This window comes from Streptomyces olivaceus, assembly GCF_000721235.1.
GTDB classification, from domain to species: domain Bacteria; phylum Actinomycetota; class Actinomycetes; order Streptomycetales; family Streptomycetaceae; genus Streptomyces; species Streptomyces olivaceus.
The window spans coordinates 1-56,905 of the sequence record NZ_JOFH01000033.1; the positions used below are offsets into that span (position 1 = coordinate 1).

Below are 56,905 nucleotides of genomic sequence, written 5' to 3' on the forward strand. Positions count from 1 at the left end.
GGGTGGGGGGTGTGGGGGCGGTAGGAAGCTGGGAGGGGGCGGCCAGTGGACGCGGCGGAGATGACAGGCAGCCGCGTGCTACTTGGCGGGCTTCTTGCCGGTGACGCCGAGATACGTCAACAGGGCCAGGCTGGGCTTGAGTTCGGCCTGCTTGACGCCCCAGGAGGTGAAGCCCTTCTGGTGCGAGGCGGCGGCCGAGAGCATGACGACCAGCGACCCGGCGATCGCCGCGGGGTTGACGTCCTTGTCGACCCGGCCCTTGGCCTGCAGCTCGGCGACGGAGTCCGAGAGGGCGGAGTTCACCGAGTTGAGGATTTTCATACGGATCTTGAAGAACCGTTTATCCCCTTCCGCGGCACCGAGATCGACGACACGGAGAATGGCGTCGTTCTTCCGCCAGAACTCCAGGAAACCGTCGACGAGTTCCTGTGCCGTCTGCCAGCCGGCCTTGCCGACCCACGAGCGGCCCGCCGTCAGTTCGGCCAGCGAGGAACTCTCCGCCGCCGTCCGCTCGGCGATCTCCAGGACGGCACCCTCGACGTCCGGGAAGTACTGGTAGAAGGTCGCGGGCGAGGTTCCGGCCCGGCGGGCGACATCGATGACCTTGACGTCGCGGTAGGGGGACGAATCGAGCATGTCGCTGAGGCAGTCGAGCAGTTTCTCCCGGGTCGCCTGCCCACGCCGACCGGCCACGCGGCCATCGACGGTACGCACTTGTCCTGTCATGCCGGTCAGCTTACCGACGGGGGGTCGGAGCGCGATTCGGCCGACTGCAAATGGGGTGCGCGCGTGGAGCGGGGCTGGTGTGCCTGGTCTGCGCGGTGCGGGTCGGGCGGTTACTTTGACGACATGGCCGAAAACGGGGCAGCAAACGGGGAAACCGGGGAAACCGGGAACGAGGCGCCCGAGCGCGGGGCCGGGGCCCCGTCCGGGCGGACGGGCGGCCTCCGGGAAGGCACCCCCTGCTGGGTGGAGGCGCAGCTCTCCGACGTGGAGGCGGGTCGGCGCTTCTACGGCGAACTGTTCGGCTGGACCTTCGGGCAGACCGGCGAGGACGGCGAGACCGGTGAGTCCGACGGGGGCAGCGGGGACGCCGGGGACCCGGCGAGTGAGCCGGAGAGGCCGAAGGAGCCGGGGAAGGCGGAGCAGCCGGGGAAGGCGGAGCGGCCCGGGAAGGCGGGACGGCCGGGGGAGCCGCAGCAGCCGGGGACGTCCCTGCGGGCGTACCTGGAGGGCGAGCCCGTCGCCGCCCTGGTCCGCAAGACGGACGGCCGCATGCCCACCGTGTGGTCCGTGTACTTCCACACCCCGGACGCCCGCGCCCTGGCCGAGCGGATCCGGGCGGGCGGCGGCCAGGTCGTCACCCCGCCCCACCCGGTCGGCGAACTGGGGACCGCCGCTCTCGCCGCCGACCCCGAGGGCGCCGTCTTCGCCCTCTGGGAGCCCGGCGGCCACCGGGGCTTCGGACGCCGGCACGAGCCGGGCACCTTCGCCTGGGCGGAGCTGTACACCCGGGACACCGAGGCCGCCAACGCCTTCTACGGCGACCTCTTCCACGACGCCCTCTTCGGCCCGGACGCCGACCCCGACTTCGGCAGGGCCCCGGTCGCGGACGTCTTCCCCGCCGAGATGCCGCCGCACTTCCTCGTCCACTTCCTGGTCCGGGACGTGGAGGCCGCCCTGGGCACGGTGGCCCGGCTCGGCGGCAGGGTGCGCGTCCCGCCCTTCGAGACGTCGTACGGGCGGGCGGCCGTGGTCTCGGACGGCCAGGGAGCGTCGTTCGCGCTGCTCCAGCGCTGACCGCGGAGGCCCGAACGGCACCCGGCGTCCGGGATGGGGCGAGACACCCTGATTGTCCCGAGGTTCGCCACCAGCGCCTCGGACAGGAAGAATCGGGGTGCGTGGCGCCACACAGGGGCAGTGGTGAGACGCTGCATTTCGGTCGCGTACATAAGTGGGTGGCGCGGCCCGTACGGGGAGGTGGCAGGCAAGTGGTGGATCAGCTGACGCAGCACGATCCGCGGCGGATCGGGCCGTTCGAGGTGCTGGGGCGGCTCGGCGCCGGCGGCATGGGGCTGGTCTATCTCGCGCGCTCGGCGTCCGGGCGGCGCGTGGCGATCAAGACGGTGCGCACGGAACTCGCGGAGGACCAGCTGTTCCGCGTCCGCTTCACGCGTGAGGTGGAGGCGGCCCGCGCGGTCTCGGGCTTCTACACGGCGGCGGTGGTCGACGCCGACCCGCGCGCCGCGGTGCCGTGGCTGGCCACGGCGTACGTGCCCGCGCCCTCCCTCGAGGAGATAGTGAACGAGTGCGGGCCGCTGCCGGCCCAGGCGGTGCGCTGGCTGGCCGCGGGCGTCGCGGAGGCGCTCCAGTCGATCCACGGGGCGGGCCTGGTCCACCGCGACCTGAAACCGTCCAACGTCCTGGTCGTCGAGGACGGCCCCCGCGTGATCGACTTCGGCATCGCGTCCGGCGTCTCGAGCACCCGTTTGACCATGACGAACGTCGCGGTCGGCACCCCCGCCTACATGTCGCCGGAGCAGGCGAAGGACTCCCGCAGCGTCACCGGCGCGAGCGACGTGTTCTCGCTCGGATCCATGCTGGTCTTCGCCGCCACCGGGCATCCGCCCTTCCACGGCGCCAACCCGGTCGAGACGGTCTTCATGCTGCTGCGCGAGGGTCCCGACCTCGAAGGCCTCCCGGACGAGCTGCGTCCGCTCATCGAGGCCTGTATGCAGATGGAGGCCACCGGCCGCCCGAACCCGGCCGACCTCCAGTCCCAGCTCGCCCCGCACCTCTTCGGCTCCGGCTCCGACGACAGCGGTACGGCGTCGGCGTGGCTGCCCGAGCGCGCGGTGGGCCTGATCGAGGGCCGCCGCAACGGCCGCCCCGCCCCCAGGCCCGCGGGGGCTCCCGGCGGTCGCGGCCCGGGCGGTGCCCGTCCCCCCGTGCCGGCGGCGCCGCCGCTGCCGCCCCCGCCGGCGCACGACCCCGCCGTACCGGCGCCGCCCGCGCACGGGCCGGCGATTCCCGCGCCCGTCGGCGCCCCGGACGCCGGTCCGGTCCGGCTGGCCGGCGCCGCGGTGCCGATCGGTCCCGGCCCGCGCGTCGCCGACACGCGCGCGGCCGCCGTCGCGGCACCCCGGCCGGAGTCCGCGCTCTCCGCGTCCTGGTCCCGGCCGCGCCCCGGCGTCAACGGCGCCGACCCCGCCGTACCGGCCGCGCCGCCCGCGCCCCCGGAGGCGTCCCCGGCGGGCTGGCGGCCCTGGCGGTTCCGCATGTCCAACGACGTCTGGGGCACGCCCCGCGTCGCCGAGGACCTCGTCTACGTCACCTCCTTCGAGGTGCACGCCCTGGACGTGGCCACCGGGCGCCGCCGCTTCAAGACCCGGGACGTCGCCTGGTCGATGGCGGTCGCGGACGGCCGGGTCCACGCCTCCGACGGCCCCACCCTGTTCGCGCTGAACGCCCGTGAGGGCGCCGACCTGTGGCGGGTCCAGACGGACGCCTGGGTGTACTCCCTCCACGCCGACCGCGGCACGGTCCTGACCGCCACCCGCGGCGGCGGCGTCCAGGCCTGGGAGGCCTCCAGCGGCCAGAAGCTCTGGGAACTCACCGGCGCCCAGACCGACTTCGAGTCCGCCGAGGCGGGCGCCGTCCTCCACGAGGGCACGGCGTACGTCTGGCAGGACGCCAGGCTCCGCGCCCTGGACGCCCGTACCGGCGACGAGAGGTGGTCCTACCCGATCGGCGACGCCGCCTCCTGCGGCGGAGTCCCGGTCCGCCTGGCCCAGGCCCCCGACGGCTACGTGTACGTCGCGGCCGGCACCCGCGTCCTCGCCCTCGAGGTCGCCTCGGGCCACGTCCGCTGGCACTTCGAGGCCCCGGCGGTCTTCCTGGCCCCGCCCGCCTTCGTGCCGGGCCCGGCCGTGACCGGCGGCGGGATCTACCTCGCCGACTACCTCGGCACCGTCTACGCCCTCGACGCCACCGACGGCCGCGACCGCTGGCGCATCGCGACCGAGGCCCGCTCCTCGACCGACCCGGTGCTGGTCGCCGCCGGCCACGTCCACGTCGGCAGCGGCAAGGGCCTCTACACGCTGGACGCGGTCACCGGCACTCCCAAGTGGCGCTTCCAGGCGGGCGGCGACATCGTGGGCGCGCCGGCGGTCGCCGAGGGCCGCATCCACTTCGGCTCGACGGACCACCTGCTCTACACCCTCAAGTCCGACGACGGCCGCCTGCGCTGGAAGCTCGCCACCGGCGGCGAGATCACCGGCTCCCCGGTCGTGAGGGACGGCATCGTGTACGCGTGCAGCAAGGACCGCTGCGTGTACGCCCTGGACGCGGAGAAGGGAACGGGAACGGCCCGCACGACGTGAGGCCCCGTGCCCGGCTGGTGACGTGTCCGTGACATCCGCTCACTAACGTGATCACCATGACGACACGGGGGCGTGCACTCAGACTCACGGCGATCTCCACACTGGTGGTCCTCAGCCTGACCGGCTTCTCCACCAGCCGCCACGGCCACGGCCACGGAGGCGACGGGGGCGGCGGCTGCAGCAGTTCCAGCCAGGACCACGACAACTCGTCGTCCTCGGCGGGCGGCGGCGACGCGTACAAGGACGACGGCGACACGTACACGACCGGCGGCACCGGCCACCACGACTACGACGACGACACCTACGACGACGACACGGGCAGCGGCAGCGGCGGCACCACCGCCACCCCGGAACCGGCCACCGCGGAACTCCTCACCTGCGCGACGGAGTCCGCCCCGTACGCCACCGTCGAGATCACCAACCCGAACGACCGCGCGTACACGTTCCCCGTCACGGTCTTCTTCAAGGACGCGGCCGGCACGACGACCGCCGACAGCCGCGAGGAGCCCACGGTCCCACCCCGCACCACGACCAAAATCCGCGTCCCCCTGGACAACACCACCACCCCGGACCACTGCGAACTGGACGACCCGAACCCACAGCCCCTCCCGTAGCCGGGAGACGGAGCATGGACCCGACCGCCGCGCTGCGCCTGCGGCAGGCAATCACCCGCACCGAAGCCGCCACCCGCGGACGCGCCCCCACCGGCCGTCCCCCGGAGGACGCCGACGACCTGCGGGGCACCTTCGCCACCGACGGGGCACTCGGCTTCGACCCCTTCCCCTTCCTCCGGGCGCTCCACGACGCCGGTTCGCACGCCGTGGTCATCGGCCAGGTCGCCGGCATCATGCACGGCTCCACCGAACTGACCGGAGACCTCGACCTGCTCTGGGACGGCACCCCCGCCGAGGCGCACGCCCTGCGCGAGGCCCTCGCCCGCTCCGGCTGCACCGAACCGCCGGACCTGCACCGCGCGCAGGTGCCCTACCGGGTGGCCGGCGCCGCCGGCGACCTGTGCACCCCGGCCCTCCCCTGGGGCGCCATGAACGTCGCCCCCTGCCTGTCCCGGGCCGACACCACGCGCGACCCGGAGGGTTTCACCATCCGCTACGCCGACCTCGACGACCTCATCCGCATGCGCCGAGCCCTGGGCCGCCCGAAGGACCACCGCCGGGCGGCCGAACTCGCCCGACTGGGACACGTCCGGGCGACCTGGACGATTCCCGACTCCTGACCTCCGCGCCAGATGGTGTGACGGCAGGAGAGTGCCGACCGATGGGTCCGATCAGGGGCGGGACGCGTCCTGGTGGGCTTCGTCCGAGCTGGTTGCGGCCCAGGACGCGAGCAGTATGAGGGCGTCGCGTTCGGGGGTGCCGGGTTCGGCGCTGTAGGCGGTGAGGGTCAGTCCGGCTTCGCCCGGCAGGCGCATGGCGTCGAAGTCGAGGGTGATCTCGCCGATGGCCGGATGACGGAATACCTTGCGGCCGGTGTGGTGCAGGCGCACGTTGTGCTTGGCCCAGGCGGTGCGGAACTCGTCGCTGCGGGTGACGAGTTCACCGATGAGGCCGGTGAGTTCGGTATCGCCCGGGGCTCGGCCGGCTTCGGTACGCAGCAGGGCGACGGTGGTGTCGACCGAGGCGTTCCAGTCGGGGAAGAAGCCGCGGCTGGTGGGGTCGAGGAACTGGAAGCGGGCGATGTTCACCGGGGTGGGAGCCGCCGCGGTGAACAGGGGTGCGTACAGGGCGCGGCCGAGGTCGTTGACGGCGAGGATGTCGAGGCGGCCGTTGCGGATGAAGGCCGGTGAGCCGGTCATGGACTCCAGGACCCGCTTGAGGCTGGCAGGAACGGCGTCCTTGGCCCGGCGCGGGGCGCGGAGGGTCGGGCGCCGGCGCTGGGCGGCGGCCAGGTCGTGCAGGTGGGAGCGTTCGGCGTCGTCGAGCTGGAGGGCGCGGCAGAGCGCGTCGAGGACTTCCTCGGAGGCGCCGGCGAGCCGGCCGCGTTCCAGGCGGACGTAGTAGTCGATGCTGACACCGGCGAGCAGGGCGACTTCCTCGCGGCGCAGTCCGGGGACCCTGCGCTTCCCGTTCCCGAAGGCCGGCAGGCCGGCCTGCTCCGGGGTGATCCTCGCGCGGCGAGTGGCGAGGAACTCTCGGATCTCGCGGGTGGTGTCCATGTTGTCCAGGTTAGGAGGAGCGGAAGGCGGCTGGGAGGTTCTGCCAGTACCTCGAACGGCAGAGCCTTCCGCACGCCTGTGAGCTGCGGTTTCCTCGATGGTGTCAGCAGATGCGGCCCCGGCCCGAAAGGCCGGCGCCCCCGTCGGAACCCCCGTCGGCACCCCCTTGCGGGATGCCCTCCGTCCCCGGGTGGCCGACAGCGGCAGTGCCGCACCCTCGTGTCCGCACCATCACCAGGAGTGCCCTCATGGCAACGCAGTCCGCACCGCAGGAGCTGGCCGGTATCGCGCCGAAGCTGGTCGAGGTCACCAACGAGGTCCTGTTCCAGGATGTGTGGGAGCGCCCCGGGCTCTCCCCGCGGGACCGCAGCCTGGTCACGGTCAGTGTGCTGGCCGCCCTCTACCGCAGCGAGCAGCTGCCCTACCACCTGGGTGTGGCCCTGGACAACGGGCTCACGGTGGAGGAGCTGTCCGAGGCGATCACGCACCTGGCGTTCTACGCCGGATGGCCCAACGCCATGACCGCGATCACCCTGCTGAAGAAGATCGCGGACGAGTGCTCCGCCTGATCCCGGCGCGAGCGACGAAACCGCCCCGCACCGCTGAGCGGCGCGTAGTGAACCAAGGAAGAGGAACAAGATGGCCGGCAACGGATTCGACCAGATCTTCCCGCTCGGCGAGAGGAACGACGCCTACGCGCAGTACTTCATCGGCCAGAGCTACCTGGCCCCGCTCGCCTCGGGCAGCGTTCCCGTCAGCAACGTCTCCTTCGAGCCGGGCTGCCGCAACAACTGGCACATCCACCACGGCACGAACGGCGGCGGCGACCAGATCCTGCTGTGCACGGCGGGCAGCGGCTGGTACCAGGCCGAGGGCGAGGATCCCGTCAGCATGGAGCCTGGCACGGTGATCCGCGTCCCCGCCGGCACGAAGCACTGGCACGGCGCGAAGGCCGACGCGTGGTTCTCCCACCTCGCCTTCATCACCCCGGGCGAAGGTGTCAGCAACGAATGGCTGGAGCCCGTCACCGACGAGGTGTACGGCGAGCTGCCCAGGAACGGAGCGAACGCATGACGACCGCCGCATCGTCAGGCTGAGATTGGACACTTTGTCCCGCTTAAATGGTGGCTTCAGCAGGGAGTTTGTCGGGCGAAGGTGGGACAGACTGTCCAATCTCCGGGTTACCCACCGGAGAGGGCTCGGTGGATGTCCTGGAGTATGGCGGTGGGGTGGTACAGGGGGGCCGTGGCGGGGAAGCGGAGGAGGCGGTGGACCTCCGGGCAGTGGGCGATCTCGTTGAAGCGGGCCAGGTCCCGGCGGTGGGAGTCGCGGCTGCCGTGATAGGCGTAGCCCTCGATCTCGACCGCCAGCCCCTGGGCACGGAAGAAGAAGTCCAGGTAGCGGCGTCGTCCGTCCCGTGTACGCACCTCGGCCTGCGTTTCGGGGTGCAGACCGGCGTCGTGCATGCGGAGCCGGGCGACGGTCTCCGCCGGGGAACCGGCGCCGAGGTCCACGAGGCTCAGCCATTGCCGCGCCCTGGTGCCTCCGAGGAGCGGCCCCGCGAGCGCGGTGGTGAGGGAGGGGCGGGTGGTGAGCGGTGGCCGGGGGACGCCTTCGAACCTGCGCCGGGTGAGGGCCGACTCGACGGCGACCAGGGCGTCGTCCCGGGGCCCGGAGCGCAGCAGATCGCCGAGAGTACGGGCGACGGACGTGATCCGCAGCCGGCGCGGCCCCACCGTCTCCACCTCGGTGTCGGCGAGTGGGAGGCGGTGGACGTTGACACCCGTCAGCCTTCGGCGGGACGTCAGGCCCGGGTCCGTGAACTCGACGCGTTCGGGTGCCGCGCTTCCCAACTGCTCGATGGCCCAGAGCCGGGCGGACGTACGGTGGCTCACGACCAGCTCGGGATGCATGAGCTGGGCCGCCTTCAGGCGGAGGTCGAGATCGACCGCGGTCGACCGCTCGGCCCAGGCGCCGTGCCGCAGCGGGACCCAGCCTTCGTCCTGCAACCGGCGTGACAGCGAGGACCGGGGCCAACCCGCCTTCAGGGCGCGGGTGGTGAGCAGGACGCCGGACTCGACGAGGGTGCGCAGGTCTGTGCGTTCCGGTTCCACGGCGTCAGGATGCCGTGCGAGCGCCGAACAGGTCCGCCCTTGTGGACAACCTCCCGGAGGCCTCAGCCGCTTTCTCGATCATGGCGAGGGACGCCTCCGGCGGCAGAGCGGCGGCCCTGGGCCGATCGTATGCCTTGCGGTACTGCTCGACGAGGCCCGGTTCGTCGATGGTGTCACCGCTCTACGGAGACTCGGTGTCGACCGGCGGCGGGGCATCGGTGAAGGACGAGGCCTTCGCTGTGCCGTGCATCAGCGGATGAGCGCCGCAGTTCAACGGCAGCTCTTGAGGACGCCGGTACGGGTACGGGTGTTCAGGGGGGCGGGGGTGCCTACGCGTGTTGAGGTCGCCGATCCGGCCAAGGGTGCTCTGCCGGTCCTCCACCGGGCTCGTGCCGAGGACGAGTTCGGGCGCGGGATGTCGTTGGTCGACGCGGTGGCGTGCGGGTGGGGTGTGGAGTGCGGGGCGGCCGGTGGGAAGACGGTGTGGTGCGAGGTGGGTGGGACGGGGCCCGCCGACTGACGGGGACGCAAGCGGCCGCGGCGGCTCCCCTCCGCGCCGCCGCGGCCGATCCCCGTGTGGAGGAAGGTCTACTTGCCGTTGCCGTCCGGGTCCAGGGCGGGCGGGGCCGGCATCTGGTTGTCCAGCGTGGTGACGGTGTCGTCGTCCTTGGCCGGCGGCGTCGGCATCTGGTTGTCCAGCGTGGTGACGGTGCCGTCCTCGGCCGGCGGCGTGGGCATCTGGTTGTCCAGCGGCTTGACCTGCGTGGCCTTCTGCTCGCTCATCGGTTCGTACTCCTCTGCTACGACGAGGTGGGCGCGTGCTGAACGCCCGTCCGGAAGCTCCCCCGAGGGCCGCCGGACGGGCGTTCGGAGCCGAACCCTAACCCGGTCGGCTCCCCCGTTGGCCGTCTGCCCCCCGACACGACGGCCTGGCGACAGGAAGCATCGCGGAGGGGGATAAACGAACACTGAACGGCGTTGTTTCGCGCGGCGTCCGGTCTGCTCAGGCGGCGTCGACGGAGGCCAGCAGGGCGCGTACGGCGGCCGCCTCGTGGGCGCCGGTCTCCTCGTAGAGCTTGAGTGCCTCGCGCCAGCAGGCCCTCGCCCGGTCCGCCTGTCCCAGCGCGGCGAGCGAACGCCCGAGGAGCGTGAGGACGTTGCCGCGCATCCGGTCGCCGCCGATGCACCCGACGGCCAGGGCCTGTTCGGCGTGCTGGGCGGCCTGCGGCGGGCGGCGGGCCGCCAGGTGCGCCTCGGCGATACGGAAGTGGGTGGTGCCCTCCCACAGGCGCTGGCGGTGGTTCACGAAGACGGTCAGCGCGTCGTTGTACTGGCCGAGCGCCTCGGTGTGCCGTCCGGCCTCGGTCAGCGCCATGGCCAGCGCGTAGTGGCCGTTGGCCAGCCGCACCGTCCGGCCCAGGGTGGCGAGCAGGGCGAGCCCGTCGCGGGCGATCTCGACGGCCTTGCCGACGTTGCCCATGGCCAGATGCGCACGCGACAGGTTGAAGGACGTCGTCGCCTCGCCCGCGCGGTTGCCCGCCTCGCTGAAACCGCGGATGGCCCGGTCGAAGAAGTCCTTGCCGTCCGCGTACCGGTGCTGGTGCAGGGAGATGAGCCCGCGGTCGTTCGCCGCCCAGCTGCCCGCGGCGACGTCCTCGGACCGGGCGGCGCACTCCAGGGCGAGGCTCGCCTCCTCCTCCGCGCGGCGGATGCGGCCGGTGACGAGGAGGACGTTGGTGAGCGTCGTCCGCGCCCGGCCCTCCGTGCGCCGGTCCCCGGCGAGCCGGGCCGCCTCGCACACCGCGTCGGCCGTGGCCTCGTACTGCCGGGCGTTGGCGCCGGACTCGACCAGGTCCTTGGCCGCCCACAGGAGGTCCACCGCCCGCCGCAGCCGGTCCGTGCCCACGGACTGCCGGACCGAGGCCAGCAGGGACTGCCCCTCCGTGTAGAGCCAGTCCCGAGCGGCCGAGCCGTCGGTGAAGCACAGGGCCTCGCTCTCGGTCTGCTCCAGGTGGTCCACCAGCCGGTCCCCGGGGCGCTCCAACGCGTAGATCCCGGCCGCCGTGGCCAGGTAGAAGTCCAGCAGCCGCGACAGCGCCGCGCCCCGCTCGGCCGGCGGGTGCTCGTCGCGTTCCGCGCACGCACGCGCGTAGAGCCGGACCAGGTCGTGGAAGCGGTAGCGGCCCGGCGCCGCCGATTCGAGCAGCGACGTGTCCACCAGCGCTTCCAGGAGGTCCTCCGTCCGCCGCGCCGGGAGGTCCAGGACCGCCGCCGCGGCCGCGAGGGAGATGTCCGGGCCGTCCGCCAGGCCCAGGAGGCGGAAGGCGCGGGCCTGGGCAGGTTCCAGCTGGCCGTAGCCCAGTTCGAAGGTGGCCTCGACGGCCAGGTCGCCGGCCTGCAGCTCGTCCAGGCGGCGCCGTTCGTCCGCCAGCTTCGCCGCGAGGACGGAGACGGTCCACGTGCGGCGCGCCGCGAGGCGGGACGCGGCGATCCGGATGGCGAGGGGCAGGAAGCCGCAGGCGCCCACCACGTCCAGGGCCGCCTCCCGCTCCGCGGCCACCCGCTCCTCGCCCACGATCCTCGTGAAGAGGGCCAGCGCCTCCTCGGGCGACATCACGTCCAGGTCGACCAGGTGCGCCCCGGCGAGGTCCACCATCCGCACCCGCGCCGTCACCAGCGCGGCGCAGCCGTCCGTGCCGGGCAGCAGCGGCCGTACCTGGGCGGCGTCCCGGGCGTTGTCGAGGAGGACGAGGACGCGGCGGCCGTCCAGGACGGAGCGGTAGAGGGCGGCCCGCTCCTCCAGGGAGTCCGGTATCGCCGAGTCGGCCGTGCCGAGGGCGCGCAGGAACGAGCCCAGCACCGTCTCCGGCTCCGCCGGCCGCGCGCCCGCGCCCTGGAGGTCGACGTACAGCTGCCCGTCCGGGAAGGCCGCCCGCGCCCGGTGGGCGACGTGCACCGCGAGGGTCGTCTTGCCGACGCCGCCGATGCCGGCCAGCGCGGAGACCGCCATCACGCGGCCGCCGGGCCCGGACCCGTCCCCGGACGCCGCCGCCAGTACGTCGCTCAGCTCGCGGACGAACGGCGCGCGGCCCGTGAAGTCGGGGACGGTGGCCGGCAGTTGCGCCGGCCGGACCGGGGGCGCCGCCGTCCCCGCGGCCGGCGTCGACGGTTCGGCCAGCGCCGGGTCGGCCCGCAGGATGCGCTGCTGGAGTTCCTGGAGGCCGGCGCGCGGGTCGACGCCCAGCTCGTCGGCGAGCAGCCGGCGCGTGTCCGCGTAGACCGCGAGGGCCTCCGCCTGGCGTCCGCTGCGGTACAGGGCCAGCATCAGCAGCTCGCGCAGGCGTTCGCGCAGGGGGTGCGCCGCCGTCAGCGCCGTCAGTTCCGAGACCGCCTCCGCGTGGCCGCCCTGCTCCAGGTCCAGCTCCAGGCAGGTTTCGGTGAGTTGGAGCCGCCACTCCTCCAGCCGGACGCGCTGCCCCTCCGCGTACGGTCCCGGTACGCCGGCCAGGACCTCGCCGTCCCACAGGGCCAGCGCGTCGCGCAGGGCGTCACGGGCACCGGCGAAGTCCCCGGCGCCGCGCGCCTTCTCCGCCCCGGCGGCCAGGTCCTGGGCCGCCGAGAGGTCCAACGCCCCGTCGGCGAGGCCCCGTACGGCGTACCCGCCCGACTCGCTCACCAGGACCCCGGGGTCCAGGACCTTCCGCAGCCGGGACGCGTACGTCCGGACCGCCGCCAGCGCCTGCGAGGGCGGCTCCTCGCCCCACAGCGCGTCGATCAGCTCGGCCGCCGTGGCCGTACGGCCCTCGCGCAGCAGCAGGGCGGCCAGCAGCGCGCGCTGCTGGGGCGATCCGGTGGCCAGCGGCTGTCCGCCGCGCCAGGCACGCACCGGCCCGAGCACGCCGAAGCGGAGCGCGGCCGACCCGTCCGGTTGTGCCGGGGATCCGGAATGCCGCTGCTCCGGAACCCGCGGTCCACCGTCCATGCCGTCCCCCCTGGAGCCTGTCCGACCATTCCCGTCTGCCCGGCGACGCCGCGCACCTGGACATCCTGAGCAACCAGGCCAGTTTGCCTTGTCCATACCGACCACGTCAGCTGTGGGGGATGCCGATCACAGGTTCCTCACCTGCTCCCTTACCCATCCAGCTCCACCCGTACCGTCAGTAGCCCCGACCCGACGCCCATCGCCCGCACCGCCATGCTGTTGAAGCGGGGGAGGCGGCGCAGGCGTGCCTGCGGGTCGTCGTCGGGCAGGAGGTGGGCGGTGCCCGGGTGCCAGCGGCCCCGGATGCGGACCCGGACGCGGGGGTCGGCCCGGACGTTGCGGATGTACTGCGAGCGCTCGCCGAACTCCGACACCAGCCAGAAGGAGCCGCCCTCCCGGCGCCCGCCCACCGGTGTGCGGCGGGGGAGGCCGGAGACGCGTCCGGTGGTCTCCAGGAGGGTCTGGCCGGGCAGGCGGCGCATGACCGCGTTCAGGCGGCGCTGGAGGGCCGTGACGTTCCGGTACTTCTTCTCGGGGTCGGGCGACTTCGATCGCGCGTCCGGCTGCGGCTTCGGCTGCGGCTGCGAATTCGACATCGTTCGTTCACGCTCCCGTCTCTCGGGTCTCCATGTTCCCGGAAAACGTCAGGGAGCGGGGCGTGACTTGACCGGACGGACGGGTGGTGCGGGTGTGCGGGTGGTGACCTGGAATCTGTGGTGGCGGTTCGGTCCCTGGGCCGACCGGCGAAAGGCGATCCTCGCCGTGCTGCGCGAGCTGGAGCCCGATGCCGTCGGGCTCCAGGAAGTCTGGTCGGTGGACGGCGGGGAGAACCTCGCGGCATGGCTGGCGGACGAACTCGGCCTGCACTGCGCCTGGGCGCCCTCGCCCGCCCCGGGGCGCTGGCAGCGGCGGGTCGGTGACGACACGGTCGGCATCGGCACCGCGGTGCTCAGCCGCCGGCCGGTCGTGGAGCGGGCGGTACTGCGGCTGCCCGCGCCCGCGGAACTCGACGACGGGCGGCTGGCGTTGTACGCCCGGATCGACGCCCCCGGGCATCCGGTGCCCTTCTTCACCGCGCACTTCACCTCGGGCCGGGCCGCCTCGGCGGTGCGCCGGGAGCAGGCGGCCGCCCTCGCCGGGTTCGTCGCCGCGCACCGGCACGGCACCGCTCACCCGCCCGTCGTCACCGGCGACCTCAACGCCCGCTCCGATTCGCCGGAGGTCCGGCTGCTGCGGGCCGGAGGCGGGCTGCGCGACGTCTGGGAGCACGCCGAGCCGGGCGCGCCGTCCCGTACCTGGGACACCGCCAACCCGTACGTGGCGGACGTGGACGCGGACGGCGGGCCGGGCACGCGGATCGACCACGTCCACGTGGGCCCGCCCGGCCCCGGCGGCCTCGGCCGGGTCCGGGCGGTGCGGCGGGCCGGTGCGGGCCCCGTCGGCGGCGTCTGGCCCTCCGACCACGCCGCGGTCGTCGCCGACCTGACCGACGCCGGGCGGGGTGAGCCGGGGGACGCCGGGCGGTCCGACCGGACCGGCGCCGGTCCGGTCGGACCGCCCGTCCGGCGCCGGTCAGGTCGGCCACCCGTCCGGCGCCGGGTATCGCGGTCGGGCCGACGTCGGGCGGGGTGGGCCCACCGACGGCGGGCGGTCGACCTGACCCACGCGGTGGGCGACCGGACCTATGCCGAGGGCGACCGGATCTACGCCGGGGGCGACTGGTCCCGCGCCAGGAGGCGACCGGACCCGCGCCGGGGGGGGGCAAGGACCACCCCAGGGGTGCCTGACCCACCCCAGGAGGCGACTGGCCCCCCCCGGGAGGTGACCGGACCCCCCCCGGGGAGCGACCGGACCGGCGGCAAGTGGCGCGGCCGGGCTGACGTCGGGCGGGGTGGGGCGTCGGGCGGCGAGTGGGGCGGCCTGGCCGGCGCCGGGGAGGGCGCTCGGTGGCTACCGGCCCAGGAACACCGGGTTGGTGAACGCCGCCAGCGCCCCCGGCACGGGGCCCGCCGCCGTCTCGTGCCGGATCTCCGCCCGTACGTACGCCGCGTACGAGGCGGTCGTCCGCCACTCCACGACGCCCTCGCCGGACACCGGCAGCGGATCGCCGGTGAACAGCACGCCCTGGTCGGTCACGAGGCGCACCGTGCAGCGCGGGGCGCCGGTCACCTCCAGGCGGACGGTGACCGGCGTGTCGTCCGCCACGCGCAGCCGCTCGCCGATGCCCGCGTGCTCGCCCCGGCCGCCGGACGCGGTGAAGGACAGCGACAGCTGCGAGGACTCGGCGACGTACGACCGGCCGGCGCGGATGCCGTCCTGGATCGCCTCGCGGGTCAGGTCGTCGGCGAGGACGACGGTCTGCGGGCGGCCGATCACGTCGGGGGAGCGGTGGGAGTCGCTGCTGCCCATCGCCGGGATCCAGTCCCGCCCGCCGTCGCGCACCGACGCGACCAGCATGCCGTCCCAGTCGGCCAGCGCCACCTCGTCGTCGGGCGTGTAGGCGCCGTTCCACACCTCGACCGCGTCGGCCTCCCCGAACCCGAACTTCCAGTTGCAGCCGATGCAGGTGGCGTGCGGGTGGGCCGGCACCACCAGGCCCCCGGCGCGGCGGATCTGCCGGGCGAAACGGCCGAAGCGGTTGTCGCGGGCCCGGTAGCGCCAGTCGACGAACGTGCCGGGTTCGGTGCCGAGGGCGACGACGTGGCCGTTGCGGGTCGTCACCTCCTTGCCGAGCAGGATCAGCAGGTCGTCTCCGGCCAGGCCGGCCCAGTGCGCGTGCGCCGAGTGCGTGTTGTGCTCGGAGGAGTTGATGAAGTCCAGGCCCGCCGCCCGCGCCAGTTCCGCGATCTCGGCGAGGGTGTAGCGGCCGTCGGAGTACTCGGAGTGCAGGTGGCAGTCGCCCCGGTACCAGGCGCGGCCCCGCCCCGCGGCGCGCTCGGGCGGGTACACCGGGCGCGGGGCCTCGTCCTGCTCGCCGTAGGTCAGCGTGACCGTGATCTCGTACGACAGGCCCTGCGGCGCCACCGTGTACGGGCCGAGCGCGATGTGCCAGGTGCCCGGCCGCACCGGCCCGGGGACGTAGCCGGGCGTGGCGGCGTCCGCGCGGACGGAGAACTCCGTGCGCGCCCCGCCCGACCAGCCGCGGAAGCCCCGGCCGCCCAGCTCCGTGCCGCGCTCGTCGAAGAGGCCGATGTCGAGGGCGTTGCCCTGGGTGCCGGCCGGGACGGCGGGGCGGTCGTAGGTGTAGGCGACGTGGATCTCGCGCACGCCCCGGGGGACCTCGACCGGGACGTACACGAAGTCGGGGGAGCCGGGCGGCAGCGTGCCGCGCACGGTTCTCGTCCGCTGCTCCCGGGGTGCCGCCGAGGCGAAGCTCACGCTTACCGACGTAAGCGCCGCGGCGGCTCCCGTCACGAACACCGCGCGCCTGCCGATCCCGGTGCGCTCTTGCCTGTGATCGTGCCCGTGGTCGCGTCCGTACTCGTGCCCGTGGTCGTCCTCGCACATGCTGCTGCTCCCAGTGTCGTCAGTGACATGACATCGCTTGAGTGGCATCGCTCGCGTGGCGTCGCTCGCGTGACATCGGCGGTGCAGGGGTGGTGCGTGCAACCCTCGTATTGAGCCGTGAACTCCGGTGCAAGAAAAGGGGTGTGGCACATTGCGGCACATTGAGGGCCGGAAACCGCGCGGAGGGTCACACGGACGGGACCCCCGCCCTGATCACGCCGCTCGTATCCTCGAAGGATGACGACTTCCGCGACCTCCGGAACCGGACCCGCCGACCCCGCCGGCCCCACCGAGAACTCCCTGCGTCGCGCCCTCAAACGGGCCAGGGACGGCGTCGCCCTGGACGTGTCCGAGGCCGCCGTGCTGCTCCAGGCGCGCGGCGAGCACCTCGACGCGCTCACCGCGTCCGCCGCCCGGGTCCGGGACGCGGGCCTGGAGGCGGCCGGACGCCCCGGCGTCATCACGTACTCGAAGAGCGTCTTCGTTCCGCTGACCCGGCTGTGCCGGGACAAGTGCCACTACTGCACCTTCGTCACCGTCCCCGGCAAGCTGCGCCGGGCCGGGCACGGGATGTTCATGTCGCCGGACGAGGTGCTCGACATCGCGCGCAAGGGCGCCGCCCTCGGCTGCAAGGAAGCCCTCATCACCCTCGGCGACAAGCCCGAGGACCGCTGGCCCGAGGCCAGGGAGTGGCTCGACGCGCACGGGTACGACGACACGATCGCGTACGTCCGCGCCATCTCGATCCGCATCCTGGAGGAGACGGGCCTGCTCCCGCACCTCAACCCGGGCGTCATGAGCTGGACGGACTTCCAGCGGCTCAAGCCCGTCGCACCCTCCATGGGCATGATGCTGGAGACCACCGCGACCCGCCTGTGGTCCGAGCCCGGCGGCCCCCACCACGGCTCGCCCGACAAGGAGCCCGCCGTCCGGCTGCGGGTCCTGGAGGACGCCGGCCGCTCCTCGGTCCCCTTCACCTCGGGCGTCCTCATCGGCATCGGCGAGACGTACGAGGAGCGGGCGGAGTCGCTGTTCGCCCTGCGGAAGGTCTCCCGCGCCTACCACGGCGTCCAGGAGCTGATCATCCAGAACTTCCGCGCCAAGCCCGACACCGCGATGCGCGGCATGCCGGACGCGGAGCTGGACGAGCTGGTCGCCACGGTCGCCGTCGCCCGGCACATCATGGGCCCCGCCGCCTGCCTCCAGGCCCCGCCGAACCTGGTCGACGCCGAGTACGAGCGGCTGATCGGCGCCGGCATCGACGACTGGGGCGGCGTCTCCCCGCTCACCATCGACCACGTCAACCCCGAGCGCCCCTGGCCGCAGATCGACGAACTCGCCGCGAAGTCCCGGGCGGTCGGCTTCGAGCTGCGCGAACGCCTCTGCGTGTACCCGGAGTTCGTGCGGCGCGGCGAGCCCTGGCTGGACCCGCGGCTGCGCCCGCACGTGGCCGCCCTCGCCGACCCGGCGACGGGCCTCGCCCGCGCGGACGCGGTGGTCGAGGGCCACCCGTGGCAGGAGCCGGACGAGGCGTTCACCGCGAGCGGCCGCACCGACCTGCACACGGCCATCGACACCGAGGGCCGTACGTCGGACCGCCGCGACGACTTCGACGAGGTGTACGGCGACTGGGGCGCCCTGCGCGAGGCCGCCGCTCCCGGCATGGTGCCCGAGCGCATCGACACCGACGTCCGCACCGCCCTCGCCACGGCGGCCGACGACCCGACGCGACTGACCGACGACGAGGCCCTCGCCCTGCTGCACGCCGACGGCCCGGCCCTGGACGCGCTGTGCCGAGTGGCCGACGACGTCCGCAAGAGCGTCGTCGGCGACGACGTCACGTACATCGTCACGCGCAACATCAACTTCACCAACGTCTGCTACACCGGCTGCCGTTTCTGCGCCTTCGCCCAGCGTCGCACGGACGCCGACGCCTACACGCTCTCCCTGGACCAGGTCGCCGACCGCGCCCAGCAGGCCTGGGACGTGGGCGCGGTCGAGGTCTGCATGCAGGGCGGCATCCACCCGGACCTGCCCGGCACGGCGTACTTCGACATCGCGCGGGCCGTGAAGGAGCGCGTCCCCGGCATGCACGTGCACGCCTTCTCGCCGATGGAGGTCGTCAACGGCGCGACCCGCACCGGGATGTCGATCCGCGAGTGGCTGGGCGCGGCGAAGGAGGCGGGCCTGGACTCGGTCCCGGGCACGGCGGCGGAGATCCTCGACGACGAGGTCCGCTGGATCCTGACCAAGGGCAAGCTGCCCGCGGCCACCTGGATCGAGGTGATCGAGACGGCCCACGAGCTGGGCCTGCGCTCCTCGTCCACGATGATGTACGGCCACGTCGACCAGCCCCGCCACTGGCTGGGCCACCTGCGCACGCTCGCCGGGATCCAGCAGCGCACGGGCGGCTTCACGGAGTTCGTGACGCTGCCCTTCATCCACACCAACGCGCCGGTGTACCTGGCGGGCATCGCGCGGCCGGGCCCCTCCGTACGCGACAACCGCGCGGTGACGGCGATGGCCCGTCTCCTCCTGCACCCGCACATCCCCAACATCCAGACGAGCTGGGTGAAACTGGGCACGGAGGGCGCGGCGGAGATGCTCCGCTCGGGCGCGAACGACCTGGGCGGCACCCTCATGGAGGAGACGATCTCGCGGATGGCGGGCTCGTCGTACGGGTCGTACAAGTCGGTCAAGGACCTGATCGCCGTCGCGGACGCGGCGGGCCGACCGGCACGGCCGCGCACGACGCTGTACGGCCCGGTGAGCGAGGAGCGGCAGCGGGCCGCGGGGGAGTCGGACGGGCACCTGCCCGAGCTGCTGCCGGTGCTGGACTGAGCCCTCTCGACGGCGGGAGACATGGGCCGCTCGCAGTAAGATGATCGGACCCCCGGTGTGTCGGGGTTTCCACAGCTGAGGAGATGCGTGCCCGTGCCTGCCCGACTTCCCTCATGGGCGTGGGTCTCCGGTCTGACCGTGGGCGCGATCGCGGCGGTGACCGTCCTGGCCGTGCAGGCGGACCGGGGACCCCAGCCCACCGCCGCGGCGACGAAGCCGAGCCCGTCGGCGTCGGCCGGGGCGAAGCCCTCGCCGAAGGAGACCGCGCCGGCCGCGGTGCCGGCGGACTCGGGCACCGGGCGGCGCGTCGTGTACTCGGTCGGACAGGACCGGGTGTGGCTGGTCGACGCCAGCGACACCACCCGGCGGTCCTTCAAGGTGTGGCCGGGGACGGTCGACCCCGGCCCCGGCGAGTACAGCGTCGGCACCCGCCGTCAGGAGCCGACCACCGGCTCCGACGGGGTGCGGATCGAGCAGATCATGTACTTCACCCAGGAGGACGGCCTCTGGGTCGCCTTCTCCAACGCCGTGGACGGCTCCTCGCCGCCCCCGGCCGCCGCCGGCACCAAGACGGGCGGCATACGGCTGCCCAAGGCGGACGGCGACGCGCTCTGGGAGTTCGGCAGCTCCGGCACGACGGTCACGGTGGTCGGCTGAGACCGGCCCACCGCGGTGACTGCGGTCACCGCGACCGGGCCTCCCGGCCCGCCACGGTCACCGTGGCCGGGGCCGATGCCGGCCCGCCGCGGTCACCGCGGTCACCGCGGTCCGGTGGTCTCCGGCCGGTCGGACGGCAGGTGCGTCACGATCAGCACGACACTGCTGAGCAGGAACACCCGCGTCGCCGCCTCCAGCCCGTTCCAGTCCCCGGACTGCCACATCGAGAACCACTCGCCGCCGATCCCGATGAACCCGGCGCCGAAGAGCAGCATCAGCATCAGGGTGCCGTACGTGGTCATGCGCCGCGCGGTCGCCGTGTCCCGGCGTATCCACAACCAGGTCGCGTAGATCAGCGCCACCGCGGAGACCGTCTCCCAGACGATGATCGCCACGTAGGCGGTGTCCTGGAGACCTCTGCTCGTGATCGCCCGCCACATCAGGTCGTCGTCCTTGAACGTCGTGTCCATCGCCAGGACGTGGCGCACGAAGTCCCGGTTCGTACCGAAGTCGGTGATGTTGCCGAAGGCGACGAGGGCTATGTAGAGGGCGAGGACGGCGGTCAGCACGGTGGCCGCGAGGGAAAGGGTGCTGTTTCGTGAGGTGTTGGCCATGGGAGCGATGGTCCCAGGTCCCGCAGGCCCCACGTGCCCCGGTTCGCGGATCGTGATCACGCCGTCCCCGCCCGTTTCCCGCGCGGTGACCGCTCGCCGGCTACTGGCAGACGGCCGTGTCCACCAGGTCGTAGACGTGCTGGTGGGCCGCCACGATGTCCTCGGGGTCCGCCGCCACCGAGCTGGACAGCGCCGTGGTCGCCACGGTCGCCGCGCGGCCGTCCTTCGTGGCGCCGCCGTAGGTCTCGTAGCCGTGGATGGAGCCGCCGTGGCCGTACAGCTCGGTCCCGCAGGACAGGGGCGTGCTGAACAGGCCCAGGCCGTACCCGGTGCCGGGCGCGGGGGCGCCCTCGGTGACCGGGACCGTGGTCGTCATCTCCTTCAGTTCGGCGGCGCCCAGCACCTCGCCGTCGAGCAGGGCCGAGAAGAAGCGGTTGAGGTCGCGCGGGGTGGTGACGAGCTGTCCGGCGGCCCAGGCCTGGGACGGGTCGAGGCGCGTGATGTCCTTCAGCGGCGCGCCCGGAGTGGCGGCGGCGTAGCCCTTGGGGTGCTCGCCCCGCAGGCCGCGCTCGCCCGTGCTCGGCCAGTACGTGTCCGTGAGGCCGAGCGGCTCGATGATCCGGTTCGTGATCTCCTCGCCGAACGGGCGGCCCGTGACCTTCTCGACGAGCAGGCCCGCCAGGACGTAATTGGTGTTGCTGTACTGCCACTTCGCGCCGGGCTCGAACGCGGCCCCCTGGCTCAGGGCCAGGTCGAGCACGTCGCGCGGGTTGTAGTACGTGTCGCGGATCTCGAACGGGTCCATGCCGAGCGACTGGACGTAGTCGGGCAGGCCGCTGGTGTGCTGGAGCAGGTTGCGCACGGTGATCCGGCTGCCGTCGATGCCGTCGCCGCGCACCAGACCCGGCAGGTAGGTCTCGATCGGCTCGTCCAGCTTCACCTTGCCCTCGCCGACCAGTTGGAGGACGACCGCCGCGGTGAGGGACTTGGTGTTGCTGCCCGCCCGGACCTGGCCGTTCACCGGCACGGCCGCGCCGGTCTCCAGGTCGCCGGTGCCCGCCGTGTAGTCCCGCACGCGCCCGTCCCGGTCCTCGACGGCGGCGAGCGCGGCGGGGAAACCGTCCTCGCGCACCAGGTCCTGCGCACCCCGGCCGACGGCGTCGCGGGGACCGGCGTCGCCCGGGGAGCCGTAGGCCAGGGAGCCGCTCACGGCGAGTCCGCCGCCCAGCACCGCCAGTGCGGCGACCGCGGACAGCACGCGCCCGCGCCGCCGCTTCGGCTTGTCCGGGGTGCCCGGGACGCTGGGAACGGAGGGGGTGTGGAGACGAGCGGACACGGGGGATCTTCCTTCCGGCGGGTGCAACACGGCTGTTCTCGCGACTCGTTGAGCCTCTCGCAGCCCCGTCGTCCGCTCGATGGTGTCAGGCGGCGGATCCGGGGTGTACCTGGCACCACCCCCGGCCGTGAGCGTTTCCACACCGTTACGGTCCGTTCCAGCCCTGAACGGAGCGCTCCTGTTCGCATACAGTGCTGGACGTCGCACGTACGACAGTCGTACGTACGGACAGTGACGTAAGTAGTGACGTGCGCGGTGATGTACGCAGTGACGTGGGCAGCAGCGCTGTGGACAGTGCCGGAGGGAGGTCCTGGTGGGCGCGACAGCCGGTGCCGTCTGGGGACGTACCGAGCAGCAGGACTTCCGCAGCCGGGTGCGCGGGACGCTCCTCGGCGTGGCCGTCGGGGACGCGCTCGGCGCCCCCGTCGACGGTCTCGGCCTCGACGGGATCCGGGAGGCGCACGGCGCGGAGGGGCTGGCCGACCTGGCCTCCGCCTACGGCCGGCGCGGTGCGGTCACCCACCTCACCCAGCTCAGCCTGTTCTCCGTGGACGGGCTGATCCGCGCCCAGGTACGGCGCGACACCGGTGCCTGGCACCCGCCGACCGACCTGCACCGGGCCTACCGGCGCTGGATCGCGACCCAGCGCGACTGGGGGCCCGACCTGCGGCGCAAGGACGACGGCTGGCTGGCCCACGAGGAGTGGCTGTACGTGCGCCGGGACGCGCCGCGCGCGCTGCTGCTCGGCCTCGGCGACGAGACGATGGGCACGCCCGAGGCGCCGAAGAACCCCGACGAGCGCGGCCCCGAGGCGGCCGCCCGCTCGGCGCCGTTCGGGCTCCTGGTCGGCTGGGAGCCGCAGCTGGTCGCCCAGCTCGCTGTGGAGTGCGCGGCGCAGACCCACGGCCACCCCACCGGCTACCTGGCGGCGGGCGCGTACGCCGTGATCGTGCACGGGCTGGCGCGCGGGGAGAGCCTGGACGCCGCCGTGCAGAAGGGGCTGGCGCTGCTCGCCGCCAGGCCGGGCCACCAGGCCGTGACCGACGCCCTCCAGCAGGCGCTGGGCGCGGTCCGCCAGGGCATGCCGGCGCCGGGCCGGGTGTCCGCGCTGATCGGCGGGGGAACGGCGGAGGGCCTGGTCGCCGCCGCCGTGTACTGCGCCCTGGTCGGCGAGGACGTACGGCACGGTCTGCGGCTCGCCGTCAACCACGACGGCCCCTCCGCGGCGACCGGCGCCCTCGCCGGCGGCCTGCTCGGCGCCCTGCACGGGGAGACGGCCCTGCCGCCGGCCTGGCTGGCCGAACTGGAGGGCCGCCCGACCGTCCTGGAACTGGCCGACGACTTCGCGATGGAGATGACGCAGGGCCCCGCCCTGCACGGCCCGGCGGGCTCGTCCCCGGGCTGGCTGACGCGCTACCCGCGCGGGTAGCGCGCCACCTCCCGGTTCCCTGTCCCCTTCCGGCGCTAGTCGCCCACGCGGCTGCTGCCCCGCCCGACCACGTCGTCCGCACCGTCCGCGGGCGTCGGGACCGCGGCCGCTGTGCCGGTGGCGTCGTCGTCCCCGTCCGTGTTGACGCGCTCGATGATCGCGAGCCGCTCCGGGGTGTCCTCCGGCCTCAGGTAGCCGACCGCGATGTACAGCACGAGCGAGACGGCCAGCGGGACCGAGACCTGGTACTCGAGCGGCACCCCGCCGTCCACGCTCCAGTTGATCGGGTAGTTGACCAGCCAGAACGCGACCAGGCCCAGCGCCCAGCTGGTGAGCGCGGCCGTCGGGCCCGAGCGGCGGAAGGGCCGCAGCAGACCGAGCATCATCGGGATCGCGATCGGGCCCATCAGCCCGGCGACCCACTTGATCACGACGGTGATGATGTCCTTGAACGTCGGCGAGTCCACCTGCGTCGCCACCGCCATCGACAGGCCGAGGAAGATCACCGTCGTCAGCCGTGCCGCCAGCAGCCCCGACCGTTGCCCCCAGCCGCGCGCCCGCTTCGACAGCACCGGCGCCACGTCACGGGTGAAGACCGCGGCGATGGCGTTGGCGTCCGAGGAGCACATGGCCATGGTGTGCGAGAAGAAGCCGACGATCACCAGGCCGAGCAGCCCGTGCGGCAGCAGCTGCTCGGTCATCAGGGCGTAGGAGTCCGAGCCGTCCGCCTTCTGGGACTCCACCAGCAGCGGCGACATCCACATCGGGAAGAACAGCACCAGCGGCCACACCAGCCACAGCACCGCCGACAGCCGCGCCGACCGGGTGGCCTCGCGGGCGTTCTTCGTGGCCATGTAGCGCTGGGCCTGGTTGAGCATGCCGCCGTTGTACTCGAAGAGCTTGATGAAGAGGAAGGCCAGCAGGAACACCGTTCCGTACGGGCCGACCAGCGGCTCCGCGTGCCCCTGCAGCTCTGGTTCGTCCCAGACGCCGAAGAAACCGCCGTGGTCGCCGAGTTTCAGCACCACGGCGACGAACATCGCGATGCCGGCCAGCAGCTGGATGACGAACTGGCCCAGCTCGGTCAGCGCGTCCGCCCACAGGCCGCCGATCGTGCAGTAGATGCCCGTGATGACACCGGTGATCAGGATGCCCTGGTTGAGGGTGATGCCGGTGAAGACCGACAGGAGCGTGGCGATGGCCGCCCACTTCGCGGCCACGTCCACGATCTTCAGCAGCATGCCGGACCAGGCCAGGGCCTGCTGGGTGGGCAGGTTGTACCGGTTCTTGAGGTATTCGAGGGGCGAGGCCACGTGCAGTCGTGAGCGCAGCCGGTTGATGCGCGGCGCGAACAGCTTGGAGCCGATGGCGATACCGAGCGCGATGGGGAACGACCAGGTCACGAAGGACGTGACGCCGTACGTGTAGGCGATGCCGGCGTAACCGGTGAACATCACCGCGCTGTAGCCCGACATGTGGTGCGAGATGCCGGACAGCCACCAGGGCATCTTGCCGCCGGCCGTGAAGAAGTCGCTGACGTCGTCCACACGTTTGTGGGACCAGACGCCGATCGCCACCATGACCGCGAAGTAGCCGATGAGCACGGACCAGTCGAGACCGTTCATGTGCCCCCCTTCCGGGGTCCGCCTTGTGAACTCCGCTCAGCTGGTTGGCACTTCGCACGAGCGGGGTAGGGGCGAGGCAGGCAGCGAAGTGCCCGCTCATCGTGGTTGCGTCGACGCGGGCACGACAAGGAAGGGGAAGGTCAAGAGGGGGTAAAAAGGTTCGGCTCACTGACCTCGGTTCATCTATCTGAACCTCTGTCCGGACCTTCCCGGACCTTCCCGGACCTTCCCGGACCTTCCCCGGACCTTTCCCGGGGCTGTTACCGCAGCTCCTCCGGGCAGGGCGTGCCCCGCTTCAGCCCGTACGGCGCGGCCAGCCGGTAGGTGCCCTCCCTGGGCGCCACCAGCAGCGTCCACTGGTCGCCCTCGGCGGTCTCCTCCGTCTCCGTGACACAGCCGTTGACGTTCTCGTACGTCTTCGGCGTGCCCTCCGGCGCGTTCTTGGAGGCCTCCGTCTCCTCGGGCGGTTCGAGCTTGTTGCCCTCGGCGTCGACCAGGCTCAGCCACGGCGAGTACGGCACCCGGACGAGGATGCGCCCCGGCTCCTTCACATCGATGGTCCACTCGCCCTGCTCGGCGCGCCGGACCTCCGCGTCGGGCTCCGCGAGCGGGGTCGGGTTGGTCACTTGGAACAGCTGCCAGTTGTCGTCGCCCCAGATCTGCTTCAGGAACGGCAGCCCCCGCTGCACCAGCTCCCGCTCCCGCTCGCCGCCGTCCCCGTCCGGCTCGTCCTTGGGCAGCACCACGAAGTGCACGGCCCAGCGGCGCAGCCACTCGTGGTAGTTCGCCGAGTTGAGGGTGTCGTCGTAGAAGAGGGGGTTGCGCTCCATGTCGGCCTGGCGGTTCCAGCCGCGCGCCAGGTTGACGTACGGCGAGAGCGCCGACGCCTCCCGGTGCGAGCGGGCCGGCACGACCTCCACCCGGCCGCGCTCGGCGCCGACCTGCTGCAGCTCGTTGACCAGCGGCGCCAGCTCGCGGGCCCAGGACGCGGCCGGCGTGGTGTGGACGATGTCGTTGGCCGACGCGGCACCGATCCAGCCCACGAAACCGACGATCGACACCACGAGCGCGTACCACTTGCGTGACTTGCGCACCGTGAACGGCAGCGCCGCCACCAGTGCCACGCCGGTGAAGAGCATCGCCAGGCGGGTGATGTTGGAGCCGATCTGCGAGCTGATCAGCCAGACCAGCAGCACGGACAGGCCGTAGACCGCCGACGTGATCCGCACGGTCTTCCAGGCGCGCGGCACGAAGGCGTACACCAGCGCCGAGTACACGACCGGGAGGGCCGCCGAGCCGATGGACATCGGCTGCGTGCCCGAGAAGGGGAACAGCCACGCCGAGAGCGCGACGACGGCGGCCGGCGCCAGGCCCAGGGACCAGGCGCCCGGGCGGCGCTTCTGCAGGAACAGCGCGACCGCGACCAGGCCGACGAAGAGCCCCGCGACCGGCGAGGACATCGTGGACAGCGCGGCCAGCGGAGCCGCGCACAGCCCCTTGGCCCAGCGCTCGTACCGCCAGCGGTGCGGCCAGCAGAACACCGCGGCGACCGCGCCGAGCCCGAACATCATGCCGAGCCCGAACGTCACCCGGCCCGACGCCGCGTTGCACAGCAGCCCGAACAGGCCCGTCAGCGACGCCCACAGCGGATTGCGGACCGCCCGGCTGCGGATCAGGAGCATCGTCAGCAGCCCGGCCGACAGCGTCCCGGCGATCATCATCGTCGTCCGCACGCCGAGCACCGACATCAGGTACGGCGAGACCACGCTGTACGACACCGGGTGCATGCCGCCGTACCAGGCGAGGTTGTACGCCGAGTCCGGGTGCCGGCCGACGAACTCCGACCAGGCGTCCTGCGCGGCCAGGTCGCCGCCACTGTTCGCGAACGTGAAGAACCAGACGATGTGGAGGGCCGCGGCCAGAGCCGTCACCGACAGCACCGGGTGGCGCAGCATGCGCTCGCGCAGCGCGAGGAAGGCCGCCTTCACCGCCGGGGGCGCTTCCGCCCCGGCACGCTCCGGCTCACCGTCGCCGGCGCCGTCACCGTCGCCGCCCGTGCGCCCACTGTCCGCGCCGTCCCCGCGGGGCGCGGGCACGCGCGGGCGAGGGTCGGCTGCCGGGTCGGCACCCTGGCCCGGATCGGCGTCGTCGGCGCGTGTCGGCTCCGCAGTGGCCACCTGAAGGCACTCCCCGTGTCCCGTCTTCTGCTGTGGGCCGTGTCCCGTTCCGCGACCGGCGACTGCCCCGTTTCGTGACGCTAGCACGCACCCGCGCGCCGTGGCTTCCTCCCTTTCGGCTACCCCGCACGGGCGTCACACGCCCTCCAGAGGTCCTCCGTTCCCGCGCCCCCCGGCACGCGCACGCCCCCGTGGTCGAAGGACCGCGGGGGCGACCGCGGGGCGCGAGGCGCGGAGGCGACGCGCGCCGGGGGAGGGCGGGGCCGGCGGTCAGCCCAGGCGGGTCAGCTTGTCCGAGAACCCGGGCTCGACCAGCTCGTCCCGCAGCGCCACCGGCACCTTGACCGCGCCGCTGGTGCCGCCGTCGCCGACCGTGAGGCTGCCGACCTTGGTACCGGCCGCGGCCGTGTGCGGCACCTCGTCCGCGTCGAACGTCAGCTTCACGGTCAGTCCGGCCCAGCCGACGGCCTTGACGTCCTGCGTGGTGACGACCGGGGTACGGCCGCCCAGGCCGTCGTCCACGTACCCGACGACGGTCCCCTTCTTCACGATGGTCGACGACTCCAGCGTGTCCTGCGCGGCCCGGATCAGCTTGTCGCTGGAGTCCAGGGCCGCACCGAGGATGGTGTTGTCCGCGCCGCCCGCCGGCTGCCGCACCACGGCTCCGACGATCGTCCGGGTCTCGCCGTCGACGTCCTTCTTCGCCGCGAAGACGAGGTTGCCGAGCGCGGAGGTGGTGGTGCCGGTCTTGATGCCGACGACGTCGTTGTGGCCGACCAGCTGGTTCCAGTTGGAGTGGTTGGAGCCCTTGTAGTCGTCGTACGACATCATCGCGGCGACCTCGCGGAACGCCGGCGCCTTCATCGCCTCCTTGGCCAGCTTCACCTGGTCCACGGCCGTGGACACCGTCGTGTCGTTCAGGCCCGACGGGTCGGTGTACGTCGTGTTGCCCATGCCGAGGTCCTTCGCGGCGGCGTTCATCTTCTCCACGAACGCCTTCTCGGACCCCGCGTCCCAGCGGGCCAGCAGCCGCGCCACGTTGTTCGCGGACGCGATCAGGATGCTCTGCAGGGCCTCGCGCTGCGAGATGGAGTCGCCCGCGGTGACGTCGACCGTGGACTCCTGACCGGCCTGCGACTGCTCCTCCGCGGTCTGGTCGATCTTGATCTTCGGGCCGTCGGCGCCGCTCTTGAGCGGGTGGTCGCGCAGGATGACGTACGCGGTCATGACCTTGGCCACGCTCGCGATCGGCACCGGCTTCTGGTCGCCGGACGAGCCGAACGTGCCGATGCCCTGCACGTCGAGCGCGGCCTGCCCGCTGGACGGCCACGGGATCTGGGGCTTGCCGCCCTCGAAGGTGAAGCTCTCCTGCGCGGTCAGGTCGAGCGTCGGCCGGGGCAGGTCGCGCATGGACTGCACGACGGCGAGGACGATCAGCAGCAGGACCACCAGCGGGGTCCAGATCTTGACCCGGCGCACCGTCGTCCGCAGCGCGGTCTCCGGCGGCGGCGGGGTGTTCGTCAGCTCCGCCAGCAGGTCCAGCGGCGGCTTCGGCGGCACCGGCTGCTGCGTGGTCTGCTCGGACCCGCCGTACGGCAGGGAGCTGGTGGGAGCGGTGCGGGGGGTCCCGGACGGCGGCTTCGGGGGCGTCCCCGGGGGCGTGCGCGCCGCGAGGTCGTCCGGCTGCCGCAGCGCCACGAACTTGCTGGTCCGCTCGACGTCACGGGGGTGGCCGGGCTGACCCGGCTTGCTGCCCTTGTCGCCCTTGCCGTCCTTGTCGGCGGCGCTGCCCTTGCCGGGCTCGTCGGGCTTCTCGGCCCTGTCGCTCTCGTCGCCCTTGTCGCTCTTGTTGCTTTTCGGGCCCTTTTCTTCCTTCCCGGGCACGTCCGGCTTGTCCGCCGCCTTGGGCGGGGCGGCGGCGTCGCCCAGCTTCAGCATCGTCGTCGGCTGGTCGACGGCGGGCTTGTCGGGGCGCGGCGCCTTGAACACGGCGGTGGGCTGGTCGACGGGCCGGTCGGGGGCCGCGTCGGAGTCGTCGTCCGTGTGGGGGGCGTCGTCCGCGGTGTCGGGGGCGGTGGTCTCCTCGCGCTTCCCGCCGTCCCGGTCGCCGCCGTCGGTGTCGTCCCCGCCGTCGCCGTCGCCGTCGTCGCTCTCGGGAGCGGCGGAGTCCTCGGTGTCGCCGCCCGGGGCGCCCTCGGCCGCACCGGGGGTCTCTGCGGGCTTCCCGTCGCCTCCTGGGGCCTTCTCGGCGCCTTCCTCGGCCTCTCCGTCCTGGAGCCGCGCGTTGGCGGCGGCGCGCTCGTCCGCGGTGGCCACCCAGGCGGCCACGGCGTTCCGCAGCCGACCCTCGCCGCCGCCGGACTCGGACGCGTCGGGCGTGTCCGCCGTACCGGGCGCATCGGTCCCGGCATCCGCCGCGGTGGACTCCTCGGTGCCGGAGGGCTCCGGGTCTTCCGCCCCCGCCTCCGCCTTCGCCTCCGCCTTCGCCTCCGCCTTCGCCTCCGGCTCGGGCTTCGCGTCCGGCTCCGGAGGCGCCCCCGCCCCGGCTCCGGAGGCGGCGTCCTCCGTCTCCGTCCCGTGCTCCGTCTCGCGTACCGACAGCACGCGTGTGGCCGTGTCGACGCCGCCGCGGCTCTCGGGCGATCCCGTGGAGCGCTCCGCGTCCTCCCGCGTCACCGGCAGCCGCGGATCGCGCGGCTCACTCGCGCCGGTCCTGGCTTCGGGAACCGGACCCGCGCTCCCCGACGTCGGTTCTTCCGACGACTCGCGCTGCTTCGACCTGTCGGGGGACTCGCCCGCCACCGATGCCTCCTCCATGCGCCGCACGACCTGTGCGCGCTCCGAACCCGTACCGGAACCATTTACCAGTGTCCTGTGTACGGGGGTAACCCACGCGGTAGACGAGAACGACATACCTACTGGTTCCACTACGAACCGGTCACGCACTCTCGACAGACCAATGTGAGAGGGGTCACCCTGTCTGTCATCCACGCGGGGAGGCATGGATGGGCAGGAGCCGCAGAACACTTCCGGAGGAGCTTCTGCTGCTGGCGCTGGACCCGACCACGGGTACCACCGCACAGCCGCAGTCGCTCGACCTCGGTCTGGCCGGAGCACAGCTGGTGGAGCTGGCGCTGGCCGGACGGATAGCCCCAGACGGGGATCGTATCGCCGTGGTGGCCCCACGGCCGACAGGAGATCCAACACTGGACTGCGCGTTGGAGTTGCTGCGAAGGCGTGGCGCTCCCGTACGGGCGGTCAACTGGATTGGCGGACCCCGCCTGGGGCTGCGCCAGACCTACCTCTCGCACCTGGAGCGATGCGGCATGGTGCATGCCGTGGAGGGCCAGATGTGCGGGGTGCTGCCGACGACTCGCTACCAGGCGACGGAGACGGCGATCAGCAGGGAGATCAAGGCCCGTCTCGACTCGGCGATCCGCACCGGCGTCCCGCCGGACCCGCGGACCGCGGCGCTCGCCGCGCTGGCCCATGCGGTCGGTCTCGGCAAGCACCTCTACCCGGGCAACGAAGGACGCTCGTCGCGGTCCCGGCTGCGGGACCTCATCAGGCACGACCCCATGGGCGGCCTGGTGGCGCACGCGGTGATGGACGTCCAGAACGGCGCGGCGGCCCAGCCACGCCGTGCTCCGGCGCCGGCCCCGGCCGGCCGCCAGGCCGCGGGACCCGGAGCGAGGCCCGCCCCGGAACCCGCCCGCGGTGTTCCGGCGCAACCGCGCCACGGATCCATGGCGCGCGCGGCAGCCCACTGAGCCGTCGCACCGGGCCGCAGTACCGCGCGACCGCGCAGTACGGCACGCCCGCACCACCGCAGAACCGCACGTCCGCACCACCGCAGTAACGCACCGCCGCACCGCCAGTCCCCAAGCCCGGTCACGGGAGCCGCAGGTTCGCGCGGGGCGGTGGGACCCGACCGTACGTCCGGCACGCCCGGACTCTGCGGAAAGGTTCCGCCGCCCCACGCGGCCACATGAAGGGTGGCTCCCCGAACTGGCGTGTACGCGGCGCATATCGACCGTTTCCCAGCGGTAGAAAGCACCTTGGTGGCAGTCTGCTCAGCAGCAGATACACAAAGTGGCAAGTATGAGTCACGCAGCCGGAGGTGCACGTCCCGTGGCGTCGAGTGTCAATCCCACCGTAAGGCGGCGTCGGCTGGGCCAGGAGCTGCGCCGGCTCCGTGAGCTCAAGGGCATGACGGCCGAGGAGGTCGCCGAGCGGCTGCTGGTCTCGCAGTCGAAGATCAGCCGCCTGGAGAACGGGCGGCGCAGCATCAGCCAGCGGGACGTCCGCGACCTGTGCGGGGTGTACGAGGTCGAGGACCAGCGGATCGTCGACTCGCTGATGCAGATGGCCAAGGACTCGCGCCAGCAGGGCTGGTGGCACGCCTTCGGCGACATCCCGTACAGCGTCTACATCGGTCTGGAGACCGACGCCGAGTCGCTGCGGACGTACGAACCCCAGATCATCACCGGCCTGTTGCAGACCCGCGCGTACGCCGAGGCCCTCATCCAGGGGGCGTTGCCGGAGACGTCGGTCGCCGACGTCGAGAAGCGCGTGCAGGTCCGCATACGGCGGCAGGAGCGCATCTCCGCCGAGAACAACCCGCTGCGCCTGTGGGTGGTCCTCGACGAGGCCAGCCTGCGCCGCGTGGTGGGCGGCAAGCAGGTGATGCGGGAGCAGTTGGAGCACGTCGCCGAGATGTCGCAGCTGCCGCACATCACCGTGCAGGTGCTGCCGTTCGACGTCGGGGCGCACCCCGGCATCAACGGCCAGTACTCCATCCTGGAGTTCGCCGACGCGGCCGACTCCAGCGTGGTCTACATCGAGGGCGTCACCAGCGACCTGTATTTGGAGAAGGCACCCGACGTGCAGAAGTACACGGTGATGTACGAGCACTTGCGGGCGCAGGCCCTGAACGTGGAGCAGTCGCGGCAGCGTATCGAGGACGTCGCGAAGGAATACGCGCGCTGAGGCCCGTAAAGGCGGCCGGGGCGAACGCGGGCGGCAGATTACACCCCTGCTGCGATGTACTGGAAGACCCACCTGGAATATGCCACTCGGTCGAGTGAATGGCTGCTCCGTGCGGGGAGGTCAGCGAGTAGCGTCGATCACGCCAAAGATCAAACAGATCAAAGGTCATTGGCGTAATCCGCACTCAGCATCTCGCCATCGGAGCAGACATGGCAATTCTTCAGGGCGCCCAGGAATCGTGGACCAAGTCCTCCTACTCCGGAGGGAACGGCGCGTGCGTCGAGGTCAGGTCACCGCTCGTGGCGGCACTCGCCGTCCGTGACTCCAAGGTCACCGCGGGCCCGGTCCTGGCGTTCCCCGCGGACGCGTGGAACGCCTTCGTGACCTCGGTCAAGGAGTAAGGCCTCCGCGCGCCGTCCACCCGCATCACCGCATCACCGCACCAACAGGCGCCACCACCGCGTCACCGCACCACCAGTACCGCCAGCTCCACCAGTACCGCCGACGGAGCCCTCTCGACCAGTGCGCCGACCTTGCCGAGGGGGCTCCGTCACCTTCACCTCACTTCACCTCGCGTCAGCCCGCCAGCCGCGCCTCCACCGCCGCCACGACCTCGTCGGCCTCCGGCTCGGTCTGCGGCGCGAACCGGGCGGCGACCTTGCCGTCCCGGCCGATCAGGAACTTCTCGAAGTTCCAGCGGATGTCCCCGCTGTGGCCCTCGGCGTCCGCGAAGCCGGTCAGCCGGTCGTACAGCGGATGCCGGCCCTCCCCGTTCACCTCGGCCTTCTCGGTCATAGGGAAGGTGACGCCGTACGTCGCCGAGCAGAACTCCGCGATCTCGTCGGCGCTGCCCGGCTCCTGGCCCATGAACTGGTTGCAGGGCACGCCCAGCACGGTGAACCCCTGCTCCGCGTACCGCTCGTGCAGGCGCTCCAGGCCCGAGTACTGCGGGGTCAAGCCGCACTTGGAGGCCACGTTGACCACCAGCACGACCCGCCCCGCGTACTGGGCGAGGTCCGCGTTTCCGCCCTGCAGGGCGCCGATCTCCACATCGAGGGGAAGGCTGTCGTCGTTCCGCGTGTTCGGTGAGCTCGTCATGGAACGGATGCTAGTCCCGGAGTCCCGGAGTCCCGGCCGCCTGAGAGCCCGGACCCCTGAGAGCCCGGACCCCTGAGAGCCCGGACACCTCAGAGCCCGGACACCTCGGGTCCCGGGCGCCCCGAAGCCCCTGCCGCCTCGACGAGCACCTCTCCGGCCGGCGTCCGCGAGTACAGCACCGACCGTCCCGCCCGGCGCCGCCGCACCAGCCCCGCGTCCAGCAGCACCCGCAGGTGCCGCCCGACCGAGCCGAGGCCCTGCCCGGTCACGCCGACCAGCTGGCTGGTGCTCATGGGCGTGCCGAGCAGGGCCAGCACGCCCGCTCGGGCCGGCCCGAGCAGCGCGCCCAGGGCGGCGGGCACCCGCCGGGCCCCGTCGTCGGCGAGGGCGCCCGCGCACGGGTAGATCACCGCGTACCGCTCGGGTTCCTCCCACGCCACCCAGCCGTGCCGCTGCGGAGTGATCGGCACGAGGATCAGCTCGGCGCCGGCCAGGTCGCGGGGCGGGTAGGGGTTCAGGTTGATCTGGAGCCGGCCGTCGCCGAGCCAGCGGGTGCCGGGGCGCAGGGCGTCGAGCGCGGCCGCCCAGCCGCCCCGGCTCACCTGGGCGATCCGCGCGACGACATCCGCCTCCAGGACCCGTCGGCGCCGGTCCCAGTCCGGTCGTACCGCCTCGGTCCAGACCTGCTCCAGCACCGCGGCGGCCCGTTCGGGCAGGTCGTCGCGGTCCAGGGCGGCGGGGAGCGTGCCGCCGAGGGAGACGGCCAGGTCGGCGCGTGCCTCGTCGGGGGCGGTCGCCCGGATCCGCGCGATGCCGTCCGCGAAGCTCTGGCCCTCCGTCGGGGTGGGGGTGAGGAAGTCGGCGTTCCACTCCCGGCCCAGGCCTGAGGCGACGAGCAGCGCCGTCACCGGGTCGGCCGCCATGCGGCGCAGGTGGGCGGGGCGGTGGGCGTCGAGCCAGGCCCGCTCGCCGGGGTGCCCGGCCGCACCGAAGTACAGCATCTTCAGACACGCGAGGGTCTCGTCGAGCGGTGAGACCACGAACCGGCTGCGCGCGAGCGTGTCGGCGTCGATCAGCCACCAGCCCATCCGCCGACCACCTCACGCCTCGGGACTCCTCAGGACTCCTCAGGACTCCCCGGGACCCATCGGGACTCCCCGGGACTCCTCCGGGCGCCCTCTGGGAAGACGATGTTTCGCGTCCGCACGAAACAATAACCGCGGCAGCCCGCCCCGCCCCAGACTCCCCGCATGCCGGACGACACCCCCCGCAGGACCTACACCGACCTCTTCAGGACCCCCGAGTTCAGCCCGCTCTTCCTCTCCTCCTCCGCCAACATCGCCGCCCAGACGGTGAGCGGACTGGCCCTCGGCACGCTCGTGTTCCGGGCGACGAACTCGCCGCTGCTGTCCGCGCTGAGCATGTTCGGACCGGCGCTCGCCCAGGTGCTGGGCGCCACATTCTTCCTCTCCGGCGCCGACCGGCTGCCGCCGCGTGCGACGCTGGCCGGTCTCGCGCTGGCCTTCGCCGCCGCCACCTCGGCCCTCGCGCTGCCCGGCCTGCCCGTCTGGGCGATGCTCGCCATCGTCCTCGCCGAGGGACTGATCGCCTCCCTCGGCGGCGGCGTCCGCTGGGGCCTGCTGACCGAGATCCTCTCCAAGGACGGCTACCTGTCGGGGCGTTCGCTCTTCAACATGATGAGCGGCGTCATGCAGATCGCCGGATACGCGGCCGGCGGCGTCCTGGTGGCCGTGCTGTCACCGCGCCTGTGCCTGCTGATCGCGGCCGCCCTGTACGGCACGTCGGCCGCCCTTGCCCTCCGCCTGACCCGCCGCCCGCCCCGCGCCTCGGGCCGCCCCTCCGTACGGGCCACCTGGAGCGCCAACGCCCGGCTGTGGTCCGCCCCCGCACGCCGGCACGTCTACCTCGCCCTGTGGATCCCCAACGGCCTCGTCGTCGGCTGCGAGTCCCTGTACGTCTCCTACGACCCGCGCGCCGCGGGCACGCTCTTCGCCGGCGCGGCCCTGGGCATGCTGGCCGGGGACGTGACGGTCGGCCGGCTGCTCCCGCCCCGGCTGCGCCCGCGGCTCGGCATCCCGCTCCTGGTGCTGCTGGCGGCGCCGTACCTCGTCCTCTTCCTGCGCCCGCCGCTGCCGCTGACGGCCGTACTGGTCGCGCTGGCCTCGTTCGGATTCGGCGCGAGCCTGGTGCAGCAGGAGCGCCTGGTCGCGCTGACCCCCGACGACCTCTCCGGCCACGCCCTCGGCCTGCACTCCGCCGGGATGCTCACCATGCAGGGCGTGGCCGCGACCGTGGCCGGCACGGTCGCCCAGCTGACCTCGTCGGCGACGGCGATGACCGTGATGGCTCTCGCCTCGCTCACGGTGACGTTCACCCTGACCGCGGTGAGCCGCCGGGGCGCGATCGACGGGGGCCTGTGGCCGACCCGGGCGGCAGGCGCGGTACGGGCCACGTGACGCGCCGCACCTCGCCGGACCCGGCCGGGCCGCGTCACGATGCCCGGCGGGGCTCCGGTCTCTCGATTGGATTAAGGCCTGCCGGGAAACTCCTCGCGGGCCACATGCTTGCCTAGGCTAAGCATCCGGGGAGAGACGCCCGGTCACAGGGCAAGGCGGCTCTTGAGCGCCGCGACACCGGAGTGGATCCATGACCGTGAAGAAGTCGCCGTCCGCTTCCGTCGCACTGTCCTGGATGCCGGTGGCGGCCATGACCGTGGTCGTCGTCGGCGACATCACGGCGGGGCCGGGCGTGGGACTGCTGCCGCTGGTGTCGCTCGGGCCCGCCTTCGCCGGACTGGTCGGCGGCTGGCGGCGTACGGCGCTGATCGGACTGGTCGCGCTGCTCCTCTGCGTCGGCCTCGGCATGTACAACGGCCTCTTCGACCGGCCCCGCGGCTACACCGCCATGGTGTCGGTGGCCGGAGTGACCGGCGCCGGTATCGCCGCGGCCGTGATGCGCTCGCGCCGGGAGGCGGAGCTGGCCAGCGTGCGTTCCATCGCCGAGGCCGCCCAGCGGGTCCTGCTGCGTCCGGTGCCGCTGACCGCGGGCCCGCTGCAGGCGGCCGTCTCGTACACCTCGGCCCTCGCCGAGGCCCGGATCGGCGGCGACCTGTACGAGGTCGTGGCCTCACCGCACGGCGTCCGCGTGATCGTGGGCGACGTCCAGGGCAAGGGCCTGGCGGCGGTGGAGACGGCGGCGCGGGTGCTCGGCACGTTTCGGGAGGCGGCGTACGACGAGAAGGACCTGACCGCGCTCGGCGAACGGCTGGAACGCAGCGTCGCCCGCGAGCTGGAGGACGAGAAGTTCGTCACCGCGATCCTCGCCGAGATCGGCGACGACCACCGGGTCGTCCTCCTCAACTACGGCCACCCGGCGCCGATGGTCGTCCACCCCGACGGCACCGCCGACTTCCCCGAGCCGCCCGCCTACGCCCTCCCGCTGGGCCTGGCCGCGCACGGAGGCCCGGCCCCCGACCCGTACGCGGTGCCCTTCACCCCCGGCGACCAACTGCTCCTCTACACCGACGGCGTCACCGAGGCCCGCGACGAGCAGGGCGCCTTCTACCCCCTCGCCGACCGCCCCCACCTCCTGGAGGACCCCGACGTCCACCGCGCCCTGGACGCCCTGCGCGAGGACCTGGTGCGCCACACGGCGGGCCCCCACCACGACGACGCGGCCATGCTGCTGCTGCGCTACCAGGGCCACGGCGACGGGGGAGCGGCCGGCCCCGTGCGGTGAGCCCGCCGATACGAGGCCGATACATGGCTGAGCGCTGCCGGATGCCCGGTCGTCGTCCTACGGAAGGCACAATGCGAAGGGGACGATCCGGACCGCGACGAGTCGGCCGGAACGGGACGAGTCGGGACAGGACGCGAAGAAGGAAGACCGGACCCAGTGACTGACAGGGACGCCCCCGCACCCGTAGCCGCCCCCGCCCCCGTGACGATCCTGCTGGTCGAGGACGACGAGGTCATCCGCAGGTCCGTCACCATGGCGCTGGAGCGCTACGGCTACCGCGTCATGTCCGCGGGCGACGGACTCACCGGACTGGAGCTGTTCCGCGAAGGCCGCCACGACCTGCTGCTCCTGGACGTGATGCTGCCCGGCCTCGACGGCATCGGGCTGTGCCGCCGGATCAGGGAGACCAGCATGGACCCCGTGCTGATGATGTCCGCGCGCGGCGACGCCCTGGAAGTGGTCTCCGGACTGGAGGCCGGCGCCGACGACTACGTGGTCAAGCCCGTCGACACCGCGGTGCTGGTGGCCCGCATCCGCTCACTGCTGCGCCGCGCGGTCTACGCCCCCGCCCAGGCGGACCGGGCACGACCGGAGCGCCACCGCCCCGACGGCCGCGACAGCGACCACGACCGCGACCCGGCCCTGCTCGTCTTCGGCGACCTGACCATCGACACCGCGGGCCTGGAGGTGTCCCTGGCCGGCCGCCCCGTCGCGCTGGCCCCGACCGAACTGCGGCTGCTGCTGGAGTTCGCCGCGCACCCCGGCACCGTACTGGACCGCCAGGCCCTGCTGCGCAACGTGTGGGACTACGGCTGGGACGGCGACAGCCGCGTGGTGGACCTGTGCGTGCAGCGGCTGCGGAAGAAGATCGGGGCCGACCGCGTCGAGACGGTACGCGGGTTCGGCTACAAGCTGCGGCGCTGACGTGGCCGCCGTACGCGACCTGCTCAACTGGCGTTCCCTGCGCTGGAAGACCTGCCTGCTCGTCACCGTGTGCTGCTGCGCCGTCGCGCTCACCGTCGGAAGCCTGGTGCACTCCAGCACCCGGGACCGGTCGATGAACGACGGCGCCGCGAAGGCCCTCACGACGCTCTCCCGGGACCTGGAGGACTACGAGCGCGAGGGCACCCCGCCCCCCGGCCTCCACTTCCTGCCCGACGCCGCTCCCGACGAGCTGCTGCACCGGCTCCGCGACCGCCAGGAGGGGGCGCTCGGCGCCGTCACCTGGTACGAGGAGCCGGGGCCCGGTGACCACCCCGCCATGTGGGCGGCGCGCACGTACCGCGGCCAACCCGTCGCCGTGGAGGTCGACATGACGGCCGACCTGCTCACGCGCCGCGCCCTGGACCGGCACATGTGGAAGTACTCCCTGCTCGCCCTGGCCGTCGTCGTCCCCCTGTCGGCGCTCGCCGCGGAACTGCCGCACCGTCGGTTGCGCCGGGTGGCGCGCACCGCCCGCCGGATCGGGTCCGGAGACCTGACCGCCCGGATCGGGGCGGGCCGCGGCAAGGACGAGATCGCCGCGATCTCGGCCACGGTCGACTCGATGGCCGACAGCCTGCACCAGCGGCTGCTGACCGAGCAGCGCTTCACCGCCGACGTGGCCCATGAACTGCGCACCCCGCTGATGGGCCTGGTCACGGCCGGCGAACTGCTCCCGGAGGGGGAGGCCACCGCCCTGGTGCAGGACCGGGTACGAGTCCTGCGCACGCTGGTCGAGGACCTGCTGGAGATCTCCCGGCTCGACGCGGGAGCCGAGCGGGCCGAGCTGCGGCGGGTACCGCTGGCCGAGGCGGTCCCGGAGTCACTGGACCGCGCCGGGCTGCGGACGCGGTTCACCGCGACGGGCGCCGGGTGCGCCGAGACCGACCCGCGCCGTCTCGACCGGATCGTCACCAACCTCGTCGTCAACGCCCACCGCCACGGGCACGCCCCCGTCGAGGTCACGGTCGCCGGCACCACGGTGACCGTGCGGGACCACGGCCCCGGCTTCCCGCCCGGCCTGCTCACCGACGGACCCCAGCGCTTCCGCACCGGAACACCGGAACGCGGCCGGGGCCACGGACTCGGACTCACCATCGCCCTGGGCCAGGCAGGGGTCGTCGGAGCCGCCCTCACCTTCGCCAACGCCCCCGACGGCGGCGCCGTGGCGACTCTCCGCCTCCCGCCCGCCGGGTAACGCGGGGAGCAGCCGGTCATCCGCTGTTACGCAACGGATGACCGGCCGCGCGGCAGCGAAGACCCGCCCACGGCCGTGCGGACACCGGCCCCGCCGAGAGTGGCAACGGAGCGCGAACGCCGCGCACCACACCCTCCGGAGGTGGCTCCCATGCACCGGCTGCCCGACCCCGGCGACCCCGGCGACACTCGTGGCCCCGACGGCCCCCGCACCCCCGCCCGGCACCGCGGAGCCCTCCTCGCCGCCGCCGCGACCGCCCTGGCCACGCTGATGGCCCTGACGATCCTCTTCCGCACCGACAGCGGAGCGGACGCCGCCCCCACCACCCTCCCCTGGCCGGACGACGGCCAGGCGGCGGTGCTGATCGAGGGGCTCGGCGAGCGCGGCGACCTGGGCGCCCACGGCCCGGAACGACCGGTGCCGATCGCCAGCGTCGCCAAGGTGATGACGGCCTACGTGATCCTGCGCGACCACCCGCTGCACGGTGACGAATCCGGCCCCCTGGTCCCCGTGGACCAGCAGGCGGTGAACGAGTCCTTCTCCGGCACCGAGTCCACCGTGGAGGTCAGGCCGGGACAACGCCTGACCCAGCGCCGCCTGCTGGAACTGATGCTCATCCCCTCCGGCAACAACATCGCGAGGCTGCTGGCCCGCTGGGACGCGGGATCACAGCAGGCGTTCGTCGCCAGAATGAACAGCGCCGCAGCCGACCTGGGCATGCACAAAACCACCTACACCGGGGCCAGCGGCATCGAGCCCACCACTCTGAGCACGGCCGCCGACCAGCTGAAACTGGCCCGCAAGGTCATGCGCGACGACGTCTTCAGGTCCATCGTCGCCAGGCCGGACACGACCGCCCCCGCGATGCCCGGCCCCCTCCCCAACACCAACGACCTGCTGGACACCCGAGGCGTCGTCGGCATCAAGACCGGCTCCAGCACCCCGGCCGGAGGCGCACTGATGTGGGCGGTCACGGTACGGGACGGACGCGGACACGAGCACCTGGCCCTCGGCGTGGTCCTGCACCAACACCCCGACACCACCCCACGGGAGGGCCTGCAAGCCGCCTTCGACACCAGCCGCGCCCTGATGGAGGCAGTACGCAGCCGAGCCTCCACGACCACCCCGACACCGACGGCGCAGGGCACCGGCCCCACGAGCGGGTGAAGCCGAGGCCCTCCGGAACGCCCACCGAAGGCCCTGCCCGGCCCGGTGCCCGTGACTCCCGCCCCCGTACGGTGCCTGCCCGGGCGGCTCGACGGGTCAGCCCCGGGCATGACCCCGCGGTTCAGCTCCTGGTCCGACGCCCCGCGGGGACGGTGAGGGCGTCGTCCTGGGCATGACGAACCCGACCACGTCCACGGCGGCCTCCCCGGTCACGACGACCGGCGGCCGACTGCACGGCCCGCTCCCTGTGGAGCAGTGGGAGGCCACCGGCTTCCCCGGATGCCGGGTGGGCGGCACGACCATGGTGCTCGGCCCACTCCTGACGCTGACCGGCGCGCGGAAGGTCGGCTGGGGCCTGTGGGGGGCCCTGGCAACGTCCGGACTGTTCGCCCGGACCTTCCACGCGGGGGTGGACCATCTCGCCCTCCAACTGGTGCGTCCCAGGCGCCAGGCCCCGCCACCGAAGCGGTCTCCGCCGGATACGGCAAGCCTCGAGGGCTGCCGCGGCTTGCGTTATGTATTTCGAGGTATATACCATTGATTGCATGACGGATCGATGGCAGATCGAGATCGAGCCCGAAGTGCGGGATTGGCTGGAGCTGCTTCCGTTCCGGCTGTACCGGCGGGTCGAGGACAAGACGGACCGACTGCTGGACGAGCCGACGACCCTGGGAGAGCCGTACTCCCGCCACCTGGGTGGCAAGCTGCGTGAGCTCCGCTTCGAGCTGGACGGCGAGGCGGTACGCATCCCGTACTGGCTCGCGCCCGGACAACGGATCGTGCTGCTGACGGTCTTCCGCAAGACGCGGATGCGCGAGGCAGCAGAAGTTGAGCGCGCGCACCAAGTCCAGAAGGTCTGCGAGACCGAACACGGCCACGCCCAACACATCTACGAGCGGCGCAAGGAGAGCTGATGGATCACAGCACATGGAGGACGCGTCGGACTCGTCAGCTCGCGGGTGAGGCGGTGGAGCACGACCAGGAGTACGTCGACGCCCGCCTGGCCGGCGACCTCGGGCAGGCGGTCTACGACCGGCGGATCGAGCTGGGCCTGTCCCAGACGGAGCTGGCAGAGCGGGCCGGGATGACCCAGCCCCAGGTCTCCCGCATGGAGGGGGGTGACACCGTGCCGACGCTCCCGCTGCTGCGGCGCCTGGCCAAGGCTCTGGATGGCACGCTGAACCTGACCATCGACGAAGGCGACTCACACGTCACCTTCACCCCGCACGCAGCCTGAACCGACGAAGGGCACCTACGAAAACCGTAGGTGCCCTTTCCTGTGCCCCCGGCAGGATTCGAACCTGCGACACCCGCTTTAGGAGAGCGGTGCTCTATCCCCTGAGCTACGAAGGCGGGGCGCCGTTGTGGGCGGCGTGACAACAGGTTAGCGGATCGGGGGAAGGGGTGGCATCGGTGGTGGGGAGGGTGGGTGGGGTCAGGTCGGGGGGATCAGTACGAAGCGGCCTGCCACGCGGAGGTCGGCCTCGATGTGGGACGCCGTGTGGAGGAGCTCGGGGAGGATGTCCGATTCGCAGGCCTCCCTCGTGCGGCGGGCCGTGTGCATGGCCACGTTGACGGCCGCCACTACCGTGCCCGTGCGGTCGCGTACCGGGGCGGCGATCGCGCGCAGGCCGGCCTCCAGTTCCTCATCGACCAGGGCGTAGCCCTGCGTCCGGGCCTCGGAGTGGGGCAGGAGGACGCGGCCCAGGGCCGTCGCGGGGGCAGGGAGGCGGGTGCCGACCGGGACGTGGGCGGTCAGGACGCGGCCTGCGGCGGCTCGGGCCGTGTACTGGATCTCCTCGCCCGAGTCGGAGAGGACGGCCAGCGCCGTCGACTCGCCGACGCGGGCGGCCAGGGCGGTCAGGTGGGGCTGGGCGATGTCGGGGAGGGACGCGCGGGAGAGGGGCGGGAAGCCGAGGGAGAGGACCCGGGGGGTGAGGGAGAAGGTGTGGTCCCGGGACGCGGTGATCAGGCCTGCGTGGGTGTGGGTGATCAGTGCCCGGCGGGCCGTGGCGCGGGTCAGGCCGGTGGCCCTCGCCACCTCCGTGAGGGTCAGCCTGGAGCGGCCCTCGCCGAAGGCGGTCAGTACGGTCAGGCCGCGGGCCAGGGACTCGACGAACTCCCGGCCCAGTTCCTGCTTCGACGCGCTCGTCCAGGTGGCCAGGTCGGTGCGGGGCTGTCCCGGTGCCGGGGGCGGGGCGGCGCGCAGGTCGTTCTCCATCGTCGTGACCGCCTCGCACAGCTGGGGGAGGAGGGCGGCCCGCAGGTCCAGTGCCGTGTGGCGGCTGGTGTGGCTCACGACGCTCGCCACGCAGGCCAGCCGGCCCGTGCCGGGGTCCCGTACGGGAACGGAGACCGCTACCAGGCCCGGTTCGATCAACTGGTCGTCCACGCACCATCCTTCGGTCGCCGCCTGTGTGGTGCGGTGTTCGAAGGAGGGGGCGGGATCGGGGGTGGCGGGGTCGCGGGGTGGTACGGCGGGGAACGTCGCGTCCTGCGGGTCGCCTGCCCTGCGGGCGTGCCAGCGGTGCCAGTCGGCCGGGGTCCACTCCGTAGCGAACAGCGGTCCTGGCGCCGTGCGTTCGGCCGGGAGGCGGTCGCCGATGCGGAAGCTCAGGGACATCGCGCGGCGGCGGGTGGCCTGGTGGATGAAGCGGATGCCGTCGCGGTCGCCGACTGCCAGCGACACCGACTCGTCCAGTTCGTCGGCCAGGGCGTCGGCGCGGGAGGAGAACAGGGCGGGCAGGCGCAGGGCGGCCAGGTAGGCGTTGCCCAGTTCCATCAGGCGGGGGGCGAGGGTCACGTCGCGGCCGTCCAGGCGGACGTAGCCCATGCGGGCCAGGGTCGCCGTGACGCGGTCGACCGTGGAGCGGGCCAGGCCGGTGGCCTTCTCGAGGCCGCTGAGGGAGAGGGTGACGCCGTCCGCCTCGGTCAGGCGGCGCAAGACCGTGATGCCGCGCAGGAGGGGGCCGACCGCCTCGTTCGGCACCGATGCTTCGGGTGCCACTGATTCCGGTGCCACTGATTCCGGTACTGCTGCTTCCGGTACCGCTGAGTCCAGGGCGGTCTGGTCCGGTGCGGGCTCGTTCGTCGGTTTGGCGGTCATCGGGGCGGTCGTCGTCTTTCCGGTACGGCGGTCAGAGCGTGCCCACCGTAAGCCCGTCGGCCGTTCCGGCGGTCCCGGCCCGCTGGCGTTGCCGCCCGACCCTCCTCACCTGCGCGTGATCCGTACCCGCTGCTCGCCGTTGCCGTCCGTCGCCGACACCGCGATCGTGATGCCCCGGCGCGGGTCCTTGAAGGTCTCGCCGGGTCGGAAGGCGGCGTCGGAGAGTTCGGCGTGGACGTTCGCGCTGCGGGTGCAGCCGCCGCTGTCGCGCTGGGAGTCGTAGACCCGGACCGGGCCCATGCCGGTGTCCACGTCCGCGTCGACCCTGTAGATCAGCACCCCCGGCCGGCACACCGTCTCGTCGTTGCCCTCGCGGGTGCGCAGTTCGACCGCGTACCCCGTCCTGCCGTCCAGCGGGACGACCACCAGCTTGTCGCCGCCCTTGCGGGCCAGCGGAGTCAGCGTGTACTCCGTCGCGCCCGGCGCGGACGCGCAGTGCACCTGGGACGGGTCGAGCCAACCCAGTTTCCACTTGTGCCAGCCGAGCAGGTCGTTGTTGGCGCCCCAGTCCTCGCTCATGATGTCCCAGTGGCCGGCCGCCCCGCCGCCTTCCTGGGTGTAGAGGTCCGGCAGGCCGAAGACGTGGCCGTTCTCGTGGGGGAGGACCCGGTAGCCGGTCTCGCCGTAGGAGCCGGAACCGTCGTCCTGGCGGGAGTAGACGAACGAGGCGTTGGCGACCGGGACGCCGTCGGCGACGGGGGCCTCCTTGTTGCCGGCGAAGGTCACGGACAGGACCGTGTCCAGGGCGGAGGGGCCGGCGTTCGGGGTGACCAGGACGTTCACGAGGTCGTACTCGCGGAAGTCGACCTTCGCGTCGGCCGCCGCGACCATGTCCTGGACCATCTTGCGGTAGCCGGGTTCGAAGGGGGCGCCGCGCTCTATGCCGTACTCGGCGAACGACTTGGGCATCCGCAGCCAGCTGCGGATCGGGGTCTCGGGGCGGTAGTCGAGGCGGCCGTAGCTGCTGGTGCGGAACCACTTCGCGGTCTGCGGGAAGAACTCCGCGTACCGGTCGAGCGCCTTGCCCTCGCCGGGCGCGTCGGAGAAGTCGATCATCAGGGTCAGGGCGCGGACGGTGCCCGTCGAGCGGGCGTAACCGGCGGAGGTGGGCACGCCCTCGGACATCTGGATCTCGGAGCCGCCGCTGATCATGCAGGGGCCGTGCGCGGAGGAGCGGGAGAGGGCGGCGGGGCCCGGGCCCGCGGTCGAGGTGCCGGGGGCGAGGCGGCCGGTGCCCGCCGAGGTGCTGAGCGCGAGGGTCAGGGCGGTGACGGTCCCGATCGCGGCCAGCCGGCGCGGGCGTATGCGTCGGCTCGGCGGCTGCGGCTGCATGCGGACCTCCCCGGACCACGGCAGCCGCCCGGCACCGGCTGCACCCATGGCCTCACCCTGTGCCGGGGGGTGCGAGGGCGCGCGCTGAGGCGGCCGATCGTGGGTTTCTCACCGGTAGCCGCCGATCGGGTGAGAGGGTCCGGCCCCTCACCGACCGTGAGGGGGGAGCAGCTGAGGGCGGTGTGAGTCAGGTCACCGGAAAGTTCTTCGGGAGCGGGAAATAACCGGGGACCGTCTCCCCGTTTAGACCTGTGTCCGAGCGAAACGGGGACGGGCTCCCCGGATCGCCAGTCAAGACCAGCAAGACCGGTCGAGACCAGCTCGGTCGAGACCAGCAAGACCGGTCGAGACCAGCTCGGTCGAGACCAGCAAGACCCGTCAAGAAGAGAAACACCCTCACAGACCGAAGGAGTACGCCGTGCAGACCGCGATCCCCGACCAGCGCAAGGTGTCCAGGCCTCGCGCCGACGCCCTGCGCAACCGGGAGCGGATCGTCACCGCCGCCCGTGAGATGTTCGTCGAGCACGGCCCTGACGTGCCGCTCGACGACGTCGCCCGCCGGGCCGGCGTCGGCAACGCCACGGTGTACCGCAACTTCCCCGACCGCGACGCCCTCGTCCGCGAGGTCGTCTGCTCGGTCATGGACCGCACGGCACGGGCGGCCGAACTGGCCCTCGCGGAGACCGGCGACGCGTTCGAGGCGCTGGAGCGCTTCGTGCACGCCTCCGCCGACGAGCGGATCAGCGCCCTGTGCCCCATGGTGTCCAGCACGTTCGACCAGTTCCACCCGGACCTGGAAGCGGCGCGCGAACGGGTCGAACGACTCGTCGCCGAGGTCATGGACCGGGCGAAGGCGGCCGGTCAGCTCCGTGGTGACGTGGGCGTGAGCGATCTGATGATCGCCGCGGCCCAGCTCAGCCGGCCCCCGGCCGGTACGGGGTGCCTGAGTGCCGACCGGTTCGTCCATCGCCATCTTCAGCTGTTCCTGGACGGGTTGCGGGCTCCGGCCCGCACCGCCCTGCCGGGCACGCAAGTCACCATGGAGGACCTGCGCCGGCCCTGCGACCAGTAGTAGTCCAGCAGCCCGTCGCTCTGGAGTAGTCCAAGCTCCGGAGCGGTCCAGTAGCCCAGTAGTCCGTAGCTCTGGACGGCGGCCTCTCGGTCGTCGTCCGGGACGGTCGCGGCCCGGCCGCGGTCCACTCGTCCCTTTACTCACCTTTTTCCGTCACGAAGTCCCGAAGTGGGTATCCCCATGTCTCAGTCAGCCGTCAAGGCGTCCGGCGTCTCCGACGCCCCGGACGCCGGACGCTGGAAAGCGCTCGTCTTCATCGCGCTCGCCCAGCTGATGGTGGTCCTCGACGCCACCATCGTGAACATCGCCCTGCCCTCCGCCCAGCAGGACCTCGGCATCTCCGACGGCAACCGGCAGTGGGTCGTCACGGCCTACGCCCTCGCCTTCGGCGGTCTGCTGCTGTTCGGCGGTCGGATAGCCGACCTGTGGGGCCGCAAGCGCACCTTCGTCACCGGCCTGGCCGGCTTCGCCGTGGCCTCGGCGCTCGGCGGCGCGGCCACCAACGAGGCGATGATGTTCGGCTCCCGCGCCCTCCAGGGCGTTTTCGGCGCGCTGCTCGCGCCCGCCGCGCTCTCCCTGCTCGCCGTGATGTTCACCGACGCCAAGGAGCGCGCCAAGGCCTTCGGCATCTACGGTGCGATCGCCGGTGGCGGCGGTGCCGTGGGTCTGATCCTCGGCGGGTTCCTCACCGAGTACCTGAACTGGCGCTGGACGTTCTTCGTCAACATCCCGTTCGCCGTCATCGCCGCGGCCGGTGCGTACCTGGTCATCCGGGAGCCGAAGGGCAGCCGCAACCGCTCGCCGCTCGACATCCCCGGCGTGGTCCTGTCCACCCTCGGTCTGGTCGCGCTCGTGTACGGCTTCACCCGTGCCGAGTCCAACGGCTGGAGCGACGCCACGACGGTCGGCATGTTCGTCGGCGCCGCCGTGCTGCTCCTGTCCTTCGTGTTCGTCGAGGCCCGGGTCAAGGCCCCGCTGCTGCCGCTGCGCGTCATCACCGAGCGCAACCGCGGCGGGATCTACCTCTCGCTGGGCCTGGCCGTCATCGCGATGTTCGGCCTGTTCCTCTTCCTGACCTACTACCTGCAGGTCGTGAAGGGCTACACGCCGGTCAAGACCGGCTTCGCCTTCCTGCCGATGATCGCGGGCATGATCACGGGCTCTACCCAGATCGGCGCCCGGCTGATGACCCGGGTCGCGCCCCGGCTGCTGATGGGCCCCGGCTTCCTGGTCGCCGCCGCCGGCATGCTGTTCCTCACCCAGCTGGAGATCAACACCTCCTACGCCGGTGTGCTGCTGCCCGGCATGCTCCTGCTCGGCCTCGGCATGGGTACGGCGTTCATGCCGGCGATGTCCATGGCCACGATGGGCGTGGAGCCGCGGGACGCCGGTGTCGCCTCGGCGATGGTCAACACCTCGCAGCAGGTGGGCGGCGCGATCGGTACGGCACTGCTGAACACGATCGCCGCCTCGGCGACCACCTCGTACATCGCCGACCACATGGGCGGCGCGTCCTCCCGCTCCCAGCAGCAGCTGGTGCAGCTGCAGGGCCAGGTGCAGGGCTACACCAGCGCCATCTGGTTCGCCGTCGGCATCCTGGTCGTGGCGGCCGCGATCGCCCTGACCTTCGTCAACGCCGGCCGCCCCGGCGGCCCCGCGGTCAGCGGCTCCGGTGCGGGCGACGCGGCCGAGGACGAGCTGCCGATCCCGGTCGTCGCCCACTGACGACACCGGACGCGGTACCCGCTCGGGCCCTTCGGGCCCTCTGATCCACCCGTGCGCAAGGGGGAGGGGACGCCCCCGCGCACGGTTCCCAGGACCTGCCCCGGCTGCGCGCTCAGCGCAGCCAGGGCAGGTCCGCGCCCGCTTCGCTGGGCTGGAGTCCCTCGGCGACGATCCGCATGATCTCGCCGAGGGACTCCTGCTGTTGCGGGGTGAGCCGGTCGAAGACCGCCTGGCGTACGGCGTTCACGTGCCCCGGCGCGGTCCGGCGCAGCACCTCGTACCCCTCCTCGGTGAGGATGGCGAACTGGCCGCGCTTGTCGGAGGGGCAGTCCTCGCGGCGTACCCAGCCGTTCTTCTCCAGGCGGGCGACCGCGTGCGAGAGCCGGGAGCGGGTGATCTTCGCGTACTTGGCCAGCTCCGTCATCCGCAGCCGCCGGCGCGGTGACTCGGCGAGCTTGACCAGCAGGCCGTAGTAGACGTGCGGCATGCCCGCGTCGCGCTGGAGTTGCCGGTCGAGGTGGTCCTCCAGGAGGGTGGCGGCCTCGATGTAGGAGCGCCACACGAACTGCTCCCCGGCGGTGAGCCAGCGGGGCTCGTCGGGGGCGTGGCCTGCGGCGGGGGCTTCGGGGGCGGCCGGTGTGGGGGGTGTGGGGGGCTCGGCGGGCGCTTCGGGCCCGGCGGAGGACGCCGGGGTGGGTGCCGTGTTCATGTATCCCACTGTAAGAGACGACTCCTTGAAGGTTGAACAACTTAGGCGTAGATTGTTGGCAAGTAAAGATTGAGAGTTCAAGTACTAGTTGAAGTACTGGTTCATGCGCTGGGTCACGTACCGGATTGGGAGTCGCGCCATGGCCGCCGCCACGCAGGACCGCATGCCCGCCCTCTACCTCAGTCACGGCGCGCCGCCGCTCGCCGACGACCCGGTCTGGCCCGGTGAACTCGCAGCCTGGTCCGCCGACCTGCCCCGCCCCAGGGCGATCCTCGTCGTCTCCGCCCACTGGGAGGAGGCTCCGCTCGCGCTCGGTGCCACCCGTACCGTCCCTCTCGTCTACGACTTCTGGGGCTTCCCGGAGCACTACTACCAGGTGCGGTACGAGGCCCCCGGCGCCCCCGCGCTCGCCGAGTCCGTGCGCGGGCTGCTGCGCGCCCCCGGCACGCCGGTGCAGGACGTCCCCGACCGCGGCCTGGACCACGGCGCCTACGTCCCGCTGGTCGAGATGTACCCCGGCGCCGACATACCGGTCCTCCAGGTCTCCATGCCGACCCTCGACCCGGTGCGGCTCATGGAGATCGGCCGCAGGCTCGCGCCGCTGCGCGACGAGGGCGTACTGATCATGGGTTCCGGCTTCTTCACCCACAACCTGGCCGCGCTGCGCCAGGGCGGCATCCCCTCGTGGTCTGCGGAGTTCGACCACTGGGGCCGGTCCGCGCTGGAGTCCGGCGACGTGGACGGGCTGCTCGACTTCGCCCGCAAGTCCCCGGCGGGACGGCTCGCCCACCCGCGCACGGAGCACTTCGCGCCGCTGTTCGTGGCGATGGGCGCGGCGGACGCGACCGGTGAGCTGGACCGGCGCCGGTCCGTGATCGACGGGTTCTGGATGGGCCTGGCCAAGAGGTCGGTGCAGTTCGGCTGAGGGGCTGGGGGGAAGGGATCCGCCGGGGCGGGCCGCGGCCGGGCGGGCTACCGCGGCCCGGGCGGGCTACAGGCGCCGCTCGTACCAGGCCACGTCCCAGTAGCGGCCGAACTTGCGGCCCACCTCGCGGTACGTGCCCACGTGCCGGAAGCCGAAGCGGGCGTGCAGCCGGGCCGAGGCCTCGTTCGGCTGGGCGACGGCCGCGTAGGCGCGGTGCACGTCCTCGCCGGCCAGGGCGTCGAAGAGGGACGCGTAGAGCAGGGAGCCGATGCCGCGGCGGCCGGCGTGCGGGGCGACGTAGACGGTGGTCTCCACCGAGGTCGCGTAGGCGGGCTTCGGGCGGTAGGGGCCGGAGCTGGCGTAGCCCAGAATCTCCTGTGAGTCCGCGTCCGTCGCAACCCTCAGGCGGTACGGGCCGTCTTCAGGGTGGGAGAGCAGCCAAGGGCGGCGCTCCTCGGGAGTGAAGGGCTCGGTGTCGAAGGTGACGGGCGTCTCACGCACGTAGTGGTTGTAGAGGTCGGTGAGGGCCTTGAGATCGTCCTCGCTCCCCGGTCTGACCTGGACCTCCGTGTGCCCCGTCGCCATCCCGCCTCCTCGTGTGGCGGCACAGGGTACTGCATGATCAGAAAAATCGAGGGACGGGTTGGGAATTCTGTCCGGTTTCCAGTCGTTGTTTCCATCGGATGCAGGGCACCCGAGGAGAGTCCCGTCAGGGGCTGGAGGCGAAATCCGGCCGCTGGGAGACACCGTACGGCGTCCGGACGTCCGAAGGACCACCCGCTGAACCACCATCGCAAGGGAGCACGCATGGCAACCCGTGCCGTCGCCCGTCGTAAGTCCGCCACCGGCGAGACCTCCGGCGCGGCAACCAGCGTCCGCGCCAACGGCGGAGAGCTCGCCGACCGCGATCTGGTCGGCATGTACCTCGACGAGATCGCCCGCACACCCCTGCTCGACGCCGCCAAGGAGGTCGAGCTGTCCCAGACCATCGAGGCCGGTGTGTTCGCGCGGCAGGTTCTCGAAGGCTATGAGGAGACGGGGGCGGACGCCACCCGGGAGGAGCTCCAGGCCCTGATCGACGAGAGCGAGCGGGCCAAGGACGTCTTCATCCGTTCCAACCTCCGTCTCGTCGTCGCGGTCGCCCGGCGCTACCCGCGCAGTGGCCTGCCGCTCCTGGACCTGATCCAGGAGGGCAACGCCGGTCTGGTCCGCGCGGTCGAGAAGTTCGACTACCGCAAGGGCTTCAAGTTCTCGACGTACGCGACCTGGTGGATCCGGCAGGCCATCACCCGGTCCATCGCCGACCAGTCGCGCACCATCCGGCTGCCCGTGCACCTGGTGGAGGAGCTGGGCCGGATCCGGCGTGTGCAGCGCGAGTTCAACCGCGAGCACGGCCGCGAGCCGGAGCCCGCGGAGATCGCGGCCGAGCTGGGCTCGACACCGGAGCGCGTCACCGACGTGCTCGACTGGGCCCGCGACCCGGTCTCGCTGAACATGTCGGTGGACGACGAGGGCGAGACCCAGTTCGGCGACCTGCTGGAGGACACCTCCGCGGTCTCGCCCGAGCAGTCGGTGCTGACCCTGCTGCGCAGCGAGGAACTGGACGACCTCATCGGCCGCCTCGACCCGCGCACCGCGTCCATCATCAAGATGCGGTACGGCATCGACGACGGCCGCGAGCGCACCCTCACCGAGGTCGGCAAGGAGCACGGCCTCACGCGTGAGCGCATTCGCCAGATCGAGAAGCACGCGCTGCTCGAACTGAAGAAGCTGGCCCGCTCCACCGGCTTCGAGGCGGCGGCGTAGCCTACGGCGTGAGCGGCCGCGTCCCCGGTCGAGGTTCGCGGTCGTGGTGCGCGGTCGTGGTGCCGGCCGAGGTGCCTGACCGTCGCCGTGCGGGGCCGCACGGAGGCGTACGGCCGGTCGCCGCGTGACGCGGGGGCGTGACGTGACGGTTGGGGCGTGCGCCGGTGGGCGAAGGCCGCGCGAACATGGCCGTACAACGCTGCTTCAACCGGCGAGGGCCGGGAACAAGACCGACGAGCCCCGCCGTACCTGTGGACCACGTCCCGACGCACTCCCCCCGGCGCCGGGACTTCCCCGAGCCGGGCTCGGTGCCTCTCCCCCCGAGGCGCCGGGTCCGGCTCTTTCCGTGCCGCGAGCGGGCCGGGGCCGGTCCGCGTAGGGGCATCGGCCGGGTGCCGGAGCAGAGCGGGGAGGCGGGGCACCCCGAACCTGAACCCCGGGGTGGCCCGCCGAATGGCAGATTCTGCCACAGCGGCATAGCCTGCCGAAGTGAGCAGCACCATCCCCGCATCCCCCGACCCGGGGCAGGGGCCCGTCTCCCTGACCGAGCGGCGCAAGGCCGAAACCCGGATGGAGATCGCCCGCGCGGCGGCCCGCCTCTTCGTCGGCCAGGGCCTGCGGGCCACCCGGGCCGAGGACATCGCGCGGGCCGCCGGAGTCGCCCCGCGCACCTTCTACCGGTACTTCGCGACCAAGGAGGAGGCTGTCGCCCCGCTCTACGCCCTCGGCGCCGAGGGCTGGGTGCGGACGGTGCGCGAGGCCCCCGCCGAACTGTCCCCGCCCGAGGCCCTGGAACACGCCGTGCGGCACACGCTGACGCCGGGGGCCGCGGTCTCGGCGCCCTCCTGGGAGTGGGCCCGCACCCTCGTCCGGCTCGCGGAGAGCAGTCCGGCGCTGCGCAAGGTGTGGGCGGAGGTCTGCCACGTCACGGAGCGCGGTCTGCTGCAGGCGCTGGCGGCGCGGATGTCCGGCGGTGACGCCCACGCGGCCGCGCGGCTGGCGTCCACCCCGCGGCTGCAGTTCGGGGCGGCGGTGGCGGCCGCGGCCGTACGCGTCGCGGTGGAGCACTGGGCGGCCCGCCCGCCGGGGGCGCCCGGCCCGCTGGAGACGGCACTGCGGAACCTGCAGGCGCTGCGCGAGTTCGACTGGGGCGATGGCGGCGGTGGGTGTGATGGCCGTGATGGGGGCCTTCCGGGCGACGGGGCCGGTGCCGGCGCCGCCGACGCGTGACCCGGGGGTCGGGCGGGCGCGCCGACGGCGGCCGTCACGTGCTCTCCGTCGCCCGTACGAGCCGTGCCGCCAGTTCCCGGACGCGGTCCGCCAGCTCCGCCGGCCGCCGCACCCGGAACTCCAGGCCCGTCGTCGCGAGCCGCACCGCCACCGCCTCCGGCGCGTCGGACACGGTCGCCCGCAGCACGCACGACATGCCGTCGTCGGTCGCCTCCGGCGCCCCGAACCACTGCGGCAGCCGCGACGCGGCCACCTCGGCCGGTACGGCGAAGAGGACGTCGATCTCGTAGGAGTCGCCGAGCCGCTGCAGTGAGCGCCGCAGGTACTCCGCGGCGTCCCGGGCAGGCAGCTCCCGGGGCGTGAACCGCGCGCCGGTGGCGAACGGTTCGGCGACCCGGTCCACCCGGAAGGTCCGCCAGTCCTCCCGGCCGAGGTCGTAGGCGACCAGATACCAGCGCGCCCCCGTCGACACCAGCCGGTGCGGCTCCGTGAGGCGGCGCGACTTTGTGCCGTCCGCCGCGCGGTAGGCGAACCGCAGCCGCTCCTGCCCGGCCACCGCCGAGGCCATGACGGTCAGTGTCCCGGGGTCGATGCCCGGGCCGTCGCCGCCGGTCAGCGGCGTGGTCGCGGCATGGAACGTCGTGACACGGTGCCGCAGGCGCGACGGCAGCACCTGCTCCAGCTTGGCCAGCGCCCTGACCGACGCCTCGTCCAGCCCCGCGACCGCGTGCCCGGCTCCGGCCCGCAGCCCGACCGCGATGGCCACCGCCTCCTCGTCGTCGAGGACCAGCGGGGGCATCGCCTTCCCGGCGACCAGCCGGTAGCCGCCGTCCGAGCCCATGGACGCCTGCACGGGGTAGCCCAGCTCGCGCAGGCGGTCGATGTCCCGCCGGATCGTGCGCCGGGAGACGCCGAGCCGTTCGGCCAGCTCGCCGCCGGGCCATTCACGGGGCGTCTGGAGAAGCGAGAGGAGCGTCAGCAGCCGGGCCGGAGTGTCCGTCGTCATCCACCGAGGATGCCGCACATCTGGGACAGCATCTGTCCTACCGGTCGCCCTCGTGGCCGTCCCTCGGTGGCCCTCCCGGTTGTTCTCTCCCCCTGTCCCCTGTTCTCCGGCCAGGGCCGGCTTCCCACTCAGTGGCCGGCTTCCACTCAGCGGTCGGCTTCCACTCAGCGCCTGTGCCCGTTCGTGCCCACTTGGGTCCGAACGTGTCCGTGTTCCTGTTTACATCCCGGAAAACCGGGCGTAGCCTCCGAGAGAAACCACAGGTTCGGGCACGGTTCGGAGGTGAACGGTCATGTACGCACCGGAGCGGCAGCAGGAGATCCTCCGGCTCGCCCGGGACAGTGGCCGGGTGGACGTGGTGTCGCTGGCCGAGGAGTTCCAGGTGACGGCGGAGACCATCCGCCGCGACCTCAAGGCGCTGGACCGGGCCGGACTGCTCCGCCGGGTGCACGGCGGCGCGATTCCCGCCGGGCGGCTGGACTTCGAGCCGGACCTCGCCGAGCGCGAGTCCACCGCCGCCGACGAGAAGGACCGCATCGCCGAGGCGGCCCTCGCGGAGCTGCCGGCCGAGGGCACGCTGATCCTCGACGCCGGTTCGACGGTGGCCCGCATGGCCGCCGCCATCCCGCCCGGGGCCTCGCTGACCGTCGTCACCCACAGCCTGCCCATCGCGGCCCGGCTCGCCGACCACCCCGGCATCCAGCTCCACCTGGTCGGCGGGCGGGTGCGGCACCGTACGCGCGCCGCCGTGGACGCCTGGGCGCTGCGCGCCTACGGCGAGATCCGCGCCGACGTGACCGTGGTGGCGGCCAACGGCTTCTCCGTCGAGTACGGCCTGACCACGCCCGACCTCGCCGAGGCCGCCGTCAAGCGGGCCGCCGTGGCCGCCGCCCGCCGGGTGGTGCTGGTGGCCGACTCCTCGAAGTACGGGCAGGAGCACTTCGCCCGCTTCGGTGCCCTGGACGACGTGGACCTGCTGATCACCGACAGCGGGCTCAGCCCCGAAGACACCAACGCCGTCGAGCGCGCCGGCACGGGAGTAGTACGCGCATGATCCTCACCGTCACCCCCAACCCGTCCCTCGACCGCACCTACGAGCTCCCCCGGCTGGACCGCGGCGAGGTCGTCCGCGCCACCGGCGAGCGGGTGGACCCGGGCGGCAAGGGCGTCAACGTCTCGCGTGCGGTGACGGCGGCCGGACGGCGCACCGTCGCGGTGCTCCCGCTCGGCGGCGCGCCGGGCGCCCTGGTGGCCGACCTCCTCGACGCGCAGGGCATCGAGGTGGCGCCGGTGCCGATCGCCGGGGCCACCCGCTCCAACATCGCGCTCGCCGAGGCCGACGGCGTCCTGACGAAGATCAACGCGCCGGGCCCCGAACTGACGGCGGCCGAACGGGAACTGCTCCTGGAGACCGTACGGCGGCAGTCGCACGACGCGGACTGGATCGCCTGCTGCGGCAGCCTGCCCCGCTCGCTCGCCCCGTCCTGGTACGCCGACCTGGTCGCCCGCGCCCACACCGCCGGGGTCCGCATCGCCCTGGACACCTCCGGACCGGCGCTGCTCCAGGCGTTGCGGGAGCGGCCGGACGTGGTCAAGCCCAACGCCGAGGAACTGGCCGAGGCCGTCGGGCGTCCGCTGGGCACCGTCGGCGACGCGGTGAAGGCCGCGGAGGAGCTGCGGGAGCTGGGCGCCGGGGCCGTGCTCGCCAGCCTCGGCGCCGACGGCCAGCTGCTCGTGGACGACGCGGGCACCTGGTACGGCAACGCCCGCGTGGACGCCGTACGCAGCAACGTCGGTGCCGGGGACTCCTCCCTGGCCGGTTTCCTCGTCGCCGGGGGAGTGGGGCCCGCCGCCCTGGCCTCCGCCGTCGCGCACGGTGCCGCCGCCGTCCGGCTGCCCGGCAGTGTGATGCCGACGCCGGGCGACCTGGACCCGGCAGCGGTGACCGTCACGGCCGAGGTGCCCCTGGACCGTGCGCTCCGGGAGCCCGCGTCGTGAACCTCCTCTGCCGTGCCGTTTTCCTTCCCTTCCCCGCCCCTGAGCCCGAGTTGCGGGCGATACGCGAGCTAAGGAGCCCGCGATGAGCGACATGATCAGCGCCGATCTGGTCGACCTCGACCTGTCCGCCGAGACCAAGGAAGCGGCGGCGCGCGCCCTCGCGGAACGGATGGTGACCCGCGGCCGGGTGACCGACCTGGAGGGCTTCCTCGCCGACGTGGCCGCCCGCGAGGCGCAGATGCCGACCGGCCTCGACGGCGGCATCGGCATCCCGCACTGCCGCAGCGAGCACGTCACCGAGCCGACGCTCGCCTTCGGGCGCAGTGCGGCCGGGATCGACTTCGGGGCGGCGGACGGGCCGGCCGACCTGGTCTTCCTGATCGCCGCACCGGCGGGGGCCGACGACGCCCATCTGACGATCCTGTCCGCGCTGGCCCGGCAGCTGATGAACGCCGAGTTCACCGCCGCGCTGCGCTCGGTGGGCGACGCGGCGGACGCGGCGGCGCTGATCCGCGGGGAGGATCCGGCACCGGCGGACGAACCCCGCGCGGGCGCCGAGCCGGTCGGTGAGTCGACGGGCGGGACGGCCGGCGATGCGACGGGCGGGACGGCCGGCGTGGCGGCAGGTGACGGGCCCGGCGATTCGGCCGGCGAGGAGTCCGGCGGTGGAGAGTCCGGCGGTGAGGGGGCCGGCGAGTCCGGGCGGCCGTTCCGGATCGTCGCCGTCACCTCCTGCCCCACCGGCATCGCACACACCTACATGGCGGCCGAGTCGCTGGAGAACGCGGGGCGCGAGGCGGGCGTCGAAGTCGTCGTCGAGACCCAGGGCTCGGCCGGTTTCACCCGGCTCGACCCGGCGGTGATCGCGGCGGCGGACGGCGTGATCCTCGCCCATGACGTCGCCGTGCGCGAGAAGGACCGCTTCGCCGGCAAGCCGACCGTCGACACCGGCGTCAAGGCGGCCGTCAACCGGCCCGGCGAGCTGATCGGCGAGGTCCGCTCGAAGGCGGCCCGCGGCGAGGTCACGGCGGCCGGCGGCGCGGGGGGCGGCGGCGCGGCCGGTGCGGACGGGGCCACGCCGGTCGGGCGCGGCGGCGAGTCAGGCGAGGGGTACGGCACCCGGCTCCGCACGTGGCTGATGTCCGGCGTCAGCTACATGGTCCCGTTCGTCGCCGCGGGCGGCCTGCTGATCGCCCTCGGGTTCGCGATCGGCGGCTACGAGATCAACAAGGCGCCGTCCGTGATGGACCACTTCGTGTGGACCCAGGCGGACAGCTGGGCGGCCCTGCTCTACCAGATCGGCGGCGTGTCCTTCGCCTTCCTCGTCCCCGTGCTGGCCGGCTACATCGCCTACGGCATGGCCGACCGGCCGGGCCTGGTCCCCGGCTTCGTCGGCGGCTCCATCGCGCTGACCATCGACGCGGGCTTCCTGGGCGGACTGGCGGCCGGTCTGATCTCCGGCGCCGTGGTGCTGGCGATCCAGCGGGTCCGCATACCGGCGGCGCTGCGCGGCATCATGCCGGTGGTGGTGATCCCGCTGATCTCCTCGGCGGTCGTCGGGTTCCTGATGTTCGTGGTGATCGGCAAGCCCATCGCGTCCGCGCAGGAGGCGATGACCGACTGGCTGAACGGTCTTTCCGGCGCCAACGCGGTCCTGCTCGGCGCGCTGCTCGGCCTGATGATGTGCTTCGACCTCGGCGGCCCGGTCAACAAGGTTGCCTACACCTTCGCCACCGCGGGCATCGCGGTCTCGGACCCGAGTGACTCCGCGATGAAGATCATGGCGGCGGTGATGGCGGCCGGCATGGTCCCGCCGCTGGCGCTGGCCCTGGCCACCACGGTGCGCGCCCGGCTCTTCAACGCCGCCGAGCGCGAGAACGGCAAGGCCGCCTGGGTCCTGGGCGCCT

Annotated in this window: 47 protein-coding genes, 1 tRNA gene and 1 pseudogene (1 of these 49 cut by a window edge); 29 read left to right on the plus strand and 20 right to left on the minus strand. The window is 72.9% G+C overall.

Annotated elements, in window-relative coordinates:
- Positions 1-78: 78 nt before the first annotated feature.
- Complete coding sequence (locus tag IG94_RS0130220; protein WP_194963004.1) at positions 79-726, minus strand: TetR family transcriptional regulator; 648 nt, start codon at positions 724-726, stop codon at positions 79-81.
- Positions 727-969: 243 nt separating this feature from the next.
- Here IG94_RS0130220 and kbpA point away from each other — a divergent pair, with 243 nt between their 5' ends.
- The 4 genes from kbpA (at position 970) to IG94_RS0130240 (ending at position 5,616) form a co-directional block, all read left to right on the plus strand.
- Positions 970-1,800 carry an AfsK-binding protein KbpA gene (gene kbpA / locus IG94_RS0130225; protein WP_043484959.1) on the plus strand — a complete coding sequence of 277 codons (831 nt, stop codon included), beginning with the start codon at positions 970-972 and terminating at the stop codon, positions 1,798-1,800.
- A 191-nt stretch (positions 1,801-1,991) separates the two neighbouring features.
- Positions 1,992-4,382, plus strand: a complete 2,391-nt coding sequence (gene afsK / locus IG94_RS0130230; protein WP_031044416.1) for a protein serine/threonine kinase AfsK — start codon at positions 1,992-1,994, stop codon at positions 4,380-4,382.
- Positions 4,383-4,438: 56 nt separating this feature from the next.
- Positions 4,439-4,996 carry a hypothetical protein gene (locus IG94_RS0130235; RefSeq protein WP_031044418.1) on the plus strand — a complete coding sequence of 186 codons (558 nt, stop codon included), beginning with the start codon at positions 4,439-4,441 and terminating at the stop codon, positions 4,994-4,996.
- A gap of 14 nt (positions 4,997-5,010) precedes the next feature.
- Positions 5,011-5,616 (plus strand): hypothetical protein, encoded by a 606-nt coding sequence (locus tag IG94_RS0130240; protein ID WP_052410927.1) that lies wholly within the window; start codon positions 5,011-5,013, stop codon positions 5,614-5,616.
- Positions 5,617-5,667: 51 nt separating this feature from the next.
- Here IG94_RS0130240 and IG94_RS0130245 read toward each other — a convergent pair whose 3' ends face one another.
- Positions 5,668-6,555 carry a helix-turn-helix transcriptional regulator gene (locus tag IG94_RS0130245; RefSeq protein ID WP_031044421.1) on the minus strand — a complete coding sequence of 296 codons (888 nt, stop codon included), beginning with the start codon at positions 6,553-6,555 and terminating at the stop codon, positions 5,668-5,670.
- A gap of 248 nt (positions 6,556-6,803) precedes the next feature.
- On the opposite strand from IG94_RS0130245, the gene IG94_RS0130250 reads away from it, so the two are divergent.
- A complete protein-coding gene (locus IG94_RS0130250; protein WP_031044424.1) occupies positions 6,804-7,124 on the plus strand; it encodes a carboxymuconolactone decarboxylase family protein in 321 nt (106 codons plus the stop codon).
- Positions 7,125-7,194: 70 nt separating this feature from the next.
- Positions 7,195-7,629, plus strand: coding sequence for a cupin domain-containing protein (locus tag IG94_RS0130255; protein WP_031044427.1), 435 nt, complete (start codon positions 7,195-7,197; stop codon positions 7,627-7,629).
- Positions 7,630-7,736: 107 nt separating this feature from the next.
- Here IG94_RS0130255 and IG94_RS0130260 read toward each other — a convergent pair whose 3' ends face one another.
- A complete protein-coding gene (locus IG94_RS0130260) occupies positions 7,737-8,669 on the minus strand; it encodes a hypothetical protein (RefSeq protein ID WP_052410928.1) in 933 nt (310 codons plus the stop codon).
- Between the two features lie 325 nt (positions 8,670-8,994).
- Between IG94_RS0130260 and IG94_RS42640 the strand changes: the two genes are divergently transcribed.
- A complete protein-coding gene (locus tag IG94_RS42640; protein ID WP_157852343.1) occupies positions 8,995-9,189 on the plus strand; it encodes an ATP-binding protein in 195 nt (64 codons plus the stop codon).
- Positions 9,190-9,257: 68 nt separating this feature from the next.
- On the opposite strand, the gene afsS is transcribed toward IG94_RS42640, so the two are convergent.
- The 3 genes from afsS to IG94_RS0130280 all read right to left on the minus strand — a co-directional run bounded on the left by afsS (position 9,258) and on the right by IG94_RS0130280 (position 13,247).
- Positions 9,258-9,452: a regulatory protein AfsS gene (gene afsS / locus IG94_RS0130270; protein ID WP_031044434.1), complete on the minus strand. Its 195-nt coding sequence runs from the start codon at positions 9,450-9,452 to the stop codon at positions 9,258-9,260.
- A gap of 220 nt (positions 9,453-9,672) precedes the next feature.
- Positions 9,673-12,651: an SARP-family global regulator AfsR gene (afsR, locus tag IG94_RS0130275; RefSeq protein WP_031044436.1), complete on the minus strand. Its 2,979-nt coding sequence runs from the start codon at positions 12,649-12,651 to the stop codon at positions 9,673-9,675.
- Between the two features lie 149 nt (positions 12,652-12,800).
- On the minus strand, positions 12,801-13,247 hold the full coding sequence (locus IG94_RS0130280; protein WP_052410930.1) for a nitroreductase family deazaflavin-dependent oxidoreductase: 447 nt from the start codon (positions 13,245-13,247) through the stop codon (positions 12,801-12,803).
- Positions 13,248-13,341: 94 nt separating this feature from the next.
- On the opposite strand from IG94_RS0130280, the pseudogene IG94_RS40920 reads away from it, so the two are divergent.
- Positions 13,342-14,142: pseudogene (locus IG94_RS40920) on the plus strand (endonuclease/exonuclease/phosphatase family protein); the annotation flags it as partial.
- Between the two features lie 459 nt (positions 14,143-14,601).
- Here the strand turns inward: IG94_RS40920 and IG94_RS0130285 are convergent.
- Positions 14,602-16,158, minus strand: a complete 1,557-nt coding sequence (locus IG94_RS0130285) for a CehA/McbA family metallohydrolase (RefSeq protein WP_031044440.1) — start codon at positions 16,156-16,158, stop codon at positions 14,602-14,604.
- Between the two features lie 237 nt (positions 16,159-16,395).
- On the opposite strand from IG94_RS0130285, the gene IG94_RS0130290 reads away from it, so the two are divergent.
- Complete coding sequence (locus IG94_RS0130290) at positions 16,396-18,999, plus strand: bifunctional FO biosynthesis protein CofGH (protein WP_031044442.1); 2,604 nt, start codon at positions 16,396-16,398, stop codon at positions 18,997-18,999.
- Positions 19,000-19,092: 93 nt separating this feature from the next.
- A complete protein-coding gene (locus tag IG94_RS0130295) occupies positions 19,093-19,656 on the plus strand; it encodes a hypothetical protein (protein ID WP_031044444.1) in 564 nt (187 codons plus the stop codon).
- Between the two features lie 101 nt (positions 19,657-19,757).
- Here IG94_RS0130295 and IG94_RS0130300 read toward each other — a convergent pair whose 3' ends face one another.
- Both IG94_RS0130300 and IG94_RS0130305 read right to left on the minus strand, forming a co-directional pair.
- Positions 19,758-20,270 (minus strand): DUF2165 domain-containing protein, encoded by a 513-nt coding sequence (locus IG94_RS0130300; RefSeq protein ID WP_031044447.1) that lies wholly within the window; start codon positions 20,268-20,270, stop codon positions 19,758-19,760.
- Between the two features lie 100 nt (positions 20,271-20,370).
- Positions 20,371-21,606 carry a serine hydrolase domain-containing protein gene (locus tag IG94_RS0130305; protein WP_031044449.1) on the minus strand — a complete coding sequence of 412 codons (1,236 nt, stop codon included), beginning with the start codon at positions 21,604-21,606 and terminating at the stop codon, positions 20,371-20,373.
- A 313-nt stretch (positions 21,607-21,919) separates the two neighbouring features.
- Here IG94_RS0130305 and IG94_RS0130310 point away from each other — a divergent pair, with 313 nt between their 5' ends.
- On the plus strand, positions 21,920-23,035 hold the full coding sequence (locus tag IG94_RS0130310; RefSeq protein ID WP_031044452.1) for an ADP-ribosylglycohydrolase family protein: 1,116 nt from the start codon (positions 21,920-21,922) through the stop codon (positions 23,033-23,035).
- 35 nt (positions 23,036-23,070) lie between these two features.
- Here the strand turns inward: IG94_RS0130310 and IG94_RS0130315 are convergent, their stop codons facing one another.
- The 3 genes from IG94_RS0130315 to IG94_RS0130325 form a co-directional block, all read right to left on the minus strand.
- Positions 23,071-24,660, minus strand: coding sequence for a sodium:solute symporter family protein (locus IG94_RS0130315; protein ID WP_031044455.1), 1,590 nt, complete (start codon positions 24,658-24,660; stop codon positions 23,071-23,073).
- Between the two features lie 260 nt (positions 24,661-24,920).
- Entirely contained in the window at positions 24,921-26,837 is a 1,917-nt protein-coding gene (locus tag IG94_RS0130320; protein ID WP_031044457.1) for a DUF2339 domain-containing protein, read from the minus strand.
- A 270-nt stretch (positions 26,838-27,107) separates the two neighbouring features.
- The gene (locus IG94_RS0130325) at positions 27,108-29,654 is read right to left on the minus strand and encodes a D-alanyl-D-alanine carboxypeptidase (RefSeq protein ID WP_224326472.1); all 2,547 of its coding nucleotides are present in this window, start codon (positions 29,652-29,654) and stop codon (positions 27,108-27,110) included.
- Between the two features lie 188 nt (positions 29,655-29,842).
- Here IG94_RS0130325 and IG94_RS0130330 point away from each other — a divergent pair, with 188 nt between their 5' ends.
- The 3 genes from IG94_RS0130330 to IG94_RS0130340 all read left to right on the plus strand — a co-directional run bounded on the left by IG94_RS0130330 (position 29,843) and on the right by IG94_RS0130340 (position 32,227).
- Positions 29,843-30,607, plus strand: coding sequence for a GOLPH3/VPS74 family protein (locus tag IG94_RS0130330; RefSeq protein WP_031044464.1), 765 nt, complete (start codon positions 29,843-29,845; stop codon positions 30,605-30,607).
- 361 nt (positions 30,608-30,968) lie between these two features.
- On the plus strand, positions 30,969-31,826 hold the full coding sequence (locus IG94_RS0130335; RefSeq protein ID WP_031044465.1) for a helix-turn-helix domain-containing protein: 858 nt from the start codon (positions 30,969-30,971) through the stop codon (positions 31,824-31,826).
- A 209-nt stretch (positions 31,827-32,035) separates the two neighbouring features.
- Positions 32,036-32,227 (plus strand): DUF397 domain-containing protein, encoded by a 192-nt coding sequence (locus IG94_RS0130340; RefSeq protein ID WP_031044468.1) that lies wholly within the window; start codon positions 32,036-32,038, stop codon positions 32,225-32,227.
- Positions 32,228-32,402: 175 nt separating this feature from the next.
- On the opposite strand, the gene IG94_RS0130345 is transcribed toward IG94_RS0130340, so the two are convergent.
- Positions 32,403-32,924, minus strand: coding sequence for a glutathione peroxidase (locus IG94_RS0130345; RefSeq protein ID WP_031044470.1), 522 nt, complete (start codon positions 32,922-32,924; stop codon positions 32,403-32,405).
- An 89-nt stretch (positions 32,925-33,013) separates the two neighbouring features.
- Positions 33,014-34,012 carry an ArsR/SmtB family transcription factor gene (locus tag IG94_RS0130350; protein WP_031044472.1) on the minus strand — a complete coding sequence of 333 codons (999 nt, stop codon included), beginning with the start codon at positions 34,010-34,012 and terminating at the stop codon, positions 33,014-33,016.
- Between the two features lie 162 nt (positions 34,013-34,174).
- On the opposite strand from IG94_RS0130350, the gene IG94_RS0130355 reads away from it, so the two are divergent.
- From IG94_RS0130355 to IG94_RS42975, 7 genes are all read left to right on the plus strand, one after another.
- Positions 34,175-35,401: an MFS transporter gene (locus IG94_RS0130355; RefSeq protein WP_031044474.1), complete on the plus strand. Its 1,227-nt coding sequence runs from the start codon at positions 34,175-34,177 to the stop codon at positions 35,399-35,401.
- A gap of 190 nt (positions 35,402-35,591) precedes the next feature.
- The gene (locus IG94_RS0130360; protein WP_031044476.1) at positions 35,592-36,683 is read left to right on the plus strand and encodes a PP2C family protein-serine/threonine phosphatase; all 1,092 of its coding nucleotides are present in this window, start codon (positions 35,592-35,594) and stop codon (positions 36,681-36,683) included.
- Positions 36,684-36,884: 201 nt separating this feature from the next.
- Positions 36,885-37,607, plus strand: coding sequence for a two-component system response regulator CseB (gene cseB / locus IG94_RS0130365; protein ID WP_031044478.1), 723 nt, complete (start codon positions 36,885-36,887; stop codon positions 37,605-37,607).
- 1 nt (position 37,608) lies between these two features.
- Positions 37,609-38,862, plus strand: a complete 1,254-nt coding sequence (locus tag IG94_RS0130370; RefSeq protein WP_031044479.1) for a sensor histidine kinase — start codon at positions 37,609-37,611, stop codon at positions 38,860-38,862.
- A 150-nt stretch (positions 38,863-39,012) separates the two neighbouring features.
- A complete protein-coding gene (locus tag IG94_RS0130375; protein ID WP_031044482.1) occupies positions 39,013-40,029 on the plus strand; it encodes a D-alanyl-D-alanine carboxypeptidase family protein in 1,017 nt (338 codons plus the stop codon).
- 545 nt (positions 40,030-40,574) lie between these two features.
- Positions 40,575-40,943 carry a type II toxin-antitoxin system RelE/ParE family toxin gene (locus IG94_RS42970; RefSeq protein ID WP_031044486.1) on the plus strand — a complete coding sequence of 123 codons (369 nt, stop codon included), beginning with the start codon at positions 40,575-40,577 and terminating at the stop codon, positions 40,941-40,943.
- Positions 40,943-41,266, plus strand: a complete 324-nt coding sequence (locus tag IG94_RS42975; protein WP_031044488.1) for a helix-turn-helix domain-containing protein — start codon at positions 40,943-40,945, stop codon at positions 41,264-41,266. Before IG94_RS42970 ends, IG94_RS42975 begins: the two co-directional genes overlap by 1 nt.
- A gap of 43 nt (positions 41,267-41,309) precedes the next feature.
- Here IG94_RS42975 and IG94_RS0130395 read toward each other — a convergent pair.
- The 3 genes from IG94_RS0130395 to IG94_RS0130405 all read right to left on the minus strand — a co-directional run bounded on the left by IG94_RS0130395 (position 41,310) and on the right by IG94_RS0130405 (position 44,527).
- Positions 41,310-41,382: transfer RNA gene (locus tag IG94_RS0130395), tRNA-Arg, on the minus strand.
- 82 nt (positions 41,383-41,464) lie between these two features.
- Positions 41,465-43,135, minus strand: a complete 1,671-nt coding sequence (locus IG94_RS0130400) for an IclR family transcriptional regulator domain-containing protein (RefSeq protein WP_078892481.1) — start codon at positions 43,133-43,135, stop codon at positions 41,465-41,467.
- A gap of 105 nt (positions 43,136-43,240) precedes the next feature.
- Positions 43,241-44,527, minus strand: a complete 1,287-nt coding sequence (locus tag IG94_RS0130405) for a M6 family metalloprotease domain-containing protein (protein WP_031044491.1) — start codon at positions 44,525-44,527, stop codon at positions 43,241-43,243.
- A 418-nt stretch (positions 44,528-44,945) separates the two neighbouring features.
- Here IG94_RS0130405 and IG94_RS0130410 point away from each other — a divergent pair, with 418 nt between their 5' ends.
- Both IG94_RS0130410 and IG94_RS0130415 read left to right on the plus strand, forming a co-directional pair.
- Entirely contained in the window at positions 44,946-45,599 is a 654-nt protein-coding gene (locus IG94_RS0130410; RefSeq protein ID WP_031044492.1) for a TetR/AcrR family transcriptional regulator, read from the plus strand.
- Positions 45,600-45,779: 180 nt separating this feature from the next.
- Positions 45,780-47,324 carry an MFS transporter gene (locus tag IG94_RS0130415; protein ID WP_031044493.1) on the plus strand — a complete coding sequence of 515 codons (1,545 nt, stop codon included), beginning with the start codon at positions 45,780-45,782 and terminating at the stop codon, positions 47,322-47,324.
- Positions 47,325-47,436: 112 nt separating this feature from the next.
- Here the strand turns inward: IG94_RS0130415 and IG94_RS0130420 are convergent, their stop codons facing one another.
- Positions 47,437-48,033: a MarR family winged helix-turn-helix transcriptional regulator gene (locus tag IG94_RS0130420; protein WP_031044494.1), complete on the minus strand. Its 597-nt coding sequence runs from the start codon at positions 48,031-48,033 to the stop codon at positions 47,437-47,439.
- A 163-nt stretch (positions 48,034-48,196) separates the two neighbouring features.
- Between IG94_RS0130420 and IG94_RS0130425 the strand changes: the two genes are divergently transcribed.
- A complete protein-coding gene (locus tag IG94_RS0130425) occupies positions 48,197-48,958 on the plus strand; it encodes a dioxygenase family protein (RefSeq protein WP_037772701.1) in 762 nt (253 codons plus the stop codon).
- Positions 48,959-49,024: 66 nt separating this feature from the next.
- Here the strand turns inward: IG94_RS0130425 and IG94_RS0130430 are convergent, their stop codons facing one another.
- Positions 49,025-49,543 carry a GNAT family N-acetyltransferase gene (locus tag IG94_RS0130430; RefSeq protein WP_031044496.1) on the minus strand — a complete coding sequence of 173 codons (519 nt, stop codon included), beginning with the start codon at positions 49,541-49,543 and terminating at the stop codon, positions 49,025-49,027.
- Between the two features lie 222 nt (positions 49,544-49,765).
- Here IG94_RS0130430 and IG94_RS0130435 point away from each other — a divergent pair, with 222 nt between their 5' ends.
- Both IG94_RS0130435 and IG94_RS0130440 read left to right on the plus strand, forming a co-directional pair.
- Positions 49,766-50,764: a sigma-70 family RNA polymerase sigma factor gene (locus IG94_RS0130435; protein WP_031044499.1), complete on the plus strand. Its 999-nt coding sequence runs from the start codon at positions 49,766-49,768 to the stop codon at positions 50,762-50,764.
- Positions 50,765-51,253: 489 nt separating this feature from the next.
- A complete protein-coding gene (locus IG94_RS0130440) occupies positions 51,254-51,994 on the plus strand; it encodes a TetR/AcrR family transcriptional regulator (protein ID WP_052410932.1) in 741 nt (246 codons plus the stop codon).
- A gap of 34 nt (positions 51,995-52,028) precedes the next feature.
- On the opposite strand, the gene IG94_RS0130445 is transcribed toward IG94_RS0130440, so the two are convergent.
- A complete protein-coding gene (locus IG94_RS0130445; protein WP_031044507.1) occupies positions 52,029-53,000 on the minus strand; it encodes a helix-turn-helix transcriptional regulator in 972 nt (323 codons plus the stop codon).
- Between the two features lie 292 nt (positions 53,001-53,292).
- Between IG94_RS0130445 and IG94_RS0130450 the strand changes: the two genes are divergently transcribed.
- The 3 genes from IG94_RS0130450 to IG94_RS0130460 form a co-directional block, all read left to right on the plus strand.
- A complete protein-coding gene (locus tag IG94_RS0130450) occupies positions 53,293-54,054 on the plus strand; it encodes a DeoR/GlpR family DNA-binding transcription regulator (RefSeq protein ID WP_031044509.1) in 762 nt (253 codons plus the stop codon).
- Positions 54,051-54,998: a 1-phosphofructokinase gene (gene pfkB, locus IG94_RS0130455; protein ID WP_031044512.1), complete on the plus strand. Its 948-nt coding sequence runs from the start codon at positions 54,051-54,053 to the stop codon at positions 54,996-54,998. Before IG94_RS0130450 ends, pfkB begins: the two co-directional genes overlap by 4 nt.
- Before the next feature lie 82 nt (positions 54,999-55,080).
- On the plus strand, positions 55,081-56,905 hold the 5' portion of the coding sequence (locus IG94_RS0130460) for a PTS fructose transporter subunit IIABC (RefSeq protein WP_031044515.1). Its footprint extends 332 nt past the window's final position; 1,825 of the gene's 2,157 nt are visible here — the first part of the coding sequence; the start codon lies at positions 55,081-55,083; its stop codon lies off the right edge, out of view.

Bases quoted from the DNA above. Each gene is read 5' to 3' on its own strand.
- IG94_RS0130285 (WP_031044440.1), bottom strand. From the start codon at position 16,158: ATGTGCGAGGACGACCACGGGCACGAGTACGGACGCGACCACGGGCAC.
- IG94_RS0130445 (WP_031044507.1), bottom strand. From the start codon at position 53,000: ATGACGACGGACACTCCGGCCCGGCTGCTGACGCTCCTCTCGCTTCTC.
- IG94_RS0130350 (WP_031044472.1), bottom strand. From the start codon at position 34,012: ATGGGCTGGTGGCTGATCGACGCCGACACGCTCGCGCGCAGCCGGTTC.
- IG94_RS42970 (WP_031044486.1), top strand. From the start codon at position 40,575: ATGACGGATCGATGGCAGATCGAGATCGAGCCCGAAGTGCGGGATTGG.
- IG94_RS0130245 (WP_031044421.1), bottom strand. From the start codon at position 6,555: ATGGACACCACCCGCGAGATCCGAGAGTTCCTCGCCACTCGCCGCGCG.
- IG94_RS0130450 (WP_031044509.1), top strand. From the start codon at position 53,293: ATGTACGCACCGGAGCGGCAGCAGGAGATCCTCCGGCTCGCCCGGGAC.
- afsR (WP_031044436.1), bottom strand. From the start codon at position 12,651: ATGGACGGTGGACCGCGGGTTCCGGAGCAGCGGCATTCCGGATCCCCG.
- IG94_RS42975 (WP_031044488.1), top strand. From the start codon at position 40,943: ATGGATCACAGCACATGGAGGACGCGTCGGACTCGTCAGCTCGCGGGT.
- IG94_RS0130330 (WP_031044464.1), top strand. From the start codon at position 29,843: ATGGGCAGGAGCCGCAGAACACTTCCGGAGGAGCTTCTGCTGCTGGCG.
- afsS (WP_031044434.1), bottom strand. From the start codon at position 9,452: ATGAGCGAGCAGAAGGCCACGCAGGTCAAGCCGCTGGACAACCAGATG.
- IG94_RS0130315 (WP_031044455.1), bottom strand. From the start codon at position 24,660: ATGAACGGTCTCGACTGGTCCGTGCTCATCGGCTACTTCGCGGTCATG.
- IG94_RS0130420 (WP_031044494.1), bottom strand. From the start codon at position 48,033: ATGAACACGGCACCCACCCCGGCGTCCTCCGCCGGGCCCGAAGCGCCC.
- IG94_RS0130235 (WP_031044418.1), top strand. From the start codon at position 4,439: ATGACGACACGGGGGCGTGCACTCAGACTCACGGCGATCTCCACACTG.
- IG94_RS0130220 (WP_194963004.1), bottom strand. From the start codon at position 726: ATGACAGGACAAGTGCGTACCGTCGATGGCCGCGTGGCCGGTCGGCGT.
- IG94_RS0130325 (WP_224326472.1), bottom strand. From the start codon at position 29,654: ATGGAGGAGGCATCGGTGGCGGGCGAGTCCCCCGACAGGTCGAAGCAG.
- IG94_RS0130240 (WP_052410927.1), top strand. From the start codon at position 5,011: ATGGACCCGACCGCCGCGCTGCGCCTGCGGCAGGCAATCACCCGCACC.
- IG94_RS0130250 (WP_031044424.1), top strand. From the start codon at position 6,804: ATGGCAACGCAGTCCGCACCGCAGGAGCTGGCCGGTATCGCGCCGAAG.
- IG94_RS0130405 (WP_031044491.1), bottom strand. From the start codon at position 44,527: ATGCAGCCGCAGCCGCCGAGCCGACGCATACGCCCGCGCCGGCTGGCC.
- IG94_RS0130290 (WP_031044442.1), top strand. From the start codon at position 16,396: ATGACGACTTCCGCGACCTCCGGAACCGGACCCGCCGACCCCGCCGGC.
- IG94_RS0130280 (WP_052410930.1), bottom strand. From the start codon at position 13,247: ATGTCGAATTCGCAGCCGCAGCCGAAGCCGCAGCCGGACGCGCGATCG.
- IG94_RS0130430 (WP_031044496.1), bottom strand. From the start codon at position 49,543: ATGGCGACGGGGCACACGGAGGTCCAGGTCAGACCGGGGAGCGAGGAC.
- IG94_RS0130345 (WP_031044470.1), bottom strand. From the start codon at position 32,924: ATGACGAGCTCACCGAACACGCGGAACGACGACAGCCTTCCCCTCGAT.
- IG94_RS0130400 (WP_078892481.1), bottom strand. From the start codon at position 43,135: ATGACCGCCAAACCGACGAACGAGCCCGCACCGGACCAGACCGCCCTG.
- IG94_RS0130360 (WP_031044476.1), top strand. From the start codon at position 35,592: ATGACCGTGAAGAAGTCGCCGTCCGCTTCCGTCGCACTGTCCTGGATG.
- IG94_RS0130375 (WP_031044482.1), top strand. From the start codon at position 39,013: ATGCACCGGCTGCCCGACCCCGGCGACCCCGGCGACACTCGTGGCCCC.
- IG94_RS0130355 (WP_031044474.1), top strand. From the start codon at position 34,175: ATGCCGGACGACACCCCCCGCAGGACCTACACCGACCTCTTCAGGACC.
- IG94_RS0130415 (WP_031044493.1), top strand. From the start codon at position 45,780: ATGTCTCAGTCAGCCGTCAAGGCGTCCGGCGTCTCCGACGCCCCGGAC.
- pfkB (WP_031044512.1), top strand. From the start codon at position 54,051: ATGATCCTCACCGTCACCCCCAACCCGTCCCTCGACCGCACCTACGAG.
- IG94_RS0130300 (WP_031044447.1), bottom strand. From the start codon at position 20,270: ATGGCCAACACCTCACGAAACAGCACCCTTTCCCTCGCGGCCACCGTG.
- IG94_RS0130425 (WP_037772701.1), top strand. From the start codon at position 48,197: ATGCCCGCCCTCTACCTCAGTCACGGCGCGCCGCCGCTCGCCGACGAC.
- IG94_RS0130255 (WP_031044427.1), top strand. From the start codon at position 7,195: ATGGCCGGCAACGGATTCGACCAGATCTTCCCGCTCGGCGAGAGGAAC.
- IG94_RS0130435 (WP_031044499.1), top strand. From the start codon at position 49,766: ATGGCAACCCGTGCCGTCGCCCGTCGTAAGTCCGCCACCGGCGAGACC.
- IG94_RS0130340 (WP_031044468.1), top strand. From the start codon at position 32,036: ATGGCAATTCTTCAGGGCGCCCAGGAATCGTGGACCAAGTCCTCCTAC.